This window comes from Novosphingobium sediminicola (assembly GCF_014196525.1).
GTDB classification, from domain to species: Bacteria; Pseudomonadota; Alphaproteobacteria; order Sphingomonadales; family Sphingomonadaceae; genus Novosphingobium; species Novosphingobium sediminicola.
On record NZ_JACIDX010000015.1, the window covers coordinates 1 to 55,755 of the forward strand.

Consider the following 55,755-nt stretch of genomic DNA (forward strand, 5'->3'; position numbering starts at 1 on the left):
CGTTGGGCTATGTCAGTCCTATCGACTTCGAACGTCAGGCTGGGGTAGCCTAAGGAAGCTTATCTCGGTGTCCATCAAACCGGCAGCACCTCATTCCCCAGGAACAGATGTTCGATCTGCGCAGCGGTGCCCTCGATATGCTCCTGACCCCCGTCACATCGACTGGCAGCGACCTGCATATCGAGCATTTGTTTGATGAAGACCTCCATCTCGTGGCGCCGCCCGAACATCCCTTCGCCACCCGTTCCGGCTTGAAGCGGTCCGATATTGGCGGAGCCGATACGTTAGGCATCGATCCGCGTTATCCGTTTCACCAACAGACGCGGGACATTTGCAGCGATCTGGGACTAAACCTGCTGGGAAATTATGAAGGCACCAGCCTGGATAGCCTCAGCCAGATGTGCGCCTCAGGTCTGGGACTTGCAATCCTGCCGGACCTTTATCTGCGATCAGAGGTGGGCGGCAAAAATATCATCGTGCCGCTGGTTATCGAGGATTGGCAGAGCCGGCGTTCCGTGGCCGCCATCTGGCGGGGAAATTCGGTTTACGGCCACCACTATGCCCAAGTTGCAATGATCATAAAGCGCGAGGCAAAATTGATGCTTAATGCCGCAGCGCAGAGTTGATTATCCCCGATCATCGGATCACTCTGTCGAGGCCTTGATGTCTGCCGTGCGGAAGCCCTGAGCCAATGTGTGATAGAGTTTGGCCGCACAGACCTTGCTGCTAACCCAATCCGCGATCAGCGCGGCGATGAACAGAGGTAAGATCATCGCTCGGTCGGCTGTCATTTCCATAACAATGATGACCGCTGTCAACGGTGCGCGAACCACGCCTGTAAAGTAGGCCGCGACCCCAAGTAGCACAATCGCGCCCGATGGCTCATCGGCAAAAAAGTGTGATACAAGCTGGCCAAGCCCGGCCCCCACGGAAAGGGAGGGCGCAAATATTCCGCCCGGCGCCCCGCTCAACGCGGTAGCCAGTGTGGAGACAAAGCGCGCCGGGCCAAATAACAAAGACGCCTTTCCGCCACTCAAAAGATCGCGCGTCGTTTCATATCCTGTGCCCCAGGTGATCCCGCCGCTGACAAGGCCCAACGCGGCAACCACCATTCCACAAGCAAACGCAAACTTCACCGGATGTCTTCGGACAAAAACCATCGGACGTTTGTCGCGGTAGCCATTGCACCAAGAGCGCGCGAGAACGCTCCCCCCGTAAGTCCACCCAACACACCCATAACCGGGGCCAGAATGGCAATGTCGCGTATCGCGAGATGCCGCTTCATCATGCCAAAGTAAACGTAATCGCCTGCAATGCCCAGACTGACCAGACCCGAGATCATCACAGCGGCCATGACCATAACAGCCACTTTTTGCTCAAAGGCCGCAGCCAATTCCTCGATAGCGAAGGCCACTCCTGCAAGGGGGGGTGTTAAATGCCGCGGCAACGTCGGCTGCTCCGCCTGCAATTATGACGCCCGCATTGATCGGAACGCGCAACCACCGATGCACCGCCACCATGAGCGCCGCGCTGACTTAAACTGTCGGCCCTTCGCGCCCAACAGCGCCGCCGCCCAGCAACATAAGCAAAGTGCAGCCCAATTTTGCCACGGCCGTGCGCAGTGAGATAAGCGGGCTCTTTACGCCGCTCGAAGGATGATGGACGACCGCCATCACTTGCGGAATGCCCGATCCGCGCGCTTCGGGAAACCAGCGCCTTGTCATGGCAACCACCAAGGCAAACACAAACGGTGTCGATGCCGCAGTCAGCAACGGATGTGCTGAAAAGGCATGAGCAAAACTGTGCTGGCTCCAATCGCCCACCTTGGCAAAGACAATGGCGACCAGACCCAGCAATACTGCACCAAGCAACGCCGCCATGCGGGCTTGCAAGGCTCTGCGGGCCAGACTGTAACGTGCAAGCCAGGGGCGAGCAAAGGCGTTCATCGGCGCTCTCCAGAACAGTGTATCAGACCGAATTGGACAAGGGCATTGCTAATGCACCCGCAGGCACCGCCCAAATGATCACCAACAATGACGGCTCCCACCGGCATCGCGATGTGCCAAGGTGATGCCGTTGTAGGACTCACATGAGTGAGCCGCCCGTGAAACAGAACCAAGGTTCGCCTCGCTTGCAAGCCAGCAAAGTGCGCACCTGCGCATCGCCGACAATTTTGCCGGTCTGGTCACCACGTCTGCGTCTGGAACCGGCGGCAGAAGCAGGATCAACCCCGTGGCTCGCATTGACAGTCGAACGCGCCTGCTCGAAACGGCATCTGGACAGGTGTCGCCCCAAACCAACCGGGTCTGCCATGATTTCTGCCACGATTTTTCTTGGCACGGATTCCACACTGGCATAAAGTGCCGAAATCCGCAGATTTCTGCGGTTCTCGACTGGGCTGAAACGGGGCCTCCGGGCGGGTATCAAATTTTGGTACCGCCATGCGGAGGTTCGAATCCTCCCACCCCAGCCAGCGCCCTTTCTCAACCATTCTCAATGGTTCCCATAGGGCTGTTTTTACGCGCCTTTTGAAGTATTCAGCATTCCCAACCGTTCCCGGTGCTTCCCGACTGTTCCTCAACCAATTGGGGGTATTTGGGGGTATCGCCAAGAATCAGTGGGGGTATTGAATGTTAACCGACAGGGAGTGTCGGGCGGCGAAGGCTGACCGAATGGTCGGCCGACAGTCCGGCGCTGATCGCACATGTCATCGCCCATTGCCTGCCTCATTGTCAGGCCATGGCGCAATGGACGATGAGCAGCGCATATGAAGAATTGGGCGTGGCCGATTATGTCCTGAAAGAGGGCGATATGGGCTATGGTACGATGATCCATCAGATCCCGAAAGTTCCTTTCAACACCTATAAGCTGATGCACGAACTGGGCGACACCCGCCTTGCCGCCGAAGGCCCGGCGCTGGCCAGCAGACGCGCCGATGGCAGCATCGCCACCCTGATCTGGAATCTGGCCGAGGTGCAGCAGCCTTCGGGCATTCCCGGCGTGGCGCGAACGCACAATGTCACCGGCGAGGACAAGAGTTTTCTGGTGAAATTCGAAGGTGCCGCCGGAAAGACCGCCAAGATCCAGTTTGTCGATCAGCAGCGCGGCTCGCCCTTGCCCGCATGGCGCGCGATGGGATCGCCCCAATATCCGCGCGCTGATCAACTGGCCGCGCTGCGCAAGGCGGCCGAGATGGCCGCCCCGATCACCGTGAAACTCGATGTTCAGGGAGCCCTGACCTTGCCGGCAGAGGGCGTGGCCCTTATCACGCTGGCATGGTCTGAACCGGGGGCGCTTTATAAGCGCCCCCGGGCTTTTCAGCGCGCGTCGCCGACGGCAACACCGGCCACAACTGGCCCGATGGAGACGATGGGCGCCATCGCCCATGCCAAGGCGCTGCACCAAAGGCGGCGGGCGGCCTGATCGTCAAGCCTATGCCTGCGGGGATGAAACCGCTGCTTAATTGACGCTGCGGCTTTGCCCCTGCCAAAACTCGGCGCGCATGGCCTTCTTGTCGAATTTGCCCACCGGGGTTCGCGGCAGGCTGTCACGAAAGAACACATGTTTGGGCGCTTTGACGCTGCCAAGCCGCGCCTTGCAATGGGCCATGATCGCGGCGGCATCGGGCGCCTTCACCGAATTGGCCACCACCAGCACGCTGACCGCCTCGCCCCATTTTTCATCGGGGATGCCGATGGCGGCGCATTCATGGACGCCCGCCATTTCAGAGACAGCCGCCTCCACCTCGCTGCAAAAGACATTGAAGCCGCCGGTGACGATCATGTCCTTCTTGCGATCAACGATGTAGAAAAAGCCATGCTCGTCGCGGCGCCCCACATCGCCGGTGTGGTGCCAGCCATGGGTGCGCACCTCGGTGGTGGCTTCCTCCATCTCGAAATAACCGTCGCACACGATGCCCCCGCGCCCGACGATTTCGCCCACTTCACCCACAGGCAGCAACGCGCCATCATCGTCCATCAATTCCAAGCGCACGGACATCGTGGCCCGCCCGCAACTGGCCAACCGTTCGGGATGATCGCCCGCAGCCGCAGCGGCCACGATTTCGGGCGGCAACCATGTGGCGATGAGGTGAAATTCGGTCTGCCCATAGGATTGGCACAGGCAGGGCCCAAAGACCTCGACCGCCTGCCGCAGCTTTTCCGGGCTGCAGGCCGAGCCCGCCAGCAGGAAATAGCGCATACTGGAATAGTTATAGTGCCGCACATCGGGATGGGCCAGCATCGAATAAAGCGCGGTGGGCGGCAGAAACATATGAGTGACGCGATGAGTCTGGATCGCCTCCATCACCGCATGAGCGTCAAACGCGGGCAGCATCACAATCGTCGCCCCCATGGCGATCCCCGCCAACGCAAAAGGCCCCGCCGCATGAGACAAAGGCGCGGTGGCAAGGAACACCGGTATCTCTTCAACCGCCATCAAAATGGCGATGCTTTCCAGCATCGTGCCCCAACTGCGGTTCAGCGCGCGCACCCCTTTGGCGGGACCAGTGGTGCCGCCTGTGGCGATGATCGCGCATAGCTCGCGGTCGCCACCATCCGGGCCGCCCAGATCGGGAAAAGGCGGCGCATCGGGGGGCAGCATGAAGCCATCGAGGCAAGGATTGCCTGCATCGGGCGCATCAAGGCAGATCAGATGCCGGATCGATGGCACTTGCCGCGCGGCCTCATGCGCCTCGGCAGACAAGCTGGAATGATAAAACAGCCATCCCGCGCGCACATAGCGCAGATAGGCAATCGTATCAGGCAGCGCGTTGCGCGTGTTGACCGGAATCCACACCGCCCCTGCGCGCCACAACGAGAGCATCGCCGTCAGCACGCCCGGATGGTTGGGCGACATGATCGCCACCGCCTCTTGCGGTTGCAGGCCCGCCGCCGCCATGGCCCCCGCCAAACGGTGCGTCATACGCTGCATCGCGGCATAGGTGATCGCGCCCTGCTGCGTTTCCAGCACCGGGCGTTCAGGGTAAAGCGCGGCGGATTTGTCGAAATAGTCAATGTTGCGCATGGGCTTGCTATCCAAACGGGTTGATCAGCACCTTGCAATCATGGGTGCGCCGCCGCAGCGCCTCGAAACGCTCTGGCGTGGCGTCCAAGGCAATCGTGTCGGACACGAGATGGCGCGGCTCGGGCGCACCGCTGCACAGGGCGTCAAGGGCGGCTTCATATTCCTGCCGGTGAAAGAAGGCCGAGGTGACCAGCCGCACTTCCTTCGACAGCATGGCAAAGGAATTGAACGTGTCGGGCTGGGTGCAAAGGCCCAGCAGCAGGATCGTGCCGCGCGGGCGGATCTGCTGCACCGCCTGCGCGATCAGGCCCGGGCGGCCCACGCATTCGATCACCACATCGGCCTTGCCGCCCAGCGCCCGCTCTGCCGCTCCGACCGGATCGTCGGGTTCCGCCACAAAGCCGGTCGCCCCCATGGCCAGCGCACGCTCGGCCTGAAACGGCGCCACATCCTGCACCACCACCGCACGGGCCCCGCGCCGCCGCGCCCAGAAGGCGGCGGCAAGGCCAATCGGCCCGCCGCCCAGCACCAGCACCTTGTCGCCGGTCTTCATCCCCGACAGGTTGATGCCATGCAGCGCCACGGCCAAAGGCTCGATGATCGCCCCATCGGCCAGGCTGGCGCTTTTGGGTAGGCGCACGCATTGGTTGGGCCGCGTGACGGCATATTCGGCATAGCCGCCGCCCTGCAGCCAGAAATGCTCGCACCACGCCACCTCGCCCGTCACGCAGGCGGGGCAGTGGCCGCAGCTTTTGAGCGGGCTGACCGCAAGGAGATCGCCCGTGACAAAGCCTTCGACATCCTTGCCCAGCGCCACGACTTCGCCCGCGAATTCATGGCCCAGAACGCTGCCCGCAGTCATCCCATAGGCAGGGTCCTCCGTCATATGCAGATCCGACCCGCAAATGCCGCAGCGCCCGACCTTGACCACGATCTCACCTGCGTTCGGCGTGGGATCGGGCAAGGTTTCGAGCGCCAGCGGCCTGTGCAGCCCCTGCATCACGACTGCACGCATCAGCCCGCCCCTTTAGACGTAGAGCTTGGGATTGATGGCGATGCCATGGTCCCGGCAATAGGTCTCATAGTGGTTGATGAACCACCACACATCGGCGGTATCGACCAGATTGGCCTGATCGTCAAAGAAGTCGATCGGACCCTGCATCCAGCCGAACAGCTTGCAGCCATCGGGATGCTCGGTCACCAGCGTATGGCTTTCGCCCGGCACTTCCAGGATGAGGCCGCCCGGCGTGGCGGTCCAATCATATTCCAGATAGCGCACGCTGCCCTCGAGACAGACCATGGTGATCGTGCCGCGATGCAGATGGGTGCCGATCACCCCCGGCCCCTTGACCCACAGGATGTTCGAAAACAGGTTCTGCCGCACGTCAAAGGCCAGATGCTTGATCGCGGCGTTTTCGCCAAAGGGCACCCATGGGCTGTCCACATCGGTTTGCGCATCAATATAGCGCCCACCGGGGCTGAGGCGATCCACCAAAGCCTTATGGGGGAATTTCACATCGACAATGGCGGCCTTATTCGAAGGCGGCGCGGTCATAACGGCCATGGCAATTCTCTCCTTAGTTATTTTGTCTGCAATACATACTAATGCGCCGTTTGGCCGCCGTCGATCACAAATGTGGCGCCATTGATGAAACTGGCCCCATCGCTGCACAGATGCAGGACGGTGGGGGCGATTTCCTCGGGCTGGGCCGCGCGGCCAGAGATGTTTTGCGCGAAGAACATGTCGGTAAAGGCATTGCTTTCGGCCCAATGGCGGGTCATCGGCGTGACGACAAAGCCGGGGGCGATGCAATTGGTGCGGATGCCGACCTGCGCATATTCCACCGCCGCCGCTTTGGTCAGGCCCGCCACGGCGTGTTTCATCGCGCAATAGGCGCTCATATTGGGATCAGCGATCACCGCCCCCACGCTGGCGGTGTTGACAATCGCTCCGCCGCCCACGGTCAGGAAATGCCGGATTTCGGCCTGCATCGCATAAAACACGCCCTTGAAATCGACATCGATGGCCAGATCCAGTTCCTCCGGCGTCACTTCATGGATCGGGCGCTGGGGCGGCAGGATGCCCGCATTGTTGAACGCGCAATCCATCCGCCCGAAATGGGACAGGCAAGCCTTGACCAAAGCCTCAACCGCCACCGGATCGCGCACATCGGTGGACAGAAACTCCGCCCTGCCGCCCGCCGCCGCGATCATCGCGCGCGTTTCCTGCGCGCGCGGGTCGATGTCGCCGATCATCACGCTGGCCCCCTCGGCGGCAAAGGCAAGAGCGGTGGCTCGCCCGATGCCCGTTGCCGCCCCGGTGATCAGCACGGCTTTGCCGTCAAACCGCCCCGCCATCATGCGATCCCCGATTTGCCGGGGGCAAGGATATGGTTGGGATCAAGCGCCTGTTTGATAGCGGCATTCACCGCGCGGTTGGTATCGCCATATTGCGCCGCCACCAAGTCCATCGCGTGAACCCCGGTGCGATAGGAACACCAGCCGCGATCGCCAAATCCGGTGACCAGTTCGCGATAGCAATCATCGGCGCGCTTTTCCTCGGCCGGGTCGCTTTTGTCATACAGCAGCGCGATGATGTGGTGCAATTCGCGCATCCCCACGGCAAAGGCGGCGGTATAGTCAAAGCCGTGCCGCGCAAGGATCTGTTTAGCCAGATCGATTTGCCCCTGCGTTTCGCTGCCCTTGGCCGGGGCCACCGGCGCAAACCATGCTAGGCCCCCGCCTGCACCCTTCCACCGCGCAAGGCCCACTTCCTCAAGGCTGAGGCCGCCGCGCATCAGCGTGGCGTGATGGTGGAACCACGGGTTGTCCTTCATCTGCTCCTGCGTCATCACATCGCCGTCGATGGCGGCAAAGGCGCCCCGGATGATGCGCTCGCTTTCGGCCACCTGCGCGGGCGTGCCGTACAGCGCGATATAGGTGTTCCACATGCCCAGATCATGCTGGGCCGCAAATTGGGCGATCTCCTCATCGCTGACCTGTGCGGGTTTGGTGGTCACTTCGCCGCGCCGGTGGAACATGGCCAATTGATAGGCCGCCCCCATCATCAGCACCACATTGGGAACGATGCCCGCAATGCGCAAAGGCCGCATGGCATCGGTAATGCGCGCCACATCCTCCATCTTCTTGTGGCGCACCACCAGCGGTTTATAGACCGGCGGCGCGGGCATCAGCCACAGGCCCATTTTCGTCACCACGCCAAAATTCGACTGGGTGAAAATGCCGTCCAGATAAGGGCCATAGCCCCATTTGAACGCCTGCCATGCGCTGGGGTTCTTGGTGCTGCCCATGCCGGTTTTCAAAATGTCGCCATTGGCCATGACGACCTCCATGCCGCATTGCACCATGAAATGCTCGCCATAGGGCGTATAGCCCACGCCGCGATCCAGCGTATTGCCGACCGGGCCGACAATCGGGCCAACTGTGGGCACATCGATCCACAGCGGGATATTATGCTCGTCCAGATAGTCGCGCATCTGCTGATAGGTGACGCCCGGTTCGACCAGCGCGGTGCAAAGCTCGGTATCGACCGAAAGGATGCGGTTCATGCGTTTCAGGTCAAGGATGATCTGGCCCGGCGCGGCGGTGGTGGTGCTGCCATAGCCCATATTCTTGCCGGTGCTGACCGGCCAGAGGGGCTGACGATATTGGTTGGCGATTTTGAGGATCGCCTGCACTTGTTCGACATTGTCCGGCGCCACCGCGCCCACCGGCGCATGGCGGCCCGTGGGATCGGGCGTATAGCTTTTGGACCATGGCCGCAGGCTCTCGGCATCGCCCGCCACCCATGCATCGCCCACCACGGCGCGCATGGCCTTGAGCGCAGCGGCAAGATCGGCCTTGCTGACGCCCGGCGCCAGAACGGCGCCCTGCGCCATCGCCTGTCCGGCAATGCCAATGGTGGCCGCAACTCCCGCGCCCAGCAATCCGCGTCTGTCGATGGTCGCCCCGCTCATTGGCCATGCTCCTTGGTGTCTTTGGGGGCCTTGGAAATCCATACGGCCAATGCGTCGAGTTCGGCGGGGGAGATTTCGGTCGGGCGCATGGCGGGCATGCCGTTGCGCCCTGCGCGCACCATCGCCTGAATATATTCAACCGGCAGTTTGCGGCCCAAGATGATCGGCCCCACGTTATGGCCGTGGCAATAGGCGCAGATGCTGGCGTAAGTCTTGGCCGGGCTGCGCTGTGCCAGCGTTTGACCCAAGGATTGCCCCGTTTGCGCCGAAGCGGGCGCGGCCAGGGCCAGCGCCATCAGCATCCACCGCCTCATTTGAACCTCCCCAGCATCATGCCGCCATCGATCACCACATGGGCGCCGGTCATATAATCAGAGGCATCGCTGGCCAGCATCAGCGCCAATGGCTTCATCTGCTCGGTTTCGGCCACGCTGCCCAAGGGCACGATGGCGTCCCATGCCGCGCGCACGGTGGGGTCTTTCTTCAGCCAACCACCACCGATGTTGGTGACGAAAGGCCCCGGCGCGATGGCGTTGATGCGGATCCCGAATTCGGCAAGCTCCAGCCCCAGCGCGCGCACCATATGCAAAATGCCCGCCTTGGCAGGCATATAGGGTAGGCCGACAATCGGTTCGGTCACAAGCCCTGCGTTGGAGGCCGTGGCAATGATCGCGCCGCCGGTGCGGCCGTTGGCGCGGCCGGGCTGCTTCATGATCCGCACGGCATTGCTGATCGTATAGAACATGCCGGACAGATTGACCGCGATCGACTTGTCCCAGCGCTTGGGATCATAGGTATCGACCTGCCCATCGGGATTGCGATGGCCTTCGGGGTTCCAAAAGCCCGCCCCGGTGTCGATCCCGGCATTGGCAAAGCAGATGTCCAGCCCGCCAAACGCCTTGGCGTGATCGTCGAACACGCGGGCCACGGCGTCACTGTCGGACACATCAAGTGCGACGGCGCGCACATCATAGCCCGCGTCGCGCAGGCGCTGCGCCTCGCGCTCGGCCCCGGCCAAGTCAATATCGCTCAGCGTCACCGCCGCCCCGCCCTCGGCCATCGCCTCGACATAGGCAAGGCCGAGGCCAGAGGCGCCCCCCGTGACCAGCGCGCTGCGGCCCGCGACCGAAAATCTGTCCAGAATTGCCACTGTGCCTGATCCTTTACAGATAGAGCGCGGGGTTGATGGCGATGTTGTTTTCGCGGCAATAGGTCTCGTAGTGGTTCATGAACCACCACACATCGAGCGTTTCGACATGCTTGCCATCGGCATCGTAAAACTCGTTGGCGCCCTGCATCCAGAACAGGGCCTTCATGCCATCGGGATCATCGGTGACCAGCGTATGCGCGGTGCCGGGCGTTTCGGTGATGAAATCGCCGGGGCGGCATACCCAGTCATATTCGAGATAGCGAAACGAGCCTTCCAGCCCGATGGCCCAGACCGGCCCGCGATGCTTGTGAGTGCCGATCACGCCGGGCGCCTTGATCCACAAGATGTTGCAATAGATGTTTTGCCGGACGTCAAACGCCAGATGCCGGATCGCCGCGCCCTCGCCAAAGGGCACCCACGGGCTTTCGCTCTCTTCGCGGCCGACATAGGTGCCTTCGACGCCCTTGCTTTTGATCAGATCCCCGTAAAGTTCTTGGATCTGCACGATCTTATAGGCCGAGGACGGCGGTGCTTTCATAGTGCCCATGGGCTGTTCCTCTCTGGGATATTATCGGATGAGCGTGTCGACATAGTCGGCGCCGATGCCATTGCTGGCATAATGGGCGCGGGCCGCGGCGATGTAGTCAAACACATCATAGTGGCCGGTGGTGTTGCCCGCTTCGTCCAGCCACATCAGCGGGCCGGAGACGACGAAGAACACTTTCATCGGGTCGGCATGTTCATAGCAGACCAGCGTGTGGCTCTCGCCGGGGGTTTCATAGACGAAATCGCCCGCCGTGGCCGTCCACTCATGCTCCAGATAGGCCCACTTGCCGCTGATCGTGTAGGCCCAGATCGGGTGCGGATGGTAATGGCGGTTCACAAGGCCCGCCTGTTTGCTCATCAACACATCGGCCCACATATTCTTGGACGGGCTGATCCACACCGGCTTGGACGAGACGGTCTCGCTGATCGGCACCCAGTAGCGTTCGTCGCCCTCGGCGATCTTGGGCAGATAGACTTCGGGCAGGCCGCCCTCGCGAAAGACCTTTTCGACCGGCTTGATATCTTTCCAGAATTCGCTGTGCGCTGTTTCGGGCATGGTCGCCTCCTTCAAGGGAAAGGGCGCCGGACGGACAGGGCCAGTCCGGCGCAAGGCAGGGTCTCGATTAGAACTTGATCCCAAGCCGCGCGTACCATTCGGCCGGGCGGCTGTAGGTGCCGTAGATCTGGCCACCGGCATATTGGGCCTGACCCGTGGTCAGATAGCGCTCGTTGGTCAGATTGGTGCCGCCCACGGTCAGATCCCAGAACCCGCTGAGCGGCTTATAGGTGGCGCTGGCATTGATGACGGTCGTGGCGGGACGTTCGAGCAGGAAGGTCCCTTCGGTGTCATTCTTCATCTTGTCGGTGAAGGTGACATCGCCCAGCAGCACCAGCTTGCCATGCTTGCCAAGATCAGCCTCGTAACGGGGGCTGATGTTGATCTTGTACTTGGGCGTCTTGGGCAAGGTGGCCCCGGCAAACACGCCAGCCTGCAAGGCCGAGGCAGCCACCTGCGCCGGGCCATCGACCGAAGTATAGACGGCATCGGTATAGCCCAGCGATCCAGTCAGCGTCAGGCCTTGCGCAGGCGCGGCGGTGAGTTCCAGTTCAAAGCCGCGAATGCGCGCAACACCCGCGTTCTGGATGGTGGGCGAAACGCCTTGCTGAAAGTTGAGCTGGATGCCCGAATAATCGGTCTGGAACACCGCGCCGTTGATTTGCAGATGGCGGTCAAAGAACTGGGTCTTGGCGCCCACCTCATAGGTTGTGGCCTTTTCCGCGCCAAAGCCGGGCGCATAGGGCAGCGGGTTGGACAGGCGGGTGGTCCAGCCGCCGGTCTTGTAACCCTTGGACCAGCTGGCATAGAGCATGATCGCATCGCTGGGGTGATATTGCAGGCCCACCTTGGGCGAGAAATTGTTGAAGCTCTTGTGCTGCTCGCCCGCAATGTAATAGCGCAGGGGCTGGCCCGGGTTGGGGAAGTTGTTGTCGATGCGGCACTGGTTCGAGATCGGCGTCAGCGAGGCGCAATTGGGATCGCCAAAGAACTGGGCCAGCTTGTAGTTCAGCCCGTTATTGTCCGACTGGAACCCCTCGAAGGTCTTGCTTTCATGGGTATAACGCCCGCCAAGGGTGATGCCCAACTGCTCGGTGATCTTATAGTCGGCCTGACCATAGAAAGCATAGTTCTTGGTGGAGAGGTTGTTGGGCCCATCCACCTGCAACAGGCCTTCGGCAAAGGTCACGTAATCATGCAGATTGCCGCTTTCGGTAAAGTAATAGGCGCCCAGCACATAGTTGAGCTTCTTATCCATCGCCTTGCCGGTCAGTTGCAGCTCCTCGCTGAACTGCTTCTGGTTCATTTCAAAGCTGGTGTGCAGGAAATCGAGCGGCGAACCGTCCAGATCCATGCCCGCCTTCCAATGCAGTTCGCGATAGGCCGTTATTGACTTGATCGTCATATTTTCGGCCAGATCGTAATCAATGGTGGCCGACCCGCCATAGGACTTCATTTTCGAGAAATTATTGCCATTGGCATAGCTGGTGTCGATGCTGTTGGTCACAAAACGGTTGTCATAGGGCAGCCGGTTGTTGTTCGGATTGGCATCGGCATTGACGCCATAAATCGAGGGCAGATCGACCACCGAATTGAGGCCGCCGCGATTGCCGACAAAGGCGCCCGACGGAGGCCCGCCGATAAAACTGTCGCAAGGGCCGGTCACGCCGCCCACGGTCTGCGTGGGATTGCCCGCGATGGCGCAATTATAGGTGCCTGCAAACACGGCCGGAAAGGTGGCGATGAGTTTGTTGGCGATTTGGGACGTGTCGATATTGCTGTAATCGCCGCTCAACGTCACGCGCAGAGCGCCGCCGTCATTGTAACGCAATTTGCCGCGCAGATTGTAATTGTTGTCGCCCCCTTCGGTGCCGTAACCGCTGTTGTAATATCCGGCCGCCTTGAACGAAGTGATCGGGTCCTCGGAATAGTTCGACGCGCCGGGGAACGGAATGCGGTGCATATAGCCGTCGCGATGCGTGGTCGAAAAGCTGAGCGAGGAGGACAGGCTTTCGGTGATCGGCAGATCGACCGTGCCCTTGGCCGAAAACATGCCGAAGCTGCCGGTGGTCACGCTGCCGGTGAAGCGGAATTCCTTGCCCGGATCATGGGTGACGATGCTGATCGCGCCGCCGATCGTGTTGCGGCCAAACAGCGTGCCTTGCGGGCCTTTCAAGACCTCGACCCGGTCCACATCGGGCAGATCCTGATTGGCGCCCACCGAACGGGCCAGATAGACCCCGTCCAGATAGATGCCGACGCCCGGATCGATGTTAAAGGCAAAGTCATTGGCGCCAATGCCGCGAATATAGGCCGACAGCACCGCCGAGCTGCCCGAAAAGGGCGTGCCGGCGTCCAGCGTCACGTTGGGCGCGATGGCCGAGAGCGAGGCCACGCTGGTGACCGCGCGCTCCTGCAACGCATTGGCGGTAAAGGCGCTGATGGCGATCGGCACGTTCTGGACGTTTTCCGACCGCTTTTGCGCGGTGACGACAATGGCCTCAATGCCGCCATTGTCCTTGGCCTTGGCTGCTTCATCAGCGGCAAATGCAGGGGCGGCTGTGATCAGCCCGCCCAGCGCCACACCCACGAGCAAAATGCTACGCATAGTTCCGGTTCCTCTCCTGACTGCCGGTCTTTTACCGGTTCGTCCGATTGTGAGTTTAACGATGGAAAAACCCTTGGCTTGCACTGGGGCGCAAGGGATTGGGACAGAGGCGCAAAACCGGCGCCCCAAATTCTATTGCATGCCCCGCCATTGCGAGGGCGTGGCGCCATAAGCGGCGCGAAAACAGCGGGCGAAATAGCCGCTGTCGGAAAAGCCGAGGTCGAAGGCGATGGCGGTCACACTCATCCCCGGATTGACGATCAGCAATTCGCAGGCGCGCGTCAGACGCCGCGAGAGAATATAGGCCGAAGGGGTAGTGCCCATCGCGGCAAAGGCGTTCTGCACCGTGCGCACGCTGACGCCCAGTTCCGCCGCGATTTCAATCGAGCCGAATTGCGCACAGCCCAGATTGGCATCCACCAGCGTCACGATCTTGTCGCGCAGGGGCTGGCAAGGTTGGACGGGATGTTGCCCATCGCGCACCGCAAGGCTGAGCAGATCGAGGAAGACGTTGGACACGCCCTGCTGCCATGCCGCATCACTGTGGCCTTGATCGCCCTGTTGCCAGAGCGAGAGGATGAAATTGTGCAACAGACGGCTGCCCGGCGTGGCCCCGGAAATGCGGCGCGAGAGGGCGGCATCGAGATCGGGCAGGCGCGCCTCCAACCCGGCGCGCGGCATTTCCACCACCAGAAATTCGTGCTGACGCAGATCGATGCGATAGGGTTCATTGGCGCTGGACAGCACGAAATCGCCTACGCCCAGTTCGGACACCCGCCCGCATTGTTCATGGCGCGAGCGGCCCGAATGCTGGACATGCAGCACCACCGCCTCGGGCGCCGATCCGGTCGGGCGGCGCTGCACCAGACTGCCGCAGGAACGCGGGCGGATCATCACCAGATCGCCCAGACTCCACCGCCGCATCTCCGCCTCAAAGGCATCCTTGCGCTGGTCAACCAAGGTGCCGGGATAGGTCTCATTGGTCAGCCGGTTCCAGAAATCGAGACGCTCATTGGCGGCGATCCGGGCGGTGGAGAAATGTTCGATCGTGCTCATGATGCCTACCTTTGCAAGATCAACGTCCGCGCCGGGCCAAAACGGCAGGCGCGGATTCCAAAAGCCCCAGCGCCAGCACCGTGGCCGCCACGGTCAGGCCGAGCATGATCCACAGCGGCGCGCCCAGCCCCCAGACATCGGCCGCAGCCCCCGCCACAAAGGGGCTGAGCACACCGCCCAGCACCTCGCCCGCGCCCATCACCATGCCGGTCAGTGTGGCGGCCAGACGCGGATCGACCGATTCCGAAGGGATCGTGGCCATGAACATGGGGAACAGGCCATTAAGCCCCCAGCCGAAGAAGAAAATCGCCGCCAGCCCCCAGCTTCCGCCTGTATAATACAGCGCGCCCAGCGGCAGCAGCATCCCCAGCGCCGAAAAGCCGATCATCACCGGCTTGCGCCCGATGGCGTCGGAAATGGCCGGCACCAGAAAGCTGCCCAGCCCTGCCGAAATGCCCAGCACCGCCATCATCCAGCTCATCGTTTCAGGCGCCATGGCGCGCACCTTGGTCAGATAGAGCGGCATGAAGGCCCAGCACACCACCAGATAGCTGACCAGCAGCACGGCAATCGCAGCGCACAGGATGACATTGCGATTTCCAAAGGCCTCGCGCATCGTCACCTTGGGGCGTTCGGCATGTTCATGGGCTTCCCTCGGCGGTTCGCGCAGGGTGAAAGCGATCAGGGCGGCCGTGACGATGCCGGGCAGCGCGGCCAGATAAAAGCCCTCGCGCCAGCCCCAGGTGTTGGCGATCCACACCAGCACCAGCGGCGCGACAAAGGAACCCAGCAGGTTCGACCCCAGATTCTGCCCGATGCCCATCGCCATGCCGCGCCGCGCGGGCGCCACTTCCTCGACGATCATCGCATGGCTGACCGGCATGATCCCGCCTTCGGCCACGCCCATCAGCAGGCGCGCGGCAAACAGCACCATAAAACTGCCCGCCGCGCCCGATACGAAAGAGCACAGGCAAAAGGCGAGGCTGGCCCAGACGACCACGATCTTTTGCTTGCCCATCCGGTCCGACAGGCCGCCCACCACAAATCCGGCAATCGCCCATGTCAAAGACAGCGCGCTGGATAGCAGGCCGACCGCCTTGTTGCTGAAGCCCAGATCGTGCTGGATGAAAGGCATCAGAAAATTGGGAGCATTCCGGTCGAAAAAGACGATGCCGAAATTGAGGCTGAGCAGCCCCACCACCCAGATCTGATAGGCCGCGCCGCGCCTTGTCGCGGCATTGGGATCGGGCGCGCTCATGCAAAAGGCCTGACGCGATCAGAGCCATCCCAATTCTGCGCCGCCGCATAAAACCGGGTAAACGCCTCGTCCATGCCCGATGTCGCGGGGATCAGTTCGAGCATCCCCGGATCATTGTGCCCATCGTCCAGATAGGCCACCGAGCCGCCGGTCGGCACTTGCGCCCGGTAGGCTACCGTATAGCCGCGCGCTTCATAGTCCGGTATTTCGGCATCCACATCGCTCACCGCCACGCCGATATGGTGAAAACCATAGCCGCGCCGGTCGATCAAATCCTTGTAAACCGAAAGATTGTCATCCAGCGGCTGGATCAATTCGATGCATATCGATCCGGCAAAAGCCATGGCGATGGCAACATCGCCGGTGGCCTGCGCCCCGCGATAAACATGGTCAGGCGCCAGAAAATGGTCGAGCAGAAACCACGGACCAACCCGCGCCTCGTCAATCCACCAGTCGATTGCCTGATGAATATCCCGGACCACATAGGCAGTCTGAATCGTCTGGCCCACGCGGGCGCCAAAGCCCATCGCATGCCCTTTCGGCAATTGCATCGCTCTCTCCTTTACCGGCGCGAGGTCCATGCCCCGCGCTCTGGTTTTTGCGTTTCGCGGCCTAGGTCACAGGCGGATCACCACTTTGCCGAACAGATCGGGCGATGCCTGATAGGCATAAGCGGCCTTGGCCTCCTCCAGCGTAAACACCTTGTCGATCACCGGCTTGATGCCATGGGCGTCGATAAAGGCGTTCAGCCTTTCGGCCATGCCGCGCGACCCAACGAAAATGCCGCGCAGATTGGCGCCCTTGAACATCAGCCCATGGGGCGAGGTATTGCCCTCGCGCGTCAACACCCCGATCAGCGCAATCTCGCCCGCAAAGCCCACCGCCGCGATGGATTGCGCCAGTGTCCCGGCCCCGCCCACCTCGACCACATGCTCCACCCCGCCCTTGCCCGACAGAGAGGCGGCCTTGGCGCCCCAATCGGGCGTATTGCGATATTGGATCGTTTCATCCGCGCCCAGCGCCGCCACGCGCGCCAGCTTATCATCCGAACCGCTGGTGGCGATCACCTGCGCACCCGCCGCCTTGGCGATCTGCAACGCCAGCAGCGACACGCCCCCGGTGCCCAGCACAAGAACATGCTCGCCCGCCGAGACCGGACGCGGCCCTTCCATCAAGGCGTTCCACGCCGTCACCCCGGCGCAGGGCAGACAGGCCGCCTCCTCAAAACTCAGGCTTTGCGCAATCCTGACCACCCCGCTGGCGGGAAGAGCGACATACTCCGCCAACATGCCCTTGGCCCCCGCCGCGCCCAGCGCAGGCCCCATCGCAGGGTTGGGCGGTCCATCCATCCAGTTCTGGAAAAAGATCCCCGCCACGCGGTCGCCCACGGCAAGGCCGGTCACACCCTCGCCCACCGCCACAATTTCGCCCGCGCCATCGGACAGCGGCACGATATCCTCCGTAACGGGCCCGCCCATATACAGGCCCAGCGGGATCATCTGATCACGATAATTGAGCGAGCAAGCGCGCACCCGGATCAGCACTTCTCCGACGCCCACTACCGGCGCGTCCTGCTCCACAAGTTGCATGGCGTCGAGGCTCGTCGCCCCCTTGCGCAAGATCCAGGCTTTCATCCCATCCCCCGATAGGCCGCTTTGCCATCCCTTTGGCGCCCGCTTGTTCTTACGGGCCGGCTCTTGACTGCTATAGGTCATCCAATCGGCGTCGCTCCGCAAGGGTTCAAAATTTCACTGAGTGAAACTTCATCCAACAACCAACGTGCCGATGCGCGCTGCTATGCCCTGCAAGCTGGATAAATGGCGCAGCGCCACTTCCTCCACCACAGCGCGGCGCGCGGGCCATGTGATATTGATGGCCGCAATCGGGCCATTCTCGCCATTGACCGCTACCGCGATCGAATTCTTGCCATCACGCAGCACCGTCTGCCGGTCGCGGTCCGACCATGGATGATGCGGCAGGCGCGTGGACCATCCGCGCTGCCGGGTCTGGGCAATGATCGCGTCGATCTGTTCGCGCTGCTGCGCTGTGCCATCGGGCGGGGTCAGGCGGGCGATGATCGCGTCGCGCTCTGCATCGGCGCAGGCGGATAGATAGGCCCGCCCCGTGGCGGTGTGCAGATAGGACAGCTTTGCCCCCACCGGACCCAAGGCGGCAAAGTCAAAGCGGGCGACCTGACCATTGGTTTCAATGATTTCCATATGGTCAAACCGGGGGATGGCGATCACGCTGGGCCAGACCACCTGCGCCGACAATTCTACCAGCAGCGGCGAGGCGATTTCGGCAATACGGCACACCCGATCCGGCGCCCCCGCGCCCGCCGCGCCGGGCAACCATACGCCATCGGCCAGTCGTCGCCACACCAGCCGCCGACTGGCCAGCGTTTGCAACAGGCGCAAAAGAGTCGCCTTGGACAGGCCCAGATGCTGGTGCAGCGCGTTAAGACTTCGCCCCTCGCCCCCCGACGCCCTGATCGCCAGCAGCACATCGAGCCCGCGTTCCAGCGCGCGGATCGATTTGACGCCCGATTGCCGCGCCATATTGTCGCCATCCAATGCCATGCCGCCCCCATTTCACGGTGTGAAATTTACCGCGCGAATTGCATTAGGCAATCCGGGACGGCCATGAAAATATCGGCGTCAGAAAAAGCCTGCGGCCAATGGACCAGCAAGGCATGAGAGAGGATGCAGACACGATGGGCGATTTATCGCGCAAGAATGTGATGCTTATCATCACCCAGGATACCAAACAGGAAGAAGCCCGTTTTGTACGCGAGCATCTTGAAGGCGCCGGGGTCAATGTCGTGCATCTCGACCCCAGCGTGCGGCGCGATGTCGGCGGGGCGGAGATCGGCCCGAATGCGGTGGCAGCGGCGGCCGGATCGACCATTGCCGACATTCTGGCGCTGGGCCATGAAGGCCAGATCCACGAAATGATGATCGCAGGTTCGATCCGCGCTGCGCATGAATTTGCCGCGCATACGCCGATCCATGGCATCCTGTCGGTGGGCGGCTCGATGGGGACCGCGCTGGCGGGCGCGCTGATGCAGAGCTTTCCCTATGGCCTGCCCAAACTGATCGTTTCGACCATGGCATCGGGTTTCACCAAGCCCTATATGGGCGTGCGCGACATTGCCATGATGAACGCCGTGACCGACATCGCCGGGATCAACACGATCAGCCGCGATGTCTATCGCAACGCCGCGCTGGCCATGGCGGGCATGGCCAAGGGCTATGATGGCCTGCCCGTTTCCGGGCGGCCGCTGGTGCTGATGACCACGCTTGGCACCACTGAGCCGACCACCCGCGCGATCCGGCAGGCACTGGAAAGCGATGGCTGCGAGGTCATGGTGTTCCACTCCTCGGGCGTGGGCGGGCCGACGCTGGACGCGATTGCTGCCGAGCGCGATGTGGCGCTGGTGCTGGATCTGTCGGTGACGGAGATCATCGACCATATGTTTGGCGGTCTTGCCGATGGCGGACCCGTGCGCGGTACGGTGGGCATGGCGCGCGGCATTCCCACGATCTGGGCGCCGGGCAATGCCGATTTCATCATCGGCGGCCCGATTGATGCCGCGCAGGCGCAATTCCCCGGCAAGCGTTACCACAAGCACAACCCGCATCTGACCGCCGTGCGCACCGATCTGGCCGATCTGGAACGGATTGGCGACAGGCTGGCCGCGATGATGGGCGAGGCCAAGGGGCCGGTGGCCTTCTTCACCCCGCTGGGCGGTTTTTCCAGCCATGACAGCGCGCAAGGCCACCTATACGATCCCAGCCTGCCCCCGCCCTTTGCCGAACATATGCGCAAGGCCATGCCCCAGAACGCGCAGTTCCACGCCATCGGCGCCCATTTCAACGATCCCTCCTTTGCGCAGGCGATCATTGCCCATGCCCGAAGCCTGCTGGGCCAACCGGCCATGGTGGCGGCATGAGCGGGCCCTTTCTCAGCCCGGAGGATGTCGGCGATATTGTCGCCATCCTTGACGGCAGCGATTACAGCGAACTCGACATTGCCACAGCGCGCTTTCGCCTGAAGGTGCGGCGCGATGGGGATGGCGGCGGATGGTCGCAGGAATGGCAATGGGCCGCACAGCACGCGCCCACCCAGACCGCCAGCACCGCCGCTCCCGATACGCCGGAAGGCCTTGTCGCCATCTGCGCCCCCTTGCCCGGCACGTTTTATCGCGCCCCCGCGCCCGGCGCTGCGCCCTTTGTTGAGGTGGGCAGTCAGGTGCAGCCCGACACGGTGGTGGGCATTGTCGAAACGATGAAGCTGATGAACCCGGTCCATGCCGGGGCGGCCGGCGAGGTGGTCGCATTTGTGGCGGGCAATGCCGAAGCGATCGGCCATGGCGCCGCGCTGATCCACATCCGGCCTGCCGCCTAAAAGGAAAAACCATGATCCGAAGGCTGTTTATCGCCAATCGCGGCGAGATCGCCCTGCGCGTTGCGCGCACGGCCCAAAGACTGGGCATGACCGCCATCCTTGGCGCTTCGCAGGGCGATGCGGCCAGCCTGCCCGCCATGCTGGCCGACGAGGTGGCGCTGGTTGGCCCCGCTCCTTCGGCGCAAAGCTATCTGGATGTGGACGCGGTGATCGCGGCGGCCATTGCCGCGCGGGCCGATGCCATTCACCCCGGCTATGGCTTTCTGTCGGAAAACGCCCGGTTTGCGAAGGCCGCAGCCGATGCTGGCATCATCTTTGTCGGCCCGGACATCTCCAGCCTTGAGGCGATGGGCGACAAACTGATGGCCCGCGCCGTAGGGCAAGCCGCCGGATTGCCGGTCGTGCCGGGCGGAGAGGCAGCAACACCGGAAGAAGCCCTGACCCGCGCCCGTGAAACCGGCTTTCCGGTTTTGCTGAAGGCCGTCGCAGGCGGCGGGGGCAAAGGCATGAAACGGGTGGAGCGCGAGGAAGAGCTGATCCCGATGATCGCCATGGCCATGGCCGAGGCGCAGGCTTCATTTGGCGACCCGCGCGTCTATGTCGAACGCTTCATCGCCAGCGGCCGCCATGTCGAGGTGCAGGTGCTGGGCGATGGCGAGGCTGCGATCCATCTGGGCACGCGCGATTGTTCGATCCAGCGGCGATTTCAAAAGCTGGTTGAGGAAGCGCCCGCCCCGATGCTGCCTAATGCCACGCGCAGCGGGCTGGAACAGGCCGCCGTGGCGCTGGCCAAGAGCCTGCATTATAAGGGCGCGGGCACGGTGGAATTTCTGGTCGACGCCAAAACGGGCGATTTCTACTTCCTTGAAATGAACGCGCGCATTCAGGTCGAGCATCCCGTGACCGAGGCGATCACCGGCGTCGATTTGGTCGAGCAGCAATTGCTGGTCGCGGGCGGCGCACGGCTCAGCATGGATCAGGACGCCATCCGCGCGCGCGGCCACGCGATAGAGGTGCGCATCAATGCCGAAGACCCCGAGGCCGATTTCCGCCCCTCCCCCGGCACGGTGACGCGCGCGGCGTGGCCCGCAGGCCCCGGCATCCGCGTGGACAGCCATATCGCCAGCGGCGGCATGATCCCGCCCTATTACGACTCGCTGATGGGCAAGCTGATCGTCTGGGGCGAGGATCGCCACGCCGCCGTGGCGCGGCTCGCCTGCGCGCTCAACACGCTGAGCATCGAAGGCGTGGCCAGCACCGCCCCGCTCCACCGCCGCATTGCCGCCGATCCGCGCTTTGTCGCGGGCGGGGTCGACACGCGCTTTCTAGAAGGGCTTTGAATTATGGCCGAAATTTCGCTCGTCGATGTCTCGATCCGCGATGGCAATCAATCCCTGTGGGGCGCTACCGGGCTGAACACGGCCCAGATCCTGAACATTGCCGGAGCGATGGACCGGGTAGGTTTCAGCGCAATCGACTTCACCTCCTCGACCACCATGGCCGTAGCGGTGCGCTATTTCCGCAATGATCCGTGGGAACGCATCCGCCGGATGCATGCGGCCATGCCCAACACGCCGCTGCAATTCATCACCACAGGCCTGCGCTTTATTGCATGGCAACAGGCCGATCCCGATTTCATGGCGCTGGCCTATCGCCATCTGCAAAGGGCGGGGATCGGCAAATTCATCATCCTTGATCCGATGCATGACGCCGATGCGGTGATCGAGGCGGCGCGATTGGTCAAACGCGAAGGCGGGGCGCAGGTGATGGGGGCGCTGACCTTCACGCTCTCGGCCATCCATACCGATCAGTTCTATGCCGATTTCGCCCGCAGGCTGGCGACCTGCCCCGATATTGACTGCTTCTATCTCAAAGACCCCGGCGGGTTGATGAGCCCCGAAAGGGTGCGCAGCCTTGCGCCGCTTGTCAAGGCTGCCATCGGTAATAAGCCGTTGGAAATCCATGCCCATTGCACCATCGGCTATGGCGGATTGACCAGCCTTGCCGCCGCTGATCTGGGCATTATCGACGCGGTGCATGTGGGCATCGGTCCGCTGGGCGATGGCTCATCCCTGCCCGAAGCGGGGCGGATGCTGGCCAATCTGCGCGCGGCAGGCCATACAGTCCGCGCCGATGAGGCGATGCTGGCCAAGGTCTCGGATTATTGGTGGCGGCTCGCCCGCGCGCAGGGGCTGCCGGTGGGCACGCCGCAGAGCTTCGACGCCAGTTTCCTGCGCCACCAGATCGCGGGCGGGGTGATGACCACCACGCGGCGCCAATTGGCCGAACTGGGGCTGGAGCATCGCTTTGATGAGGTGGTGCTGGAAACCGAGCGGGTGCGCGCCGAACTGGGCTATCCGATCATGGTCACGCCATTTCCGCAAATGGTGATGAGTCAGGCGCTGTATAATGTCATCGGCGCGCGGCGTTATGCGCAGGTGTCGGATGAAATCCTGCGCTATGTCATGGGCAAATTCGGCCGCCCGACCAGCCCGCTCGACCCGGCGGTGGAGGCCGCGATCCTCGACCGCCCCCGCGCCGCCGAAATCGCCGCCGAGCCGCCCTTTCCAACGCTGGCCGAATTGCGCCGCAAATGGGGACATGCCATGCCCGATGAAGAGTTTCTGCTGCGCGCGGTAATGCCATCGGATCAGATTGACGCGATGATCGCGGCCGGGCCATCGCCCGCGCATTACAACCCCGATGCCGCGGCGATTATGCGGTTGCTCAAGGAATTGGCCGCCCGCCCCGCCGCGCGCGACATTGTGATCGAGAGTGGCTCTACCCGCCTTGCCCTGCATGGAGGCGCGCATGTTGCCGGATGATATGGCCGAGAAAATCGCCCGCGCGCGCGGTTTCATCTTCGACATGGACGGCACCATCGCCTTGGGCAATGCGGCCAGCGGCCAGCACGAAGCCCTGCCCGGCGCGGTGGATTTGCTGGCGGCACTGCGGCGGCGCGGCACGCCCTTTCGCGTGTTCACCAATGGCACCGCCAAGCCGCCCGCCGCCTATGCCAAGGGCCTGCGCGCCGCCGGGTTCGATCTGGCCGATGAGGAGATGATGACCCCATCGACCAGCGCGGCGATCTGGCTGGAGCAACAAGGCCTGCGCCGGGTGCGGATGCTGGGCGATTCCGGAACGGAGGTGCCGCTGGTCGAGCGCGGGATTGAGGTGATCGGGCCATCGGACAAGGCGCAGGTGGACGCGGTTTATACCTGCTGGTTTCGCGGCTTTACCTTTCCCGATCTGGAGGCCGCCTGCCAAAGTGTGTGGGACGGCGCGCGCCTGACCACGGCCAGCCATGTGCCCTTTTTCGCCACGGCCACGGGGCGCGGCATCGGGTCCAGCTTTGCCATCAACCAGATGATCGCCTCGCTGACCGGCAAGCGGGCGCGGGTGCTGGGCAAGCCTTCGCGGGTGGCGCTGGATGTGGCCATGGCTGCGATGGGCCTGCCGCGCGGTGCGGCGGCGCAGATGGTGGTGGTGGGCGATGATCCGGCGCTGGAAATGGCAATGGCAAGGAAAGCGGGCGCCATCGGCATCGGCATGACCACCGGATTGATGCAGCCCGAAACGATCCATGCTCTGCCCCTCGGCCAGCAGCCCCATGCCGTGATCGACCAATTGAGCCTGATCACACAGGCCCTGTCGGGCTAGGGCGGATCGCTGCGCCGGAACGATGTGATCCGTTGTTCGTTTCAGGAAACAGCGGATTTTGCGGGAAGGCCATGACGAATTTTCTCAAGACCTTTGCGAAAGCCACCCGTCTGGCGCGTAAAGCCCGTCCTTTTGCCTTTGCCGAAACCATCCGCCGGGCGCTTGTCCCCGCCCGCCCGGCAAAACCCAAACGCCCCCGCCAGTCGTCGGCCTCATCCATGCCGCGTCCATCTGCGGGCAGTTTCGTAAACGGCGAATTTAAGTCCCGCCACGGAACCCTCGCCTATAAGCTCTACACGCCGGTGGGGTCGACACGTCGTCGCATGCCGCTGGTGGTCATGCTGCATGGATGCGCCCAGACCGCCGCCGATTTCGCGACCGGCACCGATATGAACCGGCTGGCCGACGAACTTGGTTTTCTCGTACTCTATCCGCAACAAAGCCAGAGCGCCAATCTGGCCCGCTGCTGGAACTGGCACGCGCCCGAGCATCAGTTGCGGGGGCGCGGCGAACCGGCGTTGATCGCGGGCCTGACCCGCCATGCCATTGCTCTGGCCCTCGCAAATCCTTCGCGCGTCTATGTCGCCGGGCTTTCGGCCGGGGCGGCGGCGGCGGCGATCATGGGGGCGGCCTATCCCGATATTTTCGTGGCGGTGGGCGTTCATTCCGGCGTCGCTTTGGGTCAGGCCAACTCGCTGGCTTCGGCCATGGCCGCCATGCGCGGCAAAGGTACGGCCAAACCGGCGGAGAAAACTCGCCGCCCTCTGCCCATGATCGTTTTTCAAGGTGATCGCGACCGGGTTGTTCATCCCTCCAATGCCGCCGAATTTCTCGCCGGTCTGGAAAATTCACGGCCCGGCCCGCTCGTATCGCAAAGCTTTTCCGGCCGATCGGCCAAAGGGCGCGATTTCACCCGCAAGGTTTACAAATCCTCCGGCGGGGATGTCCTGCTGGAAGTCTGGACCATTCACGGCAGCGGGCATGGATGGTCGGGCGGCCATGCGGCGGGGTCTTATACGGACCCCGCCGGGCCGGAGGCTTCGCGCGAAATGCTTCGCTTCTTTCTTTCGCGAAAACGAAGCACCCGACTATTGCGCGCGGCTCACCCCGCCGCATAACGCGGTGCAACATCCCGGCGCGAGAGATGGGGCACCAGCGCCAGTCGTGTTCTGGTCAGCGCCTCCCATCCCGCTTCATCGGCCAGCGGCGGAATGGTCACCGTTTCGCCACGGTCCAGTCCAATCAGCGCGGCATCGACCAAATCACCGGCATCCATCACCATTTCGGGTGGGAAGCCATCCACGTCCGTGCCCGAACGGGCCCAGATCTCGGTGCGCGTGGCGCCGGGCAAAACCACCTGCACATGCACCCCGCTAGGGCCCAGTTCCGCAGAGAGATTTTGCGACAGGTTCAGGATAAAGGCCTTGGTGCCGCTGTAGACCCCTTCGAACATTTCAGGCGCCAGAGCCAAAACCGAGGCAATATTGACGATGGCCCCGCTGCCCTGTTCCGAAAAGCGCAAAGCCGCCGCGCGGGCCAGCAAAGCAGGCGCGGTGATGTTGAGCGCAATCAGCCTTTCGACATCGCCCTGCGCGCTCGTACTCAGCGTGCCGGATAAAGCCATGCCCGCATTGTTGATCAGCAGGCCAAGGCCGGGCGCCTGTGCAATGCGCTGGGCCACCTTGGCCACTTGCGTCGCATCGGTCAGATCGGCAGGCAGCACCTCGACGCTGCAGCCCGTCTGGCCGCGCAGCCTTTCGGCCAGCGCATTCATCCGCGCCGCATCGCGCGCCACAAGGATCAGATCATGGCCGCGCCGGGCCAGTTTCTCGGCATAGACCGCGCCGATGCCGCTGGAAGCGCCCGTGATCAGCGCAGTGGAATTGGGAATGACGGACATCGGAATATCTCCTTGATCGGGGGGTAAGGGTCAGTTTGAAACGGCAACAGAAGCGGTAACGGAAAGGCCGGGGCGCAACACCTGCGCGCCCTTCTGGCCGGGATCGATGCGGATGCGCACGGGCACGCGCTGAACGATCCTGGTGAAATTGCCCGTCCCCGGCTCAAACGGCAGCAGGGCAAAGGTCGAGGCCGATCCGGGCGCGAGACTGTCGACCACGCCGCTTATCGTGCCCCCGCCCAGCGCATCGACATGGACCTGCGCGCGCTGGCCGGGGCGCATATGGCGCGTCTGGGTTTCCTTGAAATTGGCGGTGACATAAAGCGCGTCCATCGGCACCAGCGTGAGCGCCCGCGTGCCCGGCTGGACATAATCGCCCACGCGCAACTGGCGACTGGCCACCACGCCGTCGATGGGAGCAGCCACGGTCGTGTGCCCCAGATCCTGCGCGGCAAGATCCAGCGCGGCGCGCGCCCTCGCCTCACCCGCCTCGGCGCGGGCAAGAGCGGCGACCAGATCGGCGCGGCGGGCCTGCACAACAGCGCTCTGTCGGCGCGCCACGGCAAGATCGGCCTGCGAACGGGCCAGCGCCTGTCCGCCGGCAACCGCACCGGTGCGATAGGCTTCGGCATCGCGCGCCGCCACCGCCCCGGTGGCCAGCAAGGCCTGATAGCGCGCGGCGTCGGCAGAGGCATGATCCGCATTGGCCGATGCCGCACGAATGACGGTGGCCGCAGCGGCGATCTGGGCCTGGGCCAGCGCTTCTTCGGCCCCTTGCCGGGTCAGGGCAGCACGGGCAGCTGCAACGGCTCCGCGCGCATCGGCAAGGTCGGCCTGCGCGGCGGCGCGGCGGGCGGCATATTCTTCCGGGTCGATCCGCAGCAACGGCTGCCCCGCACGCACGGGTTGATTTTCACGCACCGGCACCGCCGCCACGATACCCTTGATGCGCGGCGCCACATTGGTGGCATCAGCCCCCACATAGGCATCGTCGGTGGACTGGCTCGGCGGTTCGGCCAGTATCCACAGCCCGCCCAATACCCCCACAGTCAATGCGACACCCGCGGCAAGAGCCGCGCGGGGCACACGGCGCCGGATGGGCGCGGGGGCCTCCTGCAAAGCGGTATCGGCAGTGCGCTGGAGCATCGGAAAAGCCTCTTGTTGAAATGACGACTATCATATATATGATGATCATCATTTCAACAAGAGGCAAAACGCGACCATGATCTCGCCAGCCGTCACCGCCCTGTCGCAGGACTGGTCCGCCGACCCCACCGCCATGCCCACGCGCCGCAAGTTCCTGATTTTCGGGCTGATGGCCTTTGGACAATTCCTTGCCCTGTTCGACATCCAGATCGTCTCGGCGTCCCAGCGCGAGGTTGCCGCAGGTCTTGCCGCCGGGGCTGATGAGGTAAGCTGGGTGCAGACTGCCTATCTGATGGCCGAACTGGTGATGATTCCCCTGTCGGGCTTCCTTGCCCGCGCCCTGTCGACCCGCTGGCTCTTTGTGGCCTCCTGCACCATGTTCACACTCTCCAGCCTGTTGTGCGGCCTGTCATGGTCGATCGGCTCCATGGTGGCCTTTCGCGCGCTTCAGGGCTTTACCGGGGGCGCGATGGTGCCGCTGGTGTTTGCGGTGGGCTTCACCCTCTTTTCGGGCAAGCAGCGCGCGCTGATCCCCGCCATCCTCGGCACGGTCAGCGTGCTGGCGCCGGCGCTGGGGCCTTCGGCGGGGGGTTATATCACCGATGCGCTCAACTGGCGGTGGCTGTTCTTTGTCAATGTCCTGCCCGGCATGGCGATCGCCGTCCTTTGCACGCTGCTGCTGCGCATCGACCGTGCAGAGCCTGCTCTGCTCAGGCGGATCGACTGGGCGCATCTGGTGGCCATGGCGGTGTTTCTGGCCGGTCTTGAATATGTGCTGGAGGAAGGGCCGCGTCATGACTGGCTGGGCGATCAGACCATCGCGCTGGCGGCATGGGCCTCGGCGGTGGGCTTTGTGCTGTTTATCGAACGGGCCTTCTTTTCGGCACTGCCCGTGGTTTCGCTGCGGCCTTTTCGGCGCCCCACCTTTGCCTTTGCCTCGGTCTTCAATCTGGTGATCGGCTTTGGCATGTATGCCTCGATCTCGCTGATTCCGGTCTATCTGGCACAGGTGCGCGGCTATAATGCGCTGCAGATCGGCCAGACGATCTTTGTCGTGGGCGTGGCGCAACTGGGTTCGACCGCCATCGCCGCCGCGTTGTCCCAGCGGGTAGACATGCGTTACATGATCACCGTGGGCCTCTCGCTCTTTGCCGCCAGCCTTTGGCTGACCTCTGGCATGAATGCCCAGTGGGGGTTTTGGGAATTGCTGGCGCCCCAGGTGCTGCGCGGTTTTGCGCTGATGCTGTGCATCGTGCCTTCGGTCAATATGGCGCTGGCGGGTGTGCCGCCTCAGGATCTGGGGGCGGCCTCGGGCCTGTTCAACCTGATGCGCAATCTGGGCGGGGCCATCGGCATCGCCGTGGTCAACAGCTGGCTTCAGGACAACACCCGCATCGCGGCCGCGCGCCTGTCCGAGGCGATGGGCCACCATGCCCGTCCGGTGCTGGATGCCACAGTCCGGCTGACCGGCCACATGGCCGCGGCCAACCCCGATCCCGCCAATGCCTTGTTGCAGGCGCAGGCCGCCATGGGCCGCACGGTCATGCGTGAGGCGCTGGCCATGGGATTTGACGATGTGTTCCGGGTGATGGCCTTCATGTTCATCGCCGCGCTGGCGCTGGTGCCATTTTGCCGCCCGGCCGGCGCGCCTCCACCCCCCGATGCCGCCCATTGAAGGAGAGTGACGATGCGATTGATTACCCTTTCGGCGCTGGCATTGAGCGCATCAACGCCCGCATTGGCACAGGAACCCTGGTGGCAAGCCTTTCACGACCCTCTGCTCAACGCCGCCGAAGAACGGGCGCTGGACAGCAATCTCACGCTGGAGGTCGCCGCCGCGCGGGTGGAACAGGCGCGTGCGCTTGCCCGGCGGGCAGGCGCAGCGCTGCTGCCCGCCGTCAGCCTGTCAGCCTCAGCCGAAGAGACCCGCCAGTCGCTGCATTCGCCGCTGGGTTCAGCCTCGCGGACCATTGGCCTGCCGCGCGATTATCAACTCTATCAGGCAGGCGTCGGCGCGCAGTGGGAGATCGACCTGTTTGGCGGCCTTTCGGCGGGCAGACGGGCAGCAGCATCGGGCGCGGCGGCCACACTGGCCGATGAACAGGCTGCGCGGCTCTCGGTGACGTCCGATGTTGCCGATGCTTATCTCCACCTGCGGGCGCTTCAACAAAGGCTGGCGCTGGCGCAGGAACAGGCTGATCTGCGCGGACAACTGGCTGTGCTGGTAAACCAGCGTACCGGTCAGGGACTGGCCAGCCGGTTCGACGCCAACCGGGCGCAGGCCGCCCATGCCGCCGCACTGGCTGCTATGCCTGCGCTGCGCCAAGCCATCGCGGTCGATCTTGACCGGCTGGGCGTGTTGACAGGCGACCGGACATGGCCCGAGCGGCTGCGCTCGCCCGCTCCCCTGCCCTCCGGTTTTACCCCTTCGCCGGAGGCCGATCCTGCCGCCCTGATGCGCCGCCGTCCCGATCTGGCCGCCGCCGAGGCGCGCGCGGCCGGGGCCGAAGCTCGCATCGCCATGGTCAAAGCTGATTATTATCCACATCTCTCACTGAGCGGACTGGTGGGTTTGGCCACGGTGGGCGGCTTCTCGCTGGCGTCGAGCGATTCGGTGATGGCGGGCGGCGGGGCGGCACTGCGCTGGCGATTGTTCGATTTCGGCCGACTGGATGCGGAAATGGCCGCCGCGCGCGGGGGCCGCCGTGAGGCTCTGGCCCAGTGGCGCCAGGCCGCGCTGATGGCAGGCGCCGAGGTCGGCGATGCGATGGCCGCGCTGGATGAAGGCGCGCACGCAGTTGCGGCACTGGGGCGCGAGGTCGACCTTCTGACCCGCGCCCGCGATCAGGCCCGCGATGCCTATGCTCAGGGCGCCGTCTCGCTGATCGATGTGCTGGATGCCGACCGCAACCTGCTGGATGCCAGCGACCGGCTGACGCAGGCGCGCGAAACGCTTGCACGGGCCAGTGTTGCGGCAGTACGGGCGATGGGCGGCGGATTTGAAACCGCACAGGAGACGACGCATCATGGCTGACAAGAGCAACCACAAAGCCAAGGTGCGCGAGCGCATTCTGGACGAGGCCGCGGCGGCTCTGCGCGCGGCGGGCACCGAGGGGCTGAGCGTCGCGGGTTTGATGAAACGCGCCGGGCTTACTCATGGCGGTTTCTATGCCCATTTCGAAAATCGCGATGATCTGGTGGCCCATGCCATCGGCCGAATGTTTCAGGACAGCGCGAGCATGCTGGCGCGGTTCGTGGGCGAGAAACCCAATCTTGACGGGCTGGTGGACCATTACCTGTCCGAACAGGCCATGCGCCGCCATGATCGCGGATGTCCGCTGCCCTGGCTGGCGGGCGAGGCGCCGCGCATGCCGCCTGCCGCCAGAGAGCGATTTCAGCAAGGCATTGGCGCGATGACGGGGGCCATTGCCGCCGCGCTGGAAAAGCAGGGCAAAGACCCCGGCCGGGCCGCCCACCTGGCCTCTTCTGCGGTGGCCGAAATGGTGGGGGCCCTGGCCCTGGCGCGGGCGCTGGGCGATGGGGATCAGGCGTTGGCAACACTGGCCGCCGCGCGGGCGTCGGTAAAAGATCGCCTCTCGGCCTGAAGGCGTTTACCTGATCGCCCGCCATCCTTCGACGTGCCCCTGCGTGGCGTCGATGCGCAAAAGGTCGCCGCTGCGGATGATCGCCAACGGATCGCGGTCGAAATCGGTGAGCGTGGGAACCCGCAGCACGACCGCGCCCAGCGCTGCCTTGGTGGTCATCACATTGAACAGCATTGCCAGCGGCGCGGTCCCGGCAAGGCGAGTCATGTGGAATATGCTGGACCAGCCCGAAGACCCCTTGGCGCCGGGGAACACCAGCACCTTGCCTGCGAAACTGACGCCGTTCAATTCGTGCCGGCTCTCGATGATCGTGCCGGTCATCGGGCTGACCCCGCCCCAGCCCGAGATCGTGTCATGCGTGACCAGCGCCTCGCCCTCGACGCAGCCGGGCACGACGCAGCGCCCGTGGATGATGTAATCGGGGGTCTGGCCCCTCGCCTTCGCCATGGCCGCCCCGCTCATGCCAGCCTCCCGCGCCATTTGCCGCTGCAGGCCGCATCGATGCAATCGGCGGTTGTACCGTACCACCCCTCGATCCCCATCATCGCAGGCAGGTAATGCACCTGCTTGGCGCTGTCGAGCGCGGCCACGCGGGTGCCCTTGGGCACGGCCTGAGAGATCGCGGAACAGGTGTCGGTCATCAGCAAAGCCCCCGCCTTGCGCAAGGTTTCGGTATGGCCATTGGCATCGGCCAGCGCCTTGACCGAGCGGCTGGTGAAAATCCATAATTCAGCATTGGTATGGACCTTGCGCCCCTCGATCAGGCGGGCGGCATGGGCGATCTGTTCAATCGAATAATGCGGACAGCCCAGCATCACGTAATCGACATCCTCGCATTGGCCCACGCTGTTGAGCGTTTCATAGGTCCGCCTGCGCGCGGCCGCGTCATAGCGGAATGTCTCGCCGCGCCGCGCGCCGCCAAAGGCGGCCTCCACGCTGGGCGCCTCAGGCGTGATCCCGACCATGTGATACATTTCCACCCCGCCCGACGAGGCCGCCGCCGCGCCGAAATGCTTGTGCCGGATCAGCGATGGCGCGGCGATGGCGCCCTCGATCACGGGGATCGTGTCCTGCACCGCCCCGCCCACAAAATAACCCAGCATACCCCATTCGAACACTTCATCGACCGGCACGGCGACATCCACGCTGTGCTGCCCCTTGCGATATTCGTCGCGGTGAAAGCCCCAGTTGGGGATGCGCCGCGCCAGCATCGCCGCGCTGGTGGATTCGCGGCCTTCGCAATTTGTCCGCCCGCCGATCACCGAATTGCAGAAGATCACCGCGCTCGATTCCATCCACGCGCAATGTTCGCCCATCACCGGCACATTGCCCGCCAGATAGGGCGTGCAGGTCTTGAGCAACTGGATGCCATGCTCGGCCACCTGCTGTTCATCGGACCGGAAATTGTCGAAGGCCGCCTCGCTCATCCCCTGTTCGCGCCACAGCATCGGGTCCATGCCTCCTTGCAGATGGCAACTGAAGGCGTTCATGCGCGGAATATCGACCACCTCATCGGCATCAAGGTCAAAGCGCGAAAAGACCGCGCGATAATCGCCGCCATCGGCCGCGTAATATTGCTTGATCCATGGCGGGGCCGAACCGGGCACGCCCGCCACATTGTTCGTCTCGACAAAATCCTCCGCGCCCAGCGCATCGGCGTAGCGGATCAGCAATTCCATCGCCTTCTGCACCGCCGCGCCATCTTCGCCCGCCAGCATGGCTTCTTCCCGGCCTGTCAGTTTTGCCACAGCGCATCCTCCTGTAATTTCCATAGTGTCGCGCCGGAGGCCGGATCGCCCGCCCCTAACGCATCTGGCCCAGCCGCTTGAGGATCTGGCTCAGCACCTCATAGGTCACGGCCAGCCTCTCGGGATCGATGTCCTCCAGTATTTCACCGCGCAGATCATTGGTGATCGCCATGATCTCCTTGATCGCCAGCCTGCCCGCAGGGGTGATGCGGTTGACCGTCACGCGGCGGTCCTGCGCGCTCTGTTCGCGGTCGATCAGGCCGTCCCGCGCCAGGGAATCGAGCATCCGCACCATCGTCGGCCCCTCGACGTTAATCATGCGGGCCAGCTCGCTCTGGGTCAGATCGGCGCCGGAATAGGCGACATGGAACAGCGTCTCCCACCGCGCCATCGTCTGGTTGAGCGGTTTGATCCGCTCATTGGCCACCTTGCGCCACAGCCGCGCGGCCACCACCAGCGAGCGGGTGATGCGGAAATGCCTGTCGCTCGACTGGTCGCCGCTCGACCGGCGATAGTTCATCAGGTGCCGGTCCGCATCATCAGGCGAAAAGTTGGTGAGACGCACCGGCTTGGGCTGGGCGACCTTGGGCGGGGCCGCCTTGGGGCCACGTTTTCGCGCGCTGCGCCCGCTCTGCACCTCCTCGCCCTTGTGCTGATCCGCCTGGTTCCCGTCGCCGTTCTGCTCATCTGTCATGTCCCGATCCATGCCCGAGGCCGGATCGGAAGTATAGCCGGCAGGCCGCACGGGAGGGGGCTTTGCCATCGCCGCCTCAATCCAGATCAATCAGCACGGCGCCGGTCGACATCGGCTGAACATCGCGGCGATAAACCCCCAGCCAACCCGAGGCGGGCACGGCAAAGGCATTGCCCGGCCCCGGACGGCGGGCCAGTTCCTCGGCCGGGATCATCACATCCATCCGCCGCGCGGCCACATCGATCTCGATGGGATCGCCATCGCGCAGCCGCCCGATAGGGCCGCCCACCGCTGCCTCAGGCGCCACCTCGGCAATGGTCAGCCCTTTCAGGCACAGGCCCGACAATTGTCCATCGGTGACAAAGGCCACATCCTTGGCCAGCCCCGCCGCATCAATCGCGAACAGCACCAGCGAGGCCCCCCCGCCCATCGCCGGGCCGCCCTTCAAACCCTGCCCGCGCAGGACCAGTACGTCGCCCTTGCGCAATTGCCCCTCAGCAATGGCCTGCATCGCGCTGGCCGTATCCTCGAACACGCGGGCTGTGCCGGTGAAGGCCTCGGGCCGCGAACCATCGCGGATGCCCAGTTTCACCACCGCGCTTTCGGGCGCGAGTGATCCCTTGAGGATAGCGATGGAAGGCCCCTGCGAAATCGGCCGGTCGAGCGGGCGAATGATTTCCGCATCCTCCACCCCGGCATCGGCCAGATCATCGCCCATCGTCCGGCCCGAGGCAACCAGCACATCGCGGTCGAGCAGGCTTTCAAGCTGTTTGAGCATCGCGCGCGCGCCGCCCGCATCCTCGAACCCTTCGATCCGCACCGGGCCATTGGGGCGCACGGCGGACAGGACGGGCACCTTGCGGCCCATCTCCTCCCAGATCGCGAAAAGGTCGATGTCCAGCTCGCCCTCGACGGCGGTGGCCTGAAGATGCTTGATCGCATTGATCGAGCCGGACACTGCCAGCACCATCGCCGCCGCATTGCGAAACGCGCCCGGCGTCATGATCCGGCGCGGGGTCAATCCTTCATGCACCATATCGACAATGCGCGCGCCCGCCGCGCTGGCGGCCTCGAACATCTTGCCGCTGTTGGCGCGCACCGGGGCCGATCCGGCGATGCACATGCCCAGCGCCTCGACCACGCAATGCATGGTGTTGGCCGTGGCCATTCCGGCGCAAACACCGGGGCCGCGAATGGCCTGTTTGGCCACTTCATCAATCGGATGCTTGCCCGGCTTGCCCAGTTTCTCGCTCACCCCGCCAGAGAACAGGTCCTCGATATCGACCGGATCGCCGTCGATCTCGCCCGAGGCCTGATAACCGCCAATGACCAGCAGGGTGGGAATATCCAGCCGCATCGCCGCCATCAGATGGCCCGGCGGCGTCTTGTCGCAACTGGTCAGGCACACCATGCCGTCGAGCATCGCGGCCTCGACCTGCGCCTCGATATCATTGGTCACCAGATCGCGCGCGGCCAGAATATAGCTGCCCTGTCGCCCGGCGCCGGTGATGAAATCAGAAGGCGCGGTGGTGCGCACCTCGAAAGGCACGCCGCCCGCCGCGCGGATCGCATCCTTGACCACCCGCGCCACGCCATCGAGATGGGCAAAGCAGACGGCCAGTTCGGACGAGGAATTGACCACCGCGATCTTGGGCTTGAGCAGATCCTCCTCGCTCAGCCCCAGCGCGAGCCAATGCGCGCGGCGGACGGGGGAATTGGCGGCAAGGCTGCGCAGGGGAGCGGGATGGGACATGGGATGACCTTTCACGAAGCGGGAACAGGAAGGGGAGCATGAACGCCATCGCCGCGCCGCCGCACCGTGGCGGCAATGCCCAGCGCGCAAAGCGCCAGCACGATGGGGCAGATGGCCAGAATAGCGAAACTCTTGACGATGGGCAGGCCCGAGCTGAGCACCCAGCCGCCGATCAGCGGTCCGGCGATCCCGCCGATTTTTGCAATGGATGTGGCCCAGCCCGCCCCATTCGCACGGATCGCGGTGGCGTAGTAAATGCCCGCGATGGACAGGATACCGAAATGCGCGCCGCCCACCAGACTGGTTGATAGCACCGAGAGGATCAGGAACGCACCACGCCCCACCGGCGCCAGACCGATCAGCAGCAAAGCGGGCGCAGCAAGGGCCGGAAAGAAGGCCACCGCCAGCGCGCCCTTGCGGTCAGTATAGCGCATCAGCGCCAACCCCAGCACCGCGCCCAGCATCCCCGAAAAAGAGGAGACATAGGCAGCCGTGGCGCGTGGGAAATGCAAGTCCTCATAGACGATCGGGCCCCAGTTGGCCTTGAAATAGACCGCCAGCGTGCTGGCGATATAGCCGAGCCAGAGCAGCGGGGTGATCCAGCGCAGATCGCCTTCGAACAATTGCGGCAGGGTAAAATGGCGCGGCGCCTTCGCCTCATCACCCAGCACGAAACGGTCGTCAGGGTGGGCGCCGAGCGAGGGATCGAGGGCATTGAGCGTGGCGGCCAGACGCTGCGGATTGCCCCCGCGCGCCACCAGAAAGCGCACCGATTCCGGCAGCCATGCAAACAGCCCCGCCGCAATCACCAGCGTGGCCGCACCGCCGCAAAGAAACACCGCCTGCCAGCCATAAGCGGGCGCCAGCCAGACCGTGACCGGCCCCGCCATGGCTGTGCCAAGGCTATAGCCCATCATGATGACCGTCACGACCGTCGCGCGCAGGCGCAGAGGCACATATTCGATGTTGAGCGCCCAAGCGAGCGGCAGCATCCCGCCAATCGCGCAGCCATCGAGAAAGCGCAGCAGCAGCAGCGCTTCATAACTATGCGCCATCGCCGTGGCCGCCGTCAGCAGGCCAAAGGCGGTGGCCGCCAGCGTGATCGTCAGCCGACGGCCATAGCGGTCGCCGATATAGGCCAGCACGAAACCGCCCACCATCATGCCAAACAGGCCCGAGGAAAACACGTTGCCTAACATCGGCTTGGACAGGCCCAGTTCGTCGCGCATATAGGGCGCGGTGAAGCTGATCATCATCATGTCGAACCCGTCGAAAACGGTGATCAGCCATGACAGGACGATCAGCCGGTAATTGAACGGGCCAAGGCCGCGCCGGTCAATTATCCGGGCAACGTCGATGGTTCTGGGTGCCTGACTCACGGGTGTTCCTCTCTCGGTGGGGTTGGCCTTTGCGGCGCTTATCCCTCTAGGTTTGCGGCGATTTTCCTGCGCAATTGCCCCATGTCAATCTGATGCACGCTGCCCGATCCGGCCAGGGTCAGCGCATGGGCGGCGGCGGCCCCCATCGCCATGCATGGCCCCATCACCCGCACCGAGGAAAGCGCGGCGGAATCGGCATCGATGCACCGCCCCACCGCCAGCAGATTATCCGCCCCCGCCACCGTCAGCGAACCCAGCGGGATCGTGTGAACATGATCCTCGGGGAAGACCTCCCAGACATAGCCTTCGCGGTTGTGATGCTGTTCAAGCGGCCACGAACAGCGCGCGATGGCATCATCAAAGCGCGTGGCGTCGCGCACCTCCTGCGTGGTCAGGTGATGCGTGCCCACGATCCAGCGCGTCTGGCGCACGCCGGGCAGGCCATAGGCGCGCACCTTCGCCTTGCCGAAAGCGTCCGGGAATTCATGGCGCAGGAACACCAGCGTGCGGTCGGCCTGCTCCTTGCCGTCGATCTGCTTTTCAGCGGCCTCGAACGGGTCGAGCGGGGTTTCGATATGCGTCATGTTGACCATGGCGATGTCGGTTCCGGGGAAAGTCGCGGCAAAGCCGTCGCGGCGCATCATGCCGTAATGCTCGCCGCGCTCGGCGATGCGCTTGGCCATCGTGTCCCAGTCGGGTTTGTGAGCATCGTCGATGCCTTCGACGATCAGCATTTGCGAGCCGTAGATCTGGCCATTACCATGCACGCGGCAATCGAACCCGGCCTGCCATGTCAGCGCCGCGTCGCCCGATGCGTCGATGAAGCCATTGGCAGTGATGCGCACGTCGCCATGGCGCGTGGCCACATCAATCGAACGCACCCGCCGCCCGTCCAGATTGACCTTGCGGATGATCGCCCCGGTCAACGGGCGCACCCCCGCCTTGATCACCGCCTTTTCCACCCAGCGGCCCAGCGCGACCTCATTATACATGACCACCTTCATCACCCCGCCCTGGATGATATGGGCATCGCCCTGGGCGGTCAGTTCGGCGATGATCTCATCGGCGATGCCATGGGTGAGCTGGCGCCCGTTCAGCCCCGGCGCATAGAGGCCGCAGAACATGCCGATGATCGAATTGACCGCCTGACCGCCCAGCGTGGGCAGGCCATCGACCAGAATGACCCGGTTGCCCGCGCGGGCCGCCTCGATGGCGGCAGAGATGCCCGAGGCGCCGGAACCCACGACGCAGATGTCGCATTCCTGCTCGATGACGGGGGGCGCATCGCGGCGCGATACAATACGGGTTTCCGGGTCGAAGGGGCGATCAAGCATGAGCAATATCCGTTGATGGAAGGAAGAAAAGGGATCAGAAACTGGTCCGTACACCGGCCTTGAAATACTGGCCGACCGGGTTGAACAGGACGTTGTTGCCCGAACCGTTGGCGCCGGGAAAATTGGGCGGATCGGCATCGAAGACATTGTCGACGCCGACATAGAAGTCGAACTTGCGCCCTTCCCCAGCCTTCACCTTGAAGGTGGCCATCAGATCGACATAGGTGCGCGAGGGCACGCTGTTGGTGTTCGAACTGGTGGCCGAGGCGATCGAATAGCCGCTCTGATGGGGGCCGACGAAGGCGGAGTTGTAAAAGCCCGCGTTGATCCAGCGCACATGGGTGGAAAAGCTCATCCGCTCGCCCAAATCGAGGGTGAGCATGCCATCGACTGTCCAGTCCGGGATGCCCGGCGGCGTCCCCGCGCGCAGGCCCGTCTGGCCTGCGCGCTCGGTCGGCCCGATGGCGTCGACGGTGATCAGGTTCATCACATTGCTGGCCAGCACGCGCGCGGTCAGCGCATTGTCGCGCCCCAAAGGCTGGCGATAGGACGTCTCGATATCAATGCCGCGCACGATCAGCTTGTTAACATTCTGCTGTGTGTCGGTGATATTCGTGATGATGCCCGAACTGTCGCGCGCCACCAGCGAGCAGCTGAGCGGATCGCCCTGAGAGCAGCGGGTGACGATGTTCTGCTGGCCCAGCGTGCTGATCGCATCCTTGATCTGGATATTGTAATAATCGACCGAGGCGCGGAACCGGCGCGCAAAGCCTGTTCTGGGTTGCAGCACCATGCCCACGGTGAACGTATCGGCCTTTTCAGGCTGAAGATTGGGGTTCGAGCCGGAGGTGATGGGCGCCACGGTCTGTATGCCGCCGCGCGCCGGGTCGGTCAGGATGCCCTGACTCTGGGTGGTGGGGCCGAAGAGCTCCGAAACATTGGGCGCGCGGATGTCGCGGGATTTCGTGACCCGGAACCGAATGAAATCGACCGGCGCCCAGACGGCGCCCATTTTCCATGTCGTCACGCCCAGCGAACTGGAGGCGAAGAAATCGCTCGACCGATTATACTGCGTACGGCGGATCGCACCGTTAAAACTCAGCTCGCTGATGAAGGGCAGATCGCGCAGGACCGGCGCTTCCAATTCGCCATAACCTTCGAGCACCCCGATCCGGCCCGAAATGAGCGAGCCGCCGCCGGTGAAAAACTGATTGGTCTGCGAGAGCGCGTCGGTGCCGCCCTTCACGCTGTCATGGCGATATTCCGCGCCAAAGGCCACGCCCAGCGGCCCGCCCGGCAAGGAGAACAGCGAGCCGGTGATATTGGCCGCCACGACATGTTCGGTGGTGACGTTGGTCTGATAGCCATTGGCCGTGACATAGGCCTTGGCCGCGGCAAAATTGGGCCCGTTGGCATAGCCAAAGGGGTTGAGCGCCACGCAGGCCGGATCGTCATTGGCGGTGCTGGCATCGGCATTGACGCGGCAAGTGGGCGTGCCATTCACCGAAACCGCATCAATGGCCTTGAGCAGCCGCGAGGTGACCGTACCCCCGGTCAGATCGCTGCGGAAACTGTTGCGGCCGAACTGGTAATAAGCGTCCGCCTTCCATCCGCCGCCCAGTTGATACGTGGCCTGAAGCACCGAGCGGATGACATCGTTGCGCACCCGCAATTGCCCCGGCCCGATATCGTCAAAGCCCTTGCCCAGCGTAAAGCTGGTCAGTCCGCTGTTGGCAAGGATGGTGGGAATGTCGAGCGTGGGATCGCTCGATCGCGGTAGGAAGGGATTGTCCGAACGGATCGTGAGCGCCGTGTTGCGATAGGCGACCGCCCGGTGATAGCCCTCGCCATGGCCGTAATTGGCGGTCCATTCCACCGTCAGCGCCGGGGTCACATCCCAGTTGAGATGCATCATCGCATTATAGCGCGTGGTGGGCGAAACGATGGGAAAGTCGAAATAAACGTTCTGTCCCGGCCCGTCGCTTTCGCCGCCCACCTGATAGAGCGAATTGGCCATCGAGCCGAACTGAAAGCGGCGCGGTGTGCCGTCGCGGTTGAAGGTAATGCCGTCAATGGCGCGCAAAACGGGCAGCAGATTGCCCGTATAGGCCGAGGATGGTGGCGTGGTGACGCCATTATACGAGGCTGTCCAGGGATGGACATTGGACAGGATATTGTTGGCGGGCATATTCGAAATGCCCGGATTGCGGCCCCAGTTGATCAGGCCATTGGCGCACCAGTCGCGCACCCGGCACGCCTCGACGCCGGTGTTCTTCTCATATTCGCCGCCGATCACCAGATGGGCATTGCTGCCAAGATTCCATCCGCCCGCGCCGCCGATCTGGGTGGTGCGATTGTCGCCATATTTGGAAATCCCGGCCTGCATATTCATGCGATAACCGGTCAGCTTCTTGTCGATCAGCAGATTGACCACGCCCGACACCGCGTCCGATCCATAGACCGCCGAGGCGCCGCCCGTGACCACTTCGGCCCTTTGCAGCAGGATCGAGGGGATCATATTGGTATCAACCGTCGCCTGCGTGGTGGAGGGCACAAAACGCTTGCCATCGACCAGCGTGAGCGTGCGCACCGAGCCAAGCCCACGCAGATCGAGAATGCGCCCGCCAATATAGCCCGCCGCTGCCGACAGGCCGGTTGAGGCGGGTGTCTGGGTCGAGCGGAAGGCGGGCAGTTCGTTGAGCGCATCGCCAATATTGGCCGCGCCCCGTTCGGCCATGCGCTGGGTGTTCAGCACCGAGACCGGCGTTGGCGCGTCAAAGCCGGTGGCAATGCGCGAGCCGGTGACGACGATGGGTTGGGCGGGTTCTGCGGCCTGCGGCGGGTTGGTTGCCGCTTGTTGCGCATAGGCCGCGTTCGACGCGCAGGCTAAAGCTAAAACCGATACGATCCTGCCATAAGGCAGGCCGCCTTTCGCCTTCCTCATACCTCTTCCTTTATGTTTTTTTGGATTCGTTGAGCGCAAGCTACTAATTTTATTTTTAGGTAGCAAGATACTTTTTATCTGATGAAAGTTTTCCAGATTTTTAAAGTAATGTATTGATTTATATAGATAATACCGGAAAATTCACGATAACCCGGCATGAGCTGTCATTCGCGACAGGGCAAATAACGCCCGCCTCGGGATCAACGCAGGCCACAGATCGCCCGCCAACCGTCCAGCCTATAATCGGAACGTTTGACAGCACAGCGCTTTAAGAACCCGGCTCCAAGCGCATCTAAGGACTTTACCGTATAAGCCGCATACCGGCCTTAGGCTGGGATAAAACGTTGCGATCGCAAAATATTCCCCGGAGGTGCTGCATGATCGAAAATCAGAAAGTCCGTCCCGGCGTAATACGTGGTCCCTTGGGCGAGCCGTTCACCCTGGAAATGTTGCCATCGCCCGACACGCGCCGCTGGGTGCCCAGGCGCAAGGCCGAAGTCGTTGCCGCGGTCAATGGCGGCCTGCTGACCGCACAGGAGGCCTGCACCCGCTACTCCCTCTCGCTGGAGGAGTTCGCCAGTTGGCAGCGCGCCGTCCATCGCAACGGCCTTAACGGATTACGGGCAACCCGGGCGCAGCACTATCGCAATCTGTATCAGCGCCAGCTTCGTACCGATGACCATACCCCGCCGGACGAACCACAGCCGGAATAGTACGCCCGCGCGTATCACGCTTCAGGGCTTGTTTGCCTCTGCTATGATCACGAACTGCTCCAGCAGATCGATGACCTCCGACGTATTGTGAACGCCGTTGTGGAACAGGTTCTCGATCTTGTCGGCCACGAACAGCGAAGGCCCGGCATAGGCCAGCGACCAGTTGCTGAAAATTCGCTCCGCCCTGCCCCCGCTCAAAAATGTCACGATGTCATGGTGACGCCTGTCGGCCAGAATATTCTGGCGAATGGCCACGACGCTTTCGGCCGGCCCTTCCAGAAACTGGACAAAGCGCGAGCCGGTGAACAGCAAGGCGCCCGTCACCTCCAGCGAGGCATTGCGCGGGATGGATTTCACCACAATATCATCGACCGCCCTTTGCGCCCATGCCGAGGGTAAAGCGCATCGACTGGCATAGAGCCAGCCGGCCAGACCAGAACGATAAAGCGGCTGTGTCATGGGATGAGCGGTCCTCTCTTCATGCCGCATCCTCATCGGAACCGGCAATCCCGGCCAGCGTGGCAAAACGGATCAGGGCCACAAGATTATCCATCCGCAATTTCTGCATGATATTGCCGCGATGCATTTCCACGGTGCGCACACCGATTGCCAAATCAAGGGCGATCTGGCGATTGGTCATGCCCCCCACAATCCGTTTGAGCACATCCTCCTCTCTGGAGGTCAGATGCGCGCGCAGCGCGGCGGCCTCGCCGATGAATTGCTGATGGGCCACTTTGGCGGGCAGGATTTCATAGGCATAATCCAAAGCCAGACGAACCTTGGCCATGGGGCACGGAATAGGCAGGCAATCGACCGCCCCGGCCCGCAACGCCTGAACCGCCTCGCGGATGGTGGGATCGACGCGCATCACAATGACAGGCATATCCGAACGCTGCGCCAACAGGTTCCGGATCGTATCAAGCCCGCTGCGCTCAGGCCCGCGAATGGCCAGCAGCACGCAACCGGCCGGAAGATAGGATGCCGCCTCGATCAGATCCGCATCGGACGAAAAGGCCCGCGTTTCCAGTCCCTGATGCCGCAAAGCCAAGGAGAACCGTCGCCGATAGGACGCATCACTATCCACGATAAAGGCCACACGTTTTTTGAACACGGCTCTGCTCAATCCAAGCCCGGATTACGCGGGCATACTGACTTGCACCTATCCGACGTTAGATCCCGCCTCTTGCAGGCGATACCGTATCACTACGGTATCCTTCCCTTGGGAAACGACCTCATAATGCCCGGCTGTGCCGCGCCCGTCACTTTACCCCAGATGGGCCGCACCGCGCGGAAAACAAGCGGGCCTGTTTCAGGAATGGCAAAAACAGGAAGGTGTGTGGTCATTCGTGATCCCGACCGCCTGCATCCAGGCATAGACAATCGTCGGACCGACAAATTTGAAACCGCGCTTTTTCAGATCTTTCGATATGGCGATCGAGAGCGGGGACTGCGCATTTCGCACATCCCCCTTGATCGGTTCGCCCGAGGTGAAGGACCAGCAATATTGCGCAAAATCTTCCCCGCGCGCCTGCATTTCGTTGAAGATCTGCGCGCCACGGATGGTCGCCTCGATTTTGGCCCGCGCCCGCACAATGCCGGGATCGGCCATCAGCCTTTCAACATCATCGGCCCCAAAATCTGCCACCTTATGCGGATCGAAACCGGCAAAGGCGGCCCGAAACCCCTCACGTTTGCGCAGGATGATGGCCCAGGACAGACCGGCCTGAAACCCTTCCAGCATCAGCGTTTCCCAAAGCATCCGTGAATCGCGCCGGGGCACGCCCCATTCGGTGTCGTGGTAATGCTGCATCATCGGGTCAGAATTGGCCCAGTCACAGCGCGGCCGGTCTTGCATAAAATCCACTCCAGAGGCGCATTTGAGAGAGGCCAAGCATACACAAAAACAATCGCGTTCATACCGGCACGCCATGGTGCGTCGTATGTGATCGCGGGCGCCAAGATCATAACCTGTAACAGTACTTTTGCCTTGCGCCGCCTTTCGAGCCGTCAGGAGGAATTTTTATGGCGCAGCACGATATGGCGGCCAGCCCTCATTTTGCCTTCCTATGCGCATCAGCAATGTTCGGCGGGGCACATCCCCCTGAAATCGTACTAACCTATGTTAGAGTGTTCCATGAAGATCGTGGAACTTTTCTTATGATGGATCGAGAGATTAAATAATTTATATAAATTTTTTCAAATACATAAATTCTCATTTCCATCGCATCGCTTTCTGATCCACGCTGCCATGCACCCGCCCGGCCCTTTCCCCCTGTCTTGAAATAGCGCGCCGCTCTTTTCATATTCGCCCCGCGATCTGCCGTCGAAGATATCGCAAGGGGCTTTATACAACCCAATGAACACTCTACCCAAAACCTGTCTTGAACCGAGCGCATGGCTTGCCGCCATCATTGAGGGATCCGAAGACGCCATCGTCAGCAAAAATCTCGAAGGCAGAATTCTCAGTTGGAACGGCGGGGCGCAAAAACTCTTCGGTTACACACCCGAAGAGGCCATCGGCCAACCCATAACGCTGATCATTCCGGAAGATCGCAGGCATGAGGAAGACGCCATCATCGCCAATATCCGGGCGGGCATCCTTACCCGCCATTTCGAGACAGTGCGAAAGCGCAAGGATGGCGGACTGGTCGACGTTTCCCTGACCATTTCGCCGGTTCGCGATGCCGCAGGCAAATTGCTGGGAGCATCCAAAGTGGCCCGCGACATTACCCAATGGCGCCGGATGGCCGAACAACGGCAAATGATCCTCCATGAAATGAACCATCGCATCAAGAACCTGTTCATGCTGGCCAACGGGCTGGTCGCCCTGTGCAGGCGCGAGGCCGAAACGATTGATGCCTTCGCCGCTGATCTGCAATCGCGCCTTGTTGCCTTGGCTCAGGCCCATGAGGCGAGCGCCCACCTGCCTCAGGAGGATCGGCGCCCCGGCGCCATTGCGCTGCACGATCTTCTCAAGACCACCCTCAAACCCTTTGAGAGCCGGTCGGGCCCAAAGATTGAAATCCACGGGGCGGGCGCCATGATTGGCCCTCGCAGCCTGCCTTCCATTGCGCTGCTGCTGCACGAACTGGCCACCAATTCGGCCAAATATGGCGCGCTGCGGTCGTTCGAGGGGGCGCTTAGGATCGAGATGGCAATCACCGGGGACAAGGTCCGGCTGATCTGGACCGAGACAGGGCTGGAGGGCATTTTGTCCGCTCCTCAAACCAAGGGGTTCGGCACCCGTCTGGAAACCATGGCAACGCGCGTGCTCAACGCCGTCATCCATCGCGACTGGCAACCCGGCGCCCTGATGATCGACATGTCGTTCGACAAGGGCACGCTGCTGTCCTGATGACGCCATTTGCCGTGCCCTTTTCTCAACTCCGCTGGTCGGCCTCAAGATGGAGATATTGCGGGTCGAAATCGCCCAGCGCCGCCAGCCTTGCCCAGTCCGCGACGCTGACCTTGCGCCGTTCGGTATGGATCAACCCGGCGCGGCGCATTTCCTGCAGGGTGCGATTGACATGAACGGGGGTCAAGCCGGTCGCGTCGGCCATCTGTTCCTGCGTCATCGGCAATTCATAGGAATCGCCCTCCAGCAATCCGGCGGCGCGCAATCGCATGGCAAATTCGCAAAGCAGATGGGCAATGCGCCCCCGCGCATCGCGACGCCCGACATTGGCCACCCATTCACCGCTGATCGATGTGTCGATCAGCGTTTCACGCCACAAAGCGTTGCGTATGGCCGGTCTTTCGGACACCAGCCGCTGTAATTCATCGGCCTGAAACAGCGCCAGTCTGCCTGGCGTCAGCATTTGCAGCGTATGGATTGCCACCCCCAGCAGGCCGCTTTGCAGATCGGGAAAATCGCCGGGCACGTGAACCGAGATGATCTGGCGCGCACCGTTGCGCAAGGTGCGATGGCGATAGGTAAAGCCCGAAAGAAGGCCAATGCAGGAATGGGAATGCTCTCCCTCCTCGACAATGACCTGTCCGGCCACGGCCTCTCTCAACCGGAAAGGGAGATCGAGAAAGGCTTCCTGGTCTTCACGCTCCAGCGGTTCCAGCTGATTCAATTTGTTCAGCAATGGGGCAAGCGTTTCCCGCAATTCGCCTTCTTCCTCGTGAAATGTTCCTCGTGAAATCCGTATCTGCCTATTGCCCGGCCGGTGGCCGAAAGGCCGCGATACAGGGCCTACCCTGACAAACAATTTACAGGTAAAAAGGCTCCATGCTGCGGTCTCTTCTCTATGTTAGCACAAGTACGCTATCACTTCCCCACGACGGGTGGCAAGTTGACGAGATCGTGAAATTTTCACGCCGGTTCAACGCCATGGCCAATATCACCGGCGCGTTAATGTTCACGGAAACTAATTTCGCGCAATTTCTGGAGGGTCCGGGCGAACATGTTTACGCCCTCCTAGAAAAGATAAGCGGCGATACGCGCCATGCCAATATCGATGTCATTATGGAGAGAGAGACGGAACTACGGCTTTTCCCGGATTGGAGCATGGCCTATTCCGGCCCCCATCTTTTCGTGGCGGGCCAGTTTTCCGCTTTTGCAATGCCATCGGGACAGGGAGAAAGAGACCGCGCCGCGCAACATCTGATCGAGACAATGGCCGTTCTGGTGCGGGGCGCCGGCCCAAACTATCACTGAGCCGCGTCCGGCACATGCAGTGCGGCGCTTCATCATGAGGCCGCCCGGCGTGGAAAAATCGGGTAAGGCTTTGGACGAGCCTATGAGGAATGCATCCTCATAGGCTCGTCATCGGTTTTACAACCTGTCGTACCGCCTATGGACAACAGGCATCAGCGACAGGTTACATTGCCCCGGTCGATCTCGCGGCCCAGCAGCCCGCCCCCGGCGACGCCCAGAATCGTGCCGAGCGTTTTGTCGCCCCGGCCAGCGATCTGATTGCCCAGCAATCCGCCCAATGCTGCACCGACCACGATCCCGGTCGTGCCATTGCTGCGGTGGCAATAATAGCGCCCGTCATTGCCGCGCCAGATCCGGTCATCGCGGTTCATCCGGCGCGGTTCATAGCGCGCTTCATACCCGCGATAATCGCGGCGTTCATCATGATCGCGGCGGCCATAAGCAGGCGCCCAGGGCGGCGGACCGGCAAAAGCAGGCGTTGCAACCGGCAGCGCAATTGCGGTCAAAGCCGCTCCAAGAATGATCTTACGCATAAGGCGACCTTCCTCTTTTGGTTTATCAGCAGGTCAATCGATACGACCTTGATACAAAGATAGCGCAGCTCGATGAACGGCGGATTGCCCGGTATGGACGGGCTGCCCATCCCACATAAATCGCCCAATTTCTGCGCATTTCCTGCCTGCGCTGTCTGGACAGCAAACGCGCGACCGAGGCGCATCGCCCGGTCGCGCTGAATTGTCGCGCTGCATTCAGGATAATCGGCGCCGCGTATCGGTCGATACGCGGCGCCATGCGGCATCAGTGACGCAGCATCCACCTGTCACGCTCAGCCACGATGTCGGCTTCCGAATAGGCCGGCGCGTCTTCGTCAAATCGGCTCCAGCCCGATCCTTCATACAGGCGCCGACGTTCATAAGGATCGACAGAGCCGGAATCGGCCAACACATGCTGGGCGGTTTCGACCATGTCGTCGGGCACCTTGGCGCTGACCAGAGTGCCGCCGCGACGCACGCTTTCGGCATAGAATTCGGCCTCCTCGCGGCTGACCCCCGCATTGGACAGGGCACCCACGATGCCCCCCGCGCCCGCCCCGATCACGCCGCCGGCCACAGCGCCCGCTGCCGCGCTGGCCAACCATCCGGCCGCCACCACCGGACCAATGCCCGGAATGGCCAGCAGACCCAACCCGGCCAGCGCGCCCCCGGTCGCCCCCAGAATGCCGCCCAGCGAGCCAACCGCCGCCGCATCCCGGCCCGATGCCTGAGCCGCAGTCATATCCTCAGGCTCACGCAGGCTGGCCGGGGCGCCCTTGACGCCGCGCGAGGCGAACCTGTGTGAAACCAGACTGATGTCGCTTTCGGGAATACCGGCAAGTTCAAGGTCGCGCACGGCGTTCTCGGCCTGCTCAAAACTGTCATAAAGACGAGTGACGATCTTGCTCATGTTCAATCCTCTCTCTTATTATCAATGGCCTGGCATCAGCGATGCGCGACATTGCCCTTATAATCGAGGGCCACACGGACCGGCTGCCCGTCGAGCTGGGCGCGGGCCTGCCAAAGGCCGTCCGTATCGAGCTTCAGTTGGTCAACACGGGTATAGCCCGCCTTTTCCAGCCGCATCCGAGCCTCGCCTTCGGTGAACGAATTGCGCCCCTTGCCCAGTTGGCCCCATGTGATCTTGTCGGGCGATTTGATGGCCGGATTGGCGGGTGCATGGTCGCTGGCGGTGGGCTTTTGCGCGCCCTGCGCCAAGGCCTGTGACCCTGTGGCCATGGTCGCGGCCATAGTCATGGCCAGGGTGATCAGTGTCATTCTCCTGCGCTTCATGTCTCGATCTCCTGCTGTGTTCGGGGGAAAGAGCGGGCGCAGCGCAATGTTCCATGCAGCCGCTTTCTCACGCTCGCATCATGCCAACGGCTGAGCCGATTTTCCCGCTGCGGCGGGGCGGACATGCTGCGCCATACAGGAACAGGCCGCTGATGGATCTATCCCGCCGCTGACCGCTTTCACATGCAACCGGGCATCGCGCGAACGCGCTTATGCCAAGCGAAAGGACACATCATGGCGCAATATACGATAGGCTATCTGGTCGGCAGTCTGGCGACCGGCTCCATCAACCGCAAGCTGGCCAAGGCACTGGCAAGGCTGGCTCCCCCCGATCTGGCGCTTGAGGAAATCCCCATCCGCGACCTTCCGCTCTACAGTTACGATTATGACGCGGATTTCCCCCCGGCGGCGCGCACCTTCAAACAGGCGCTCGACGCGGCCGATGCAGTGCTGCTTGTGACGCCGGAATATAACCGCTCGATTCCCGGCGGCCTGAAAAACGCCATCGATTGGGCCAGCCGCCCGTTCGGCCACAATTCCTTTACCCACAAGCCCGCCGCCATCATCGGAGCATCGCCGGGAGAAATCCGCAGCGCTATCGCCCAACAGCATCTGCGCGCCATTCTGGCCGCTTGTGATTGCCCGCTGATGACCGCGCCCGAGGCCTATATCCATTTTACGCCGGGGCTGATTTCGGACAATGGCGATGTCACCGATCCGCGATGCGAGCATTTTCTGCGCCGCTTCATGCAATCCTACGGCCAATTCGTCGCGCGGATGGCAAAGCTGCGGCCGGCAAAAGGGTAATTCGCAGGACGGCCTCCACTCGCCGTGCGCCATGGGCGTTTCCCCGCAACCGCAGGGCGACCAATCATGGCGCAAGGAACATGCCCGCCCATCCCCGCTTTCGATCCTATCAACATGGAAAAAGGAGTTGTGCCATGGGTGAGATCAAGGACCGCGCCAAGGGTTTCATGGATGAAACCATCGGCAAGACCAAGCGGGCGATCGGCGAGGCCATCGACCGCCCCGACATCGAGGCCGAGGGCGACATTCAGGAAGCCAAGGGCGACGCCGAAAAGGCCAAGGCCCGCCTCGAAAGCAAGTTGAAGCCGTAAAGCAAGGGGGTCGTCATTCGGCCCCCTTTTGCTTTATCCTGCGGGCGGAACGGGATTTTCGGATAGGACTATGCCTTGTTCAACGTCTCGGCGGCTAAATGCACCATTTCGTCAAACGGCGCGGAACATCGCGATAATTCACCTCTTCTGCTGATGATCGCGTGGACCGGGCCATAACGGCCCGCCCGGAGACAGAGACGGATCATGTTGGTCCAGTCCCCACCGGCCGACCCCTCACACTTTCGGGCTCGCCATAGGCTCCGGTCCACGCGATCACCGTCAAAACAGCTGCACCGCATTTGTCATTCGGCCGTTCAAACGCAAAGCCATAATGCAAATGCCGCCGCTCAGAAGCTAAGGGCTTCAGCTTAGGCCCTCACAGAAAATGCTCGAAGATTTTTGCTTTATGGCTGCGTCGATCTGTGTCGTTGACCGCCTCATCGCACGTGGACCCGGTCACGCCGCAAGAAAGGGGCCACTTCGATGGAATATTCTCCCTCTGCAATTTCTACAGGACGGCGGATCAACGGGCTGATGTCGGTTTCGGCCACAGCGGCGCTGATCGAGGCGGGCGCACCCCTTGCCATTGCCGGACGGGCAGAAGCCCTGGCCGGTCTGCCGCGCGGTTGCTGGATCGGGGGCACAACGCCCTATTTCATGACGGAAAGCGGCGGATGCATCATTGGCGCCGACCAACTTTTTGTGACCGATTTTTCGCATCTGGGAACGGTGCGAGTAAACCGTTATGATCAGGACAATCTGCAGCAGATCACCGCTGAAGCGCCCCATAACGGCTTTGCGCTGACCATCATTCCGTTCCATTCGGCATGCCATAAACGCTTTGCTCAAGAGGCGGGCAGCTATCCTCAGGCCTATCTGCGGCCTGCCATCGGGTGGATCGCCGGTTTCGATCTTAACGACGAAGGCGCGCAGGCGCAGGTCTTCGACGGTATCACCGGCAGGAGCCATACCGACCGCGCCGTGGTCCTGCATATTCAATTGCCTGAGGATTTTACGCCGGTCATCAACATGATCAATCTGTTCGAGCGCGATGGCGGGCAAACCTTTCATTTCGACGATGTCAGTTTCTCGCCCAGCCATGTCGTGGTCGACGGTGTCCGCCTGCCCTTTGCCGACTATATCCGCTCAAGGGGGATGGAACATGGGCGCCTGCCCATGGTCGGGGGATATGCGGGCGCGCATACCAACGTGTCGCTCCGCTCTGTGCATGGCGATAATGTCGAGCTTTATGCGCCGGTATTCCCCGATGTCGAATATGGCTTTGCCCGGCCGGTCAGCGACTATGCCGCCGAATTTCGCAAACGGTTTGAAAGCGGGCCGCGCGAAAGTGTCGCGTGGTCCTGCAACTGCATCCTCAATTTCCTGTACGGCGAGCTGGAGGGCAAGGCTCTTGGCAGTTGCGCCGGGCCCGTCACCTTTGGCGAGATTGCGCATGGTCTTCTCAACCAGACTCTCGTCGAGGTGCAGGTGATCTGAATTTGCGCCCTCGCCCCAAGCCGGGGCGAGGGCATCCGTGTCTCAGGACATGACTGCCATGATGTCGCTCAATGACCCCAGAGCAAAACCGACCGCGATATCGGAAATGCCATAGGGCAACAGCAATTGATCACCCCCGGTCAGCATCCCGCCGCAACTGTACACCACATTGGGCACATAGCCCGCCCGATCGGCATTTTCCGCCGTCAGAATGGGTTCGGACGAACGGGCGATCACCTTGCTGGGATCATCCCGGTCCAACAGACAGCAGCCCAGCGCATATTTGCGCATCGCCCCCACCCCATGCGTGATGACCAGCCAGCCCTCCGGCGTCAGGATCGGGCTGCCGCAATTGCCGATCTGGATGAATTCCCAAGGAAACCGGGGCTCCATCAACAAGGTGCCCTCATCATCCCACGTGTCCAGCCAGTTCGAGCGCAACAGGTAAAGGTTCTTGCCGTCCTGTCGGCCGATCATGCAATATTGCCCGCCGACCTTTTCCGGAAACAGCGCCATACCCTTGTTGCGCCCGGCGCGCCCCTGAATGGGGGTCAACTGAAACTGGCGAAAATCGCGCGTGCGCAGCAATTCCGAGCGGATCGAACGGCCCGAATAGGCGGTATAGGTGCCCAGCCATTCGAAATCGCCGTCGCCATGATCCATCCGCACCAGCCGGAGATCCTCCAGACCATTGGCCTGCTGCTCGGTGATGGGAAAGATCACCGTGTTCGACAGCGTACTTTCCGGGTGGCACTGGACGGTGACGGTGCAATTGGCATCGTTGCGGGCGCAGGTGTCGGTCCGCTGAACGCTGGTGGCAAAGGCGGATTCGGGCCACAACAGAAAACGCCCGTCCGGCTCGATGATGCCTTCGCGAAAGGCGATCGAACTGATGTGCCCCTCGCCCACCGCGCGCAGCGACAGGATGAAGCGCAAGGCGCCATCCTCCATGCCCGACTGGTTGGGGCTGGGCACGATGGACGGGTTCATCAAAGCCGCCGCCGCATAAGTATATTCATGGCAGAAGAAGGCGCCGATCAGCCGACGCCGCGCATCCGAAAGGTCATGCCCATCCAGATGCAGGCTCTCGGCCACCTCGCGATAGCGCGCCTCGAACAAATGCTCTGTCTGCCAATGGCGATTGCCGAAATCACGGATCACCACATCATATTCATGGGCCACCTGCTCCTCGCTCAGGCCCATGACATCACAAACAAGTCTGAGTGCGCGGCCTTCGGGCGCGTTGGTGGCCTGCCACCCCAGATGGAAGGGGCGCAGCACCACCCGCGAAGGGTCGGCATGCAGTCTCTGTTCAAGTATGCGCAGCGGACTGCGGGCGAGACTATCCGGTAGAGTTTCCAAGATCGGTTCCAGCTTTCGCATAAGGCCTTGCTTCCCGGTTCATTGCGGCAAGTGCGTAATGGCTCAGATGAAACGCAAGGATGGACTCCGCGCCGCTGTTTTCATTGCGCCCGCGCGGCGTTACGCCGTCGCAACAGCGCCCGCTGGCGATATCGGCCACCGCCACCCCGCGGTCATTGGCGCCAAAGAACCATTGATAAGCCTGATGCGCCTGACGGACCCAAGCCTCGTCACCCGACGCCATCCAGGCCGCGCGCGCCGCCTCGACGGCCGCCTGCGCTTCAAGCGGTTGCTGATCGAACGGTTTCCAAAGGCCCCGTTGATCGAAACTTTCCGATCCGACCGGGCGAAAGAAACCCTGCGCCGATGTCTGGCAATCCATGATCCATGCCAGCGTTTCCAGGCCCGCATCGACCCACTCCCGCCGCCCCAGCATCACGCCGCCTTCGATCAGCGCCTGAGACAGGCGCGGATTGTCATAAGCCAGCCCTTGTTCAAACCACAGCCAATCGGGACGACGATGTATCGTGACAAGGCGCGTCAACGTCTCGCAGGCCAGTGTGATCCGCTCATTGGCCTGCGCGCTTTGCCACCCGCCGCGCAGCAGCGCGCAGCAGCCCAGCGCCCCAAAGGCCAGCGCGCGCGGCGCATCAAGATCATTGAGGCGAGGCATGACATCGTCAACCATCCGCCCGGCCCAATTCCGCAATTCCTGGATCGGACTATGTTCGACGGTATGACCCAAAGCCCATAAAGCGCGTCCGTTGGAATCCTGCGATCCCACGTCTTCGCACCATTGCCGGTCAAAGCGCATGAAGTTGCGAAAGCGCCTCGCATCCGGGTTCCACGCATGGAAAAGGAAGCCGCCATAGATGCCGCTCCACCGCATCCGCTCGGCCTGCGTGATGCCCTTGGCCACATTCATCAGCATCAGCGCGCGGGCATTGTCATCGGTGCAATAGCCATGGCGGCGGTCGGGCACCGGGCCAACGGCATGCTGCAACATGCCGGTGCCATCGCTCATGTTCCATACGGCCGCCAGTTCGGGCACCACGGCCGGTTCGACCCGTTGCGGACGCGCGGCCAATGTATTGCGGACAAGATGCGCGCTGGCCCTTGCGAAATGGGGCCATGTTGTGCGCCGCCCGCGTTCATAGGCCCGGCGCTGCAATTCCAGCAGGCGCTGCGGGCTGAAGAGCAGGTCATTGACCGCCGCCGCAATCGCGTCGGGCGCATTGGGTTCGATCAGGCACCCCACCCCGTCGGCCAGCAATTCGCGTGCATGAACATAGGGGGTCGAAACGACCGCCTTGCCTAACGCCACGGCATAGCTGAGCGTGCCGGAAGTCGATTGGTCCAGACCGGGATAAGGGCTGAGGTAGATGTCGCAGCATTCGAGCTGTTCGAGCAGATCCTCGATCGCCAAAAAGCGATTGTCCCATAAGATCGCATGGGAAACGCCCAAAGCCTCGGCCTGCGCCATCAGCCCCTGTCGATAGCTCTCGCCATCGCGCGCAACCAGCACGGGATGGGTGGCGCCCACGATGCGATAGACCGTATCGGAATGCTCGCGCAGGATGGCAGGCATGGCGGCGATGGCGGTTTCCAGCCCCTTGCCCGGCCCCAGCAGGCCAAAGGTGGTAAGGACCTTCTTACCCGCCAGCCCCATGCGATGCTTGGCCTTTTGCGCGGTGCGGAAGGGGCGGTCGGGCGCGCCATGCTCGATCACCTCGATAATGCCGCCCGGCGCGCGATAGGTCGACATCAGCAATTGCCGCCCCTGTTGCGACATCACCATAACACGCGAACAGCGGCTGAGCAGGTGCTCCATCACGGCACGCTGTCCCGGCGAGGGCTTGGCCAGCACCGTATGGAATGTGATCAGAACCGGGGCGGCAAGCCGGTCAACCAGTTCGGAAATCAGCGCTCCGTCCGTGCCGCCGAAAATGCCGAATTCATGCTGAATCCACACCACATCGGCGCAGCTGTCATTGATGGCATGGGCCGCACGCAGATAATCTTCCCGCTTCTGCGCGCCGATGACATGGACATCCTGCGCATAGACCAGCCCGGAATCCGGCCCGTCGAGCGCATAGACATCAATATCCATGCCCCCGGCATGCCGCATCAGCTGTTCGCGCACATCGGCGGAAAAAGTGGCAATGCCGCAACTGCGCGGTGCGTAAGTGCCCACCAGCGCCACGCGCAAACGCCGGGCGCCCATCGAATGACGCAGCAGAAAGGGAACCACTTCGTGGCTGGCGGTCTGTTCGCCCAACGGTGGATTGCCGGAATTTTGGTCGCCCATCACGAATGCCTCTTCCCAATCTGGAATTTAAATGGACCAGCAACGGATATGTTCCGTCAAAGCCCGGAAAAGTGGTGACGAAAAACGTCGGCGGCGTGCAATATGGGTCCACAACGGATCCATATCGCGGGTGGATCGGTCTGGCTCAGCCACGGCCGATCCACCAGATCAGCCCCATGCCCACAATGGCCAGCGCCATGCTGATCACCAATATGTAGCGAACCAGATGCGGGGTTGATCCGGCGCGCGCCTTGTTGGTTTCCAGAACAATCCGTTCCCCATCCTCTTTCATGATCATTCTCCTTTCAGCGCCCGCGCTGAGGCGAGCGCGCCCGCATCAAGGCTTGCGCGTGCGCCATGAGGCAGGCCGTGCATTATCCGGGACATGAATGGCGCCGCGCATCGAACCTCGCCGTGCCGCAACGCTTTCCTATGAGGACAAACCGGAACAATCGAAAAGGAGATGCTGTCATGCGATGGTTGAACAGTGCTTTGGCAATTGTAGGCGTCTATGCTCTTTACCGCTGGCTGATGCCCTATTCGCAGACCGCCCCGGCCGCTTTCGCCCCGGGCGAGGAAGCACCCGAAAATTTCGTGCAGGTAAGAAACGCCGGACCCGACGCCATGCGTTCGCAGCATGACGAATGGGACAAGGTCGATCAGGCTTCCGACGAGAGCTTTCCAGCCAGCGACGCGACCGCCAAATATTGATAGCAGGGGCCGGACGCGGATCGTTCCCGGATCGCGGATTGCGCCGGGAACCGAGACTCGCTCCGGCCTGTCTGTTTGCCCTGCCCTTTTCGACATATCACCCATCATCATCATCCGATCACAGCCATCGGGCGGCAAAGGGCCGGCTCCCACAGGAACCGGCCCGATTGATGATCGCCGCCATATCAGCGACGATTTTCCCAGCCGCGCCGCGCGGCTTCGGAGTGACCGCGCGGATCGCCCGACCATCCCTGATGCCGCCCGCCCTGCCGATCATCATCGCGCGATCCGCGTGACGAACTGCGAGAGGAATAACCGCGTTCATCATGATCGCGCGAGCGAGCGTTATCGCGATCATTGTCATAGTCCTGATGGCGCGAGGCGCTCCGCTCGTCCCAGCCACGGCGCGATGCCTCGGAATGGCCTTCGGGGTCGCCGTACCATCCGCTGCGGCCGTGATCGGGATTATCCCAGCCCCGGCGCGGGGCTTCGGAATAGCCTTCGGAATCGCCGGACCAGCCGCCATGGCTGCGATCCCGACCGCTGTATTGACGATCATCGTCATCATCGCGGTAACGCTGTTCGCTCCAGCGGCCGTAATCGCGATCGTCATGGTCATCCCGGCCCGACATGCGGCCGCGGCTGACAAAACGTCCTTCCTCATCGCGCGGACGGTCATTGCTGTGGCGCGACGAGCGATGATCGTCGTCATTCTGGCTGAAATAGCGACCACGTTCGTCGCGATCACGATATTGCTGATAACTGGCCATTTCCTTCTCCTTTCTATAACGGGATTGGCCCCGTTCTTCTT

Annotated in this window: 55 protein-coding genes and 1 pseudogene (1 of these 56 only partly in view); 18 read left to right on the forward strand and 38 right to left on the reverse strand. The window is 62.5% G+C overall.

Annotated elements, in window-relative coordinates; all coding sequences use genetic code 11:
• Positions 1-107: 107 nt before the first annotated feature.
• Positions 108-626 (forward strand): LysR substrate-binding domain-containing protein, encoded by a 519-nt coding sequence (locus GGR38_RS17580; protein WP_246404893.1) that lies wholly within the window; start codon positions 108-110, stop codon positions 624-626.
• Between the two features lie 18 nt (positions 627-644).
• Here GGR38_RS17580 and GGR38_RS24645 read toward each other — a convergent pair.
• Together GGR38_RS24645 and GGR38_RS24650 are read right to left on the reverse strand one after the other, a co-directional pair.
• Positions 645-1,414: pseudogene (locus GGR38_RS24645) on the reverse strand (chloride channel protein).
• A 121-nt stretch (positions 1,415-1,535) separates the two neighbouring features.
• A complete protein-coding gene (locus tag GGR38_RS24650; RefSeq protein WP_425497069.1) occupies positions 1,536-1,946 on the reverse strand; it encodes a chloride channel protein in 411 nt (136 codons plus the stop codon).
• 751 nt (positions 1,947-2,697) lie between these two features.
• Here GGR38_RS24650 and GGR38_RS17595 point away from each other — a divergent pair.
• A complete protein-coding gene (locus tag GGR38_RS17595) occupies positions 2,698-3,423 on the forward strand; it encodes a GH39 family glycosyl hydrolase (protein ID WP_343059165.1) in 726 nt (241 codons plus the stop codon).
• A 36-nt stretch (positions 3,424-3,459) separates the two neighbouring features.
• On the opposite strand, the gene GGR38_RS17600 is transcribed toward GGR38_RS17595, so the two are convergent.
• The 15 genes from GGR38_RS17600 to GGR38_RS17670 all read right to left on the reverse strand — a co-directional run bounded on the left by GGR38_RS17600 (position 3,460) and on the right by GGR38_RS17670 (position 18,755).
• Complete coding sequence (locus GGR38_RS17600; protein ID WP_183627470.1) at positions 3,460-5,025, reverse strand: class I adenylate-forming enzyme family protein; 1,566 nt, start codon at positions 5,023-5,025, stop codon at positions 3,460-3,462.
• Positions 5,026-5,032: 7 nt separating this feature from the next.
• Positions 5,033-6,040, reverse strand: coding sequence for an alcohol dehydrogenase catalytic domain-containing protein (locus GGR38_RS17605; RefSeq protein ID WP_183627471.1), 1,008 nt, complete (start codon positions 6,038-6,040; stop codon positions 5,033-5,035).
• A 12-nt stretch (positions 6,041-6,052) separates the two neighbouring features.
• Complete coding sequence (locus tag GGR38_RS17610) at positions 6,053-6,589, reverse strand: 2,4'-dihydroxyacetophenone dioxygenase family protein (protein WP_183627472.1); 537 nt, start codon at positions 6,587-6,589, stop codon at positions 6,053-6,055.
• A 38-nt stretch (positions 6,590-6,627) separates the two neighbouring features.
• Entirely contained in the window at positions 6,628-7,386 is a 759-nt protein-coding gene (locus tag GGR38_RS17615) for an SDR family NAD(P)-dependent oxidoreductase (RefSeq protein WP_183627473.1), read from the reverse strand.
• Positions 7,383-9,002, reverse strand: coding sequence for an FAD-binding oxidoreductase (locus tag GGR38_RS17620; RefSeq protein WP_183627474.1), 1,620 nt, complete (start codon positions 9,000-9,002; stop codon positions 7,383-7,385). The genes GGR38_RS17615 and GGR38_RS17620 overlap by 4 nt, the downstream gene beginning before the upstream one ends.
• Complete coding sequence (locus GGR38_RS17625; RefSeq protein ID WP_221227146.1) at positions 8,999-9,316, reverse strand: c-type cytochrome; 318 nt, start codon at positions 9,314-9,316, stop codon at positions 8,999-9,001. Before GGR38_RS17625 ends, GGR38_RS17620 begins: the two co-directional genes overlap by 4 nt.
• A complete protein-coding gene (locus GGR38_RS17630; RefSeq protein ID WP_183627475.1) occupies positions 9,313-10,152 on the reverse strand; it encodes an SDR family oxidoreductase in 840 nt (279 codons plus the stop codon). Before GGR38_RS17630 ends, GGR38_RS17625 begins: the two co-directional genes overlap by 4 nt.
• A gap of 13 nt (positions 10,153-10,165) precedes the next feature.
• Positions 10,166-10,699, reverse strand: coding sequence for a 2,4'-dihydroxyacetophenone dioxygenase family protein (locus GGR38_RS17635; protein WP_183627476.1), 534 nt, complete (start codon positions 10,697-10,699; stop codon positions 10,166-10,168).
• 21 nt (positions 10,700-10,720) lie between these two features.
• The gene (locus tag GGR38_RS17640; protein ID WP_168602035.1) at positions 10,721-11,254 is read right to left on the reverse strand and encodes a 2,4'-dihydroxyacetophenone dioxygenase family protein; all 534 of its coding nucleotides are present in this window, start codon (positions 11,252-11,254) and stop codon (positions 10,721-10,723) included.
• A 67-nt stretch (positions 11,255-11,321) separates the two neighbouring features.
• Positions 11,322-13,862: a TonB-dependent receptor gene (locus tag GGR38_RS17645; protein ID WP_183627477.1), complete on the reverse strand. Its 2,541-nt coding sequence runs from the start codon at positions 13,860-13,862 to the stop codon at positions 11,322-11,324.
• Between the two features lie 132 nt (positions 13,863-13,994).
• Positions 13,995-14,918 carry a helix-turn-helix domain-containing protein gene (locus GGR38_RS17650; protein WP_183627478.1) on the reverse strand — a complete coding sequence of 308 codons (924 nt, stop codon included), beginning with the start codon at positions 14,916-14,918 and terminating at the stop codon, positions 13,995-13,997.
• A gap of 19 nt (positions 14,919-14,937) precedes the next feature.
• On the reverse strand, positions 14,938-16,176 hold the full coding sequence (locus GGR38_RS17655) for an MFS transporter (RefSeq protein ID WP_183627479.1): 1,239 nt from the start codon (positions 16,174-16,176) through the stop codon (positions 14,938-14,940).
• Positions 16,173-16,727, reverse strand: coding sequence for a VOC family protein (locus tag GGR38_RS17660; protein ID WP_246404899.1), 555 nt, complete (start codon positions 16,725-16,727; stop codon positions 16,173-16,175). Before GGR38_RS17660 ends, GGR38_RS17655 begins: the two co-directional genes overlap by 4 nt.
• 66 nt (positions 16,728-16,793) lie before the next feature.
• Positions 16,794-17,810 carry a zinc-dependent alcohol dehydrogenase family protein gene (locus GGR38_RS17665; protein ID WP_183627480.1) on the reverse strand — a complete coding sequence of 339 codons (1,017 nt, stop codon included), beginning with the start codon at positions 17,808-17,810 and terminating at the stop codon, positions 16,794-16,796.
• A 129-nt stretch (positions 17,811-17,939) separates the two neighbouring features.
• Positions 17,940-18,755 (reverse strand): helix-turn-helix domain-containing protein, encoded by an 816-nt coding sequence (locus GGR38_RS17670; RefSeq protein WP_246404901.1) that lies wholly within the window; start codon positions 18,753-18,755, stop codon positions 17,940-17,942.
• A gap of 113 nt (positions 18,756-18,868) precedes the next feature.
• Between GGR38_RS17670 and GGR38_RS17675 the strand changes: the two genes are divergently transcribed.
• The 6 genes from GGR38_RS17675 to GGR38_RS17700 all read left to right on the forward strand — a co-directional run bounded on the left by GGR38_RS17675 (position 18,869) and on the right by GGR38_RS17700 (position 25,361).
• The gene (locus tag GGR38_RS17675) at positions 18,869-20,128 is read left to right on the forward strand and encodes a Tm-1-like ATP-binding domain-containing protein (RefSeq protein ID WP_246404903.1); all 1,260 of its coding nucleotides are present in this window, start codon (positions 18,869-18,871) and stop codon (positions 20,126-20,128) included.
• Positions 20,125-20,583 (forward strand): acetyl-CoA carboxylase biotin carboxyl carrier protein, encoded by a 459-nt coding sequence (locus tag GGR38_RS17680; protein WP_183627481.1) that lies wholly within the window; start codon positions 20,125-20,127, stop codon positions 20,581-20,583. Before GGR38_RS17675 ends, GGR38_RS17680 begins: the two co-directional genes overlap by 4 nt.
• Positions 20,584-20,594: 11 nt before the next feature.
• The gene (locus GGR38_RS17685) at positions 20,595-21,923 is read left to right on the forward strand and encodes an acetyl-CoA carboxylase biotin carboxylase subunit (protein ID WP_183627482.1); all 1,329 of its coding nucleotides are present in this window, start codon (positions 20,595-20,597) and stop codon (positions 21,921-21,923) included.
• Between the two features lie 3 nt (positions 21,924-21,926).
• Positions 21,927-23,408, forward strand: coding sequence for a biotin carboxyl carrier protein (locus GGR38_RS17690; RefSeq protein WP_183627483.1), 1,482 nt, complete (start codon positions 21,927-21,929; stop codon positions 23,406-23,408).
• Entirely contained in the window at positions 23,395-24,243 is an 849-nt protein-coding gene (locus GGR38_RS17695; protein WP_183627484.1) for an HAD-IIA family hydrolase, read from the forward strand. The genes GGR38_RS17690 and GGR38_RS17695 overlap by 14 nt, the downstream gene beginning before the upstream one ends.
• A gap of 71 nt (positions 24,244-24,314) precedes the next feature.
• On the forward strand, positions 24,315-25,361 hold the full coding sequence (locus GGR38_RS17700; RefSeq protein ID WP_183627485.1) for an extracellular catalytic domain type 1 short-chain-length polyhydroxyalkanoate depolymerase: 1,047 nt from the start codon (positions 24,315-24,317) through the stop codon (positions 25,359-25,361).
• Here GGR38_RS17700 and GGR38_RS17705 read toward each other — a convergent pair.
• Together GGR38_RS17705 and GGR38_RS17710 are read right to left on the reverse strand one after the other, a co-directional pair.
• Positions 25,346-26,143, reverse strand: coding sequence for an SDR family NAD(P)-dependent oxidoreductase (locus GGR38_RS17705; protein WP_183627486.1), 798 nt, complete (start codon positions 26,141-26,143; stop codon positions 25,346-25,348). The two genes, GGR38_RS17700 and GGR38_RS17705, sit on opposite strands and share 16 nt — an antisense overlap.
• Before the next feature lie 30 nt (positions 26,144-26,173).
• The gene (locus GGR38_RS17710; protein WP_183627487.1) at positions 26,174-27,289 is read right to left on the reverse strand and encodes an HlyD family secretion protein; all 1,116 of its coding nucleotides are present in this window, start codon (positions 27,287-27,289) and stop codon (positions 26,174-26,176) included.
• Positions 27,290-27,365: 76 nt separating this feature from the next.
• Here GGR38_RS17710 and GGR38_RS17715 point away from each other — a divergent pair, with 76 nt between their 5' ends.
• Genes GGR38_RS17715 through GGR38_RS17725 form a run of 3 tightly spaced genes read left to right on the forward strand, consistent with a single transcriptional unit; the run spans position 27,366 to position 30,894 of the window.
• The gene (locus tag GGR38_RS17715) at positions 27,366-28,964 is read left to right on the forward strand and encodes a DHA2 family efflux MFS transporter permease subunit (protein ID WP_183627488.1); all 1,599 of its coding nucleotides are present in this window, start codon (positions 27,366-27,368) and stop codon (positions 28,962-28,964) included.
• 12 nt (positions 28,965-28,976) lie between these two features.
• On the forward strand, positions 28,977-30,323 hold the full coding sequence (locus GGR38_RS17720) for an efflux transporter outer membrane subunit (protein ID WP_183627489.1): 1,347 nt from the start codon (positions 28,977-28,979) through the stop codon (positions 30,321-30,323).
• Positions 30,316-30,894, forward strand: a complete 579-nt coding sequence (locus GGR38_RS17725; RefSeq protein ID WP_183627490.1) for a TetR/AcrR family transcriptional regulator — start codon at positions 30,316-30,318, stop codon at positions 30,892-30,894. Before GGR38_RS17720 ends, GGR38_RS17725 begins: the two co-directional genes overlap by 8 nt.
• 6 nt (positions 30,895-30,900) lie before the next feature.
• Here GGR38_RS17725 and GGR38_RS17730 read toward each other — a convergent pair whose 3' ends face one another.
• Genes GGR38_RS17730 through GGR38_RS17760 form a run of 7 tightly spaced genes read right to left on the reverse strand, consistent with a single transcriptional unit; the run spans position 30,901 to position 40,746 of the window.
• The gene (locus GGR38_RS17730; RefSeq protein ID WP_246404916.1) at positions 30,901-31,356 is read right to left on the reverse strand and encodes an aconitase X swivel domain-containing protein; all 456 of its coding nucleotides are present in this window, start codon (positions 31,354-31,356) and stop codon (positions 30,901-30,903) included.
• Complete coding sequence (locus GGR38_RS17735; protein ID WP_343059159.1) at positions 31,353-32,642, reverse strand: aconitase X; 1,290 nt, start codon at positions 32,640-32,642, stop codon at positions 31,353-31,355. The genes GGR38_RS17730 and GGR38_RS17735 overlap by 4 nt, the downstream gene beginning before the upstream one ends.
• Positions 32,643-32,697: 55 nt before the next feature.
• A complete protein-coding gene (locus tag GGR38_RS17740) occupies positions 32,698-33,405 on the reverse strand; it encodes a MarR family winged helix-turn-helix transcriptional regulator (RefSeq protein ID WP_183627492.1) in 708 nt (235 codons plus the stop codon).
• A 7-nt stretch (positions 33,406-33,412) separates the two neighbouring features.
• Positions 33,413-35,089, reverse strand: coding sequence for a dihydroxy-acid dehydratase (locus tag GGR38_RS17745; RefSeq protein ID WP_183627493.1), 1,677 nt, complete (start codon positions 35,087-35,089; stop codon positions 33,413-33,415).
• A gap of 11 nt (positions 35,090-35,100) precedes the next feature.
• Positions 35,101-36,468, reverse strand: a complete 1,368-nt coding sequence (locus tag GGR38_RS17750; RefSeq protein WP_183627494.1) for an MFS transporter — start codon at positions 36,466-36,468, stop codon at positions 35,101-35,103.
• Positions 36,469-36,506: 38 nt separating this feature from the next.
• Positions 36,507-37,802: an FAD-dependent oxidoreductase gene (locus GGR38_RS17755; protein ID WP_183627495.1), complete on the reverse strand. Its 1,296-nt coding sequence runs from the start codon at positions 37,800-37,802 to the stop codon at positions 36,507-36,509.
• Between the two features lie 34 nt (positions 37,803-37,836).
• Positions 37,837-40,746: a TonB-dependent receptor domain-containing protein gene (locus GGR38_RS17760; protein ID WP_183627496.1), complete on the reverse strand. Its 2,910-nt coding sequence runs from the start codon at positions 40,744-40,746 to the stop codon at positions 37,837-37,839.
• A gap of 377 nt (positions 40,747-41,123) precedes the next feature.
• On the opposite strand from GGR38_RS17760, the gene sciP reads away from it, so the two are divergent.
• The gene (sciP, locus tag GGR38_RS17765; protein WP_183627497.1) at positions 41,124-41,459 is read left to right on the forward strand and encodes a CtrA inhibitor SciP; all 336 of its coding nucleotides are present in this window, start codon (positions 41,124-41,126) and stop codon (positions 41,457-41,459) included.
• A gap of 21 nt (positions 41,460-41,480) precedes the next feature.
• Here sciP and GGR38_RS17770 read toward each other — a convergent pair whose 3' ends face one another.
• The 3 genes from GGR38_RS17770 to GGR38_RS17780 form a co-directional block, all read right to left on the reverse strand.
• A complete protein-coding gene (locus tag GGR38_RS17770; protein ID WP_183627498.1) occupies positions 41,481-41,918 on the reverse strand; it encodes a BLUF domain-containing protein in 438 nt (145 codons plus the stop codon).
• A gap of 19 nt (positions 41,919-41,937) precedes the next feature.
• A complete protein-coding gene (locus tag GGR38_RS17775) occupies positions 41,938-42,570 on the reverse strand; it encodes a LuxR C-terminal-related transcriptional regulator (RefSeq protein WP_183627499.1) in 633 nt (210 codons plus the stop codon).
• Positions 42,571-42,768: 198 nt separating this feature from the next.
• Positions 42,769-43,314 carry a DNA-3-methyladenine glycosylase I gene (locus tag GGR38_RS17780; RefSeq protein ID WP_183627500.1) on the reverse strand — a complete coding sequence of 182 codons (546 nt, stop codon included), beginning with the start codon at positions 43,312-43,314 and terminating at the stop codon, positions 42,769-42,771.
• Between the two features lie 501 nt (positions 43,315-43,815).
• Between GGR38_RS17780 and GGR38_RS17785 the strand changes: the two genes are divergently transcribed.
• On the forward strand, positions 43,816-44,814 hold the full coding sequence (locus GGR38_RS17785) for a PAS domain S-box protein (RefSeq protein ID WP_183627501.1): 999 nt from the start codon (positions 43,816-43,818) through the stop codon (positions 44,812-44,814).
• 25 nt (positions 44,815-44,839) lie between these two features.
• Here GGR38_RS17785 and GGR38_RS17790 read toward each other — a convergent pair whose 3' ends face one another.
• Positions 44,840-45,538 carry a Crp/Fnr family transcriptional regulator gene (locus GGR38_RS17790; RefSeq protein ID WP_246404919.1) on the reverse strand — a complete coding sequence of 233 codons (699 nt, stop codon included), beginning with the start codon at positions 45,536-45,538 and terminating at the stop codon, positions 44,840-44,842.
• A gap of 155 nt (positions 45,539-45,693) precedes the next feature.
• On the opposite strand from GGR38_RS17790, the gene GGR38_RS17795 reads away from it, so the two are divergent.
• Complete coding sequence (locus GGR38_RS17795; RefSeq protein ID WP_183627503.1) at positions 45,694-46,122, forward strand: BLUF domain-containing protein; 429 nt, start codon at positions 45,694-45,696, stop codon at positions 46,120-46,122.
• Between the two features lie 152 nt (positions 46,123-46,274).
• Here GGR38_RS17795 and GGR38_RS17800 read toward each other — a convergent pair whose 3' ends face one another.
• The 4 genes from GGR38_RS17800 to GGR38_RS17815 are packed head-to-tail and all read right to left on the reverse strand — an operon-like array spanning position 46,275 to position 47,933.
• Positions 46,275-46,655, reverse strand: coding sequence for a glycine zipper 2TM domain-containing protein (locus GGR38_RS17800; RefSeq protein ID WP_183627504.1), 381 nt, complete (start codon positions 46,653-46,655; stop codon positions 46,275-46,277).
• Positions 46,625-46,921: a hypothetical protein gene (locus GGR38_RS17805; protein ID WP_183627505.1), complete on the reverse strand. Its 297-nt coding sequence runs from the start codon at positions 46,919-46,921 to the stop codon at positions 46,625-46,627. The genes GGR38_RS17800 and GGR38_RS17805 overlap by 31 nt, the downstream gene beginning before the upstream one ends.
• A complete protein-coding gene (locus GGR38_RS17810; protein WP_183627506.1) occupies positions 46,921-47,565 on the reverse strand; it encodes a hypothetical protein in 645 nt (214 codons plus the stop codon). The genes GGR38_RS17805 and GGR38_RS17810 overlap by 1 nt, the downstream gene beginning before the upstream one ends.
• A 35-nt stretch (positions 47,566-47,600) precedes the next feature.
• On the reverse strand, positions 47,601-47,933 hold the full coding sequence (locus GGR38_RS17815) for a PepSY domain-containing protein (protein ID WP_172340922.1): 333 nt from the start codon (positions 47,931-47,933) through the stop codon (positions 47,601-47,603).
• 249 nt (positions 47,934-48,182) lie between these two features.
• On the opposite strand from GGR38_RS17815, the gene GGR38_RS17820 reads away from it, so the two are divergent.
• The 3 genes from GGR38_RS17820 to GGR38_RS17830 all read left to right on the forward strand — a co-directional run bounded on the left by GGR38_RS17820 (position 48,183) and on the right by GGR38_RS17830 (position 50,563).
• On the forward strand, positions 48,183-48,755 hold the full coding sequence (locus GGR38_RS17820) for an NADPH-dependent FMN reductase (RefSeq protein ID WP_183627507.1): 573 nt from the start codon (positions 48,183-48,185) through the stop codon (positions 48,753-48,755).
• Positions 48,756-48,889: 134 nt separating this feature from the next.
• Positions 48,890-49,066, forward strand: a complete 177-nt coding sequence (locus GGR38_RS17825; protein WP_183627508.1) for a CsbD family protein — start codon at positions 48,890-48,892, stop codon at positions 49,064-49,066.
• Positions 49,067-49,549: 483 nt separating this feature from the next.
• Positions 49,550-50,563 (forward strand): DUF6976 family protein, encoded by a 1,014-nt coding sequence (locus tag GGR38_RS17830; RefSeq protein ID WP_221227147.1) that lies wholly within the window; start codon positions 49,550-49,552, stop codon positions 50,561-50,563.
• Between the two features lie 42 nt (positions 50,564-50,605).
• Here GGR38_RS17830 and GGR38_RS17835 read toward each other — a convergent pair whose 3' ends face one another.
• From GGR38_RS17835 to GGR38_RS17845, 3 genes are all read right to left on the reverse strand, one after another.
• Positions 50,606-51,925, reverse strand: coding sequence for a glycoside hydrolase family 130 protein (locus tag GGR38_RS17835; protein WP_246404923.1), 1,320 nt, complete (start codon positions 51,923-51,925; stop codon positions 50,606-50,608).
• A complete protein-coding gene (locus GGR38_RS17840; RefSeq protein WP_183627582.1) occupies positions 51,906-54,233 on the reverse strand; it encodes a glycosyltransferase family 4 protein in 2,328 nt (775 codons plus the stop codon). The genes GGR38_RS17835 and GGR38_RS17840 overlap by 20 nt, the downstream gene beginning before the upstream one ends.
• A 145-nt stretch (positions 54,234-54,378) precedes the next feature.
• On the reverse strand, positions 54,379-54,525 hold the full coding sequence (locus tag GGR38_RS17845; RefSeq protein ID WP_183627510.1) for a hypothetical protein: 147 nt from the start codon (positions 54,523-54,525) through the stop codon (positions 54,379-54,381).
• 179 nt (positions 54,526-54,704) lie between these two features.
• Between GGR38_RS17845 and GGR38_RS17850 the strand changes: the two genes are divergently transcribed.
• A complete protein-coding gene (locus GGR38_RS17850) occupies positions 54,705-54,944 on the forward strand; it encodes a hypothetical protein (RefSeq protein ID WP_246404924.1) in 240 nt (79 codons plus the stop codon).
• A gap of 185 nt (positions 54,945-55,129) precedes the next feature.
• Here the strand turns inward: GGR38_RS17850 and GGR38_RS17855 are convergent, their stop codons facing one another.
• Positions 55,130-55,755 carry the 3' portion of a hemerythrin domain-containing protein gene (locus tag GGR38_RS17855; RefSeq protein WP_183627511.1) on the reverse strand. The gene runs 502 nt beyond the window's last position, so the window shows 626 of its 1,128 coding nt (coding positions 503-1,128); its start codon lies off the right edge, out of view; its stop codon occupies positions 55,130-55,132.

Coding starts and splice junctions, on each gene's coding strand:
- GGR38_RS17580 (WP_246404893.1), top strand. CDS start 108: ATGTTCGATCTGCGCAGCGGTGCCCTCGATATGCTCCTGACCCCCGTC.
- GGR38_RS24650 (WP_425497069.1), bottom strand. CDS start 1,946: ATGAACGCCTTTGCTCGCCCCTGGCTTGCACGTTACAGTCTGGCCCGC.
- GGR38_RS17600 (WP_183627470.1), bottom strand. CDS start 5,025: ATGCGCAACATTGACTATTTCGACAAATCCGCCGCGCTTTACCCTGAA.
- GGR38_RS17605 (WP_183627471.1), bottom strand. CDS start 6,040: ATGCGTGCAGTCGTGATGCAGGGGCTGCACAGGCCGCTGGCGCTCGAA.
- GGR38_RS17610 (WP_183627472.1), bottom strand. CDS start 6,589: ATGGCCGTTATGACCGCGCCGCCTTCGAATAAGGCCGCCATTGTCGAT.
- GGR38_RS17615 (WP_183627473.1), bottom strand. CDS start 7,386: ATGATGGCGGGGCGGTTTGACGGCAAAGCCGTGCTGATCACCGGGGCG.
- GGR38_RS17620 (WP_183627474.1), bottom strand. CDS start 9,002: ATGAGCGGGGCGACCATCGACAGACGCGGATTGCTGGGCGCGGGAGTT.
- GGR38_RS17625 (WP_221227146.1), bottom strand. CDS start 9,316: ATGAGGCGGTGGATGCTGATGGCGCTGGCCCTGGCCGCGCCCGCTTCG.
- GGR38_RS17635 (WP_183627476.1), bottom strand. CDS start 10,699: ATGGGCACTATGAAAGCACCGCCGTCCTCGGCCTATAAGATCGTGCAG.
- GGR38_RS17640 (WP_168602035.1), bottom strand. CDS start 11,254: ATGCCCGAAACAGCGCACAGCGAATTCTGGAAAGATATCAAGCCGGTC.
- GGR38_RS17645 (WP_183627477.1), bottom strand. CDS start 13,862: ATGCGTAGCATTTTGCTCGTGGGTGTGGCGCTGGGCGGGCTGATCACA.
- GGR38_RS17650 (WP_183627478.1), bottom strand. CDS start 14,918: ATGAGCACGATCGAACATTTCTCCACCGCCCGGATCGCCGCCAATGAG.
- GGR38_RS17655 (WP_183627479.1), bottom strand. CDS start 16,176: ATGAGCGCGCCCGATCCCAATGCCGCGACAAGGCGCGGCGCGGCCTAT.
- GGR38_RS17660 (WP_246404899.1), bottom strand. CDS start 16,727: ATGCAATTGCCGAAAGGGCATGCGATGGGCTTTGGCGCCCGCGTGGGC.
- GGR38_RS17665 (WP_183627480.1), bottom strand. CDS start 17,810: ATGAAAGCCTGGATCTTGCGCAAGGGGGCGACGAGCCTCGACGCCATG.
- GGR38_RS17670 (WP_246404901.1), bottom strand. CDS start 18,755: ATGGCATTGGATGGCGACAATATGGCGCGGCAATCGGGCGTCAAATCG.
- GGR38_RS17675 (WP_246404903.1), top strand. CDS start 18,869: ATGAGAGAGGATGCAGACACGATGGGCGATTTATCGCGCAAGAATGTG.
- GGR38_RS17680 (WP_183627481.1), top strand. CDS start 20,125: ATGAGCGGGCCCTTTCTCAGCCCGGAGGATGTCGGCGATATTGTCGCC.
- GGR38_RS17685 (WP_183627482.1), top strand. CDS start 20,595: ATGATCCGAAGGCTGTTTATCGCCAATCGCGGCGAGATCGCCCTGCGC.
- GGR38_RS17690 (WP_183627483.1), top strand. CDS start 21,927: ATGGCCGAAATTTCGCTCGTCGATGTCTCGATCCGCGATGGCAATCAA.
- GGR38_RS17695 (WP_183627484.1), top strand. CDS start 23,395: ATGTTGCCGGATGATATGGCCGAGAAAATCGCCCGCGCGCGCGGTTTC.
- GGR38_RS17700 (WP_183627485.1), top strand. CDS start 24,315: ATGACGAATTTTCTCAAGACCTTTGCGAAAGCCACCCGTCTGGCGCGT.
- GGR38_RS17705 (WP_183627486.1), bottom strand. CDS start 26,143: ATGTCCGTCATTCCCAATTCCACTGCGCTGATCACGGGCGCTTCCAGC.
- GGR38_RS17710 (WP_183627487.1), bottom strand. CDS start 27,289: ATGCTCCAGCGCACTGCCGATACCGCTTTGCAGGAGGCCCCCGCGCCC.
- GGR38_RS17715 (WP_183627488.1), top strand. CDS start 27,366: ATGATCTCGCCAGCCGTCACCGCCCTGTCGCAGGACTGGTCCGCCGAC.
- GGR38_RS17720 (WP_183627489.1), top strand. CDS start 28,977: ATGCGATTGATTACCCTTTCGGCGCTGGCATTGAGCGCATCAACGCCC.
- GGR38_RS17725 (WP_183627490.1), top strand. CDS start 30,316: ATGGCTGACAAGAGCAACCACAAAGCCAAGGTGCGCGAGCGCATTCTG.
- GGR38_RS17730 (WP_246404916.1), bottom strand. CDS start 31,356: ATGAGCGGGGCGGCCATGGCGAAGGCGAGGGGCCAGACCCCCGATTAC.
- GGR38_RS17740 (WP_183627492.1), bottom strand. CDS start 33,405: ATGGCAAAGCCCCCTCCCGTGCGGCCTGCCGGCTATACTTCCGATCCG.
- GGR38_RS17745 (WP_183627493.1), bottom strand. CDS start 35,089: ATGTCCCATCCCGCTCCCCTGCGCAGCCTTGCCGCCAATTCCCCCGTC.
- GGR38_RS17755 (WP_183627495.1), bottom strand. CDS start 37,802: ATGCTTGATCGCCCCTTCGACCCGGAAACCCGTATTGTATCGCGCCGC.
- GGR38_RS17760 (WP_183627496.1), bottom strand. CDS start 40,746: ATGAGGAAGGCGAAAGGCGGCCTGCCTTATGGCAGGATCGTATCGGTT.
- sciP (WP_183627497.1), top strand. CDS start 41,124: ATGATCGAAAATCAGAAAGTCCGTCCCGGCGTAATACGTGGTCCCTTG.
- GGR38_RS17770 (WP_183627498.1), bottom strand. CDS start 41,918: ATGACACAGCCGCTTTATCGTTCTGGTCTGGCCGGCTGGCTCTATGCC.
- GGR38_RS17780 (WP_183627500.1), bottom strand. CDS start 43,314: ATGCAAGACCGGCCGCGCTGTGACTGGGCCAATTCTGACCCGATGATG.
- GGR38_RS17785 (WP_183627501.1), top strand. CDS start 43,816: ATGAACACTCTACCCAAAACCTGTCTTGAACCGAGCGCATGGCTTGCC.
- GGR38_RS17795 (WP_183627503.1), top strand. CDS start 45,694: ATGCTGCGGTCTCTTCTCTATGTTAGCACAAGTACGCTATCACTTCCC.
- GGR38_RS17800 (WP_183627504.1), bottom strand. CDS start 46,655: ATGCGTAAGATCATTCTTGGAGCGGCTTTGACCGCAATTGCGCTGCCG.
- GGR38_RS17805 (WP_183627505.1), bottom strand. CDS start 46,921: ATGCCGCATGGCGCCGCGTATCGACCGATACGCGGCGCCGATTATCCT.
- GGR38_RS17810 (WP_183627506.1), bottom strand. CDS start 47,565: ATGAGCAAGATCGTCACTCGTCTTTATGACAGTTTTGAGCAGGCCGAG.
- GGR38_RS17815 (WP_172340922.1), bottom strand. CDS start 47,933: ATGACACTGATCACCCTGGCCATGACTATGGCCGCGACCATGGCCACA.
- GGR38_RS17820 (WP_183627507.1), top strand. CDS start 48,183: ATGGCGCAATATACGATAGGCTATCTGGTCGGCAGTCTGGCGACCGGC.
- GGR38_RS17825 (WP_183627508.1), top strand. CDS start 48,890: ATGGGTGAGATCAAGGACCGCGCCAAGGGTTTCATGGATGAAACCATC.
- GGR38_RS17830 (WP_221227147.1), top strand. CDS start 49,550: ATGGAATATTCTCCCTCTGCAATTTCTACAGGACGGCGGATCAACGGG.
- GGR38_RS17840 (WP_183627582.1), bottom strand. CDS start 54,233: ATGGGCGACCAAAATTCCGGCAATCCACCGTTGGGCGAACAGACCGCC.
- GGR38_RS17845 (WP_183627510.1), bottom strand. CDS start 54,525: ATGAAAGAGGATGGGGAACGGATTGTTCTGGAAACCAACAAGGCGCGC.
- GGR38_RS17850 (WP_246404924.1), top strand. CDS start 54,705: ATGCGATGGTTGAACAGTGCTTTGGCAATTGTAGGCGTCTATGCTCTT.